The organism is Pseudonocardia charpentierae, from assembly GCF_031845345.1.
In the GTDB taxonomy this organism is placed as follows: Bacteria; Actinomycetota; Actinomycetes; order Mycobacteriales; family Pseudonocardiaceae; genus Pseudonocardia; species Pseudonocardia charpentierae.
The window spans coordinates 343,323-399,011 of record NZ_JAVREJ010000001.1 but is presented as its reverse complement, the minus strand read 5'-3'; the positions used below and the strand labels follow the sequence as shown (position 1 = coordinate 399,011).

General features: G+C 72.4%; 57 protein-coding genes (2 of these 57 running past the window's edge). 36 read left to right on the top strand and 21 right to left on the bottom strand.

Annotated elements, in window-relative coordinates; translation table 11 throughout:
* Positions 1-19, bottom strand: partial view of a class I fructose-bisphosphate aldolase gene (locus RM445_RS01905; RefSeq protein ID WP_311554172.1) — the 5' end (the start) only. The gene continues 764 nt to the left of window position 1, outside the view; only the first 19 of its 783 coding nucleotides appear in the window; it begins with the start codon at positions 17-19; its stop codon lies off the left edge, out of view.
* A 256-nt stretch (positions 20-275) separates the two neighbouring features.
* Between RM445_RS01905 and RM445_RS01900 the strand changes: the two genes are divergently transcribed.
* Entirely contained in the window at positions 276-476 is a 201-nt protein-coding gene (locus RM445_RS01900) for a hypothetical protein (RefSeq protein ID WP_311554171.1), read from the top strand.
* A gap of 14 nt (positions 477-490) precedes the next feature.
* Here RM445_RS01900 and RM445_RS01895 read toward each other — a convergent pair whose 3' ends face one another.
* The 3 genes from RM445_RS01895 to RM445_RS01885 form a co-directional block, all read right to left on the bottom strand.
* Positions 491-1,450: a helix-turn-helix domain-containing protein gene (locus tag RM445_RS01895; RefSeq protein WP_311554170.1), complete on the bottom strand. Its 960-nt coding sequence runs from the start codon at positions 1,448-1,450 to the stop codon at positions 491-493.
* Positions 1,447-2,010 (bottom strand): dihydrofolate reductase family protein, encoded by a 564-nt coding sequence (locus tag RM445_RS01890; RefSeq protein WP_311554169.1) that lies wholly within the window; start codon positions 2,008-2,010, stop codon positions 1,447-1,449. Before RM445_RS01890 ends, RM445_RS01895 begins: the two co-directional genes overlap by 4 nt.
* 80 nt (positions 2,011-2,090) lie before the next feature.
* Positions 2,091-3,173, bottom strand: coding sequence for a DNA polymerase domain-containing protein (locus RM445_RS01885; RefSeq protein WP_311554168.1), 1,083 nt, complete (start codon positions 3,171-3,173; stop codon positions 2,091-2,093).
* An 86-nt stretch (positions 3,174-3,259) separates the two neighbouring features.
* Between RM445_RS01885 and RM445_RS01880 the strand changes: the two genes are divergently transcribed.
* Both RM445_RS01880 and RM445_RS01875 read left to right on the top strand, forming a co-directional pair.
* Positions 3,260-4,108, top strand: a complete 849-nt coding sequence (locus tag RM445_RS01880; RefSeq protein ID WP_311554167.1) for an SDR family oxidoreductase — start codon at positions 3,260-3,262, stop codon at positions 4,106-4,108.
* Positions 4,109-4,158: 50 nt separating this feature from the next.
* A complete protein-coding gene (locus RM445_RS01875; protein WP_311554166.1) occupies positions 4,159-4,878 on the top strand; it encodes a Clp protease N-terminal domain-containing protein in 720 nt (239 codons plus the stop codon).
* Here RM445_RS01875 and pcaD read toward each other — a convergent pair.
* The 4 genes from pcaD to RM445_RS01855 all read right to left on the bottom strand — a co-directional run bounded on the left by pcaD (position 4,829) and on the right by RM445_RS01855 (position 8,783).
* Positions 4,829-5,608 (bottom strand): 3-oxoadipate enol-lactonase, encoded by a 780-nt coding sequence (gene pcaD, locus RM445_RS01870; RefSeq protein WP_311554165.1) that lies wholly within the window; start codon positions 5,606-5,608, stop codon positions 4,829-4,831. The genes RM445_RS01875 and pcaD overlap by 50 nt on opposite strands.
* Positions 5,605-6,342, bottom strand: a complete 738-nt coding sequence (locus RM445_RS01865) for a CoA-transferase subunit beta (RefSeq protein ID WP_311554388.1) — start codon at positions 6,340-6,342, stop codon at positions 5,605-5,607. The genes pcaD and RM445_RS01865 overlap by 4 nt, the downstream gene beginning before the upstream one ends.
* 17 nt (positions 6,343-6,359) lie before the next feature.
* Positions 6,360-7,220: a CoA transferase subunit A gene (locus RM445_RS01860; RefSeq protein ID WP_311554164.1), complete on the bottom strand. Its 861-nt coding sequence runs from the start codon at positions 7,218-7,220 to the stop codon at positions 6,360-6,362.
* A gap of 93 nt (positions 7,221-7,313) precedes the next feature.
* Complete coding sequence (locus RM445_RS01855) at positions 7,314-8,783, bottom strand: SDR family oxidoreductase (protein WP_311554163.1); 1,470 nt, start codon at positions 8,781-8,783, stop codon at positions 7,314-7,316.
* Positions 8,784-9,172: 389 nt separating this feature from the next.
* Here RM445_RS01855 and RM445_RS01850 point away from each other — a divergent pair, with 389 nt between their 5' ends.
* The 3 genes from RM445_RS01850 (at position 9,173) to RM445_RS01840 (ending at position 12,262) form a co-directional block, all read left to right on the top strand.
* Complete coding sequence (locus tag RM445_RS01850; protein WP_311554162.1) at positions 9,173-9,694, top strand: hypothetical protein; 522 nt, start codon at positions 9,173-9,175, stop codon at positions 9,692-9,694.
* 148 nt (positions 9,695-9,842) lie between these two features.
* Complete coding sequence (locus tag RM445_RS01845; RefSeq protein WP_311554161.1) at positions 9,843-11,096, top strand: D-arabinono-1,4-lactone oxidase; 1,254 nt, start codon at positions 9,843-9,845, stop codon at positions 11,094-11,096.
* Positions 11,097-11,380: 284 nt separating this feature from the next.
* The gene (locus RM445_RS01840; RefSeq protein ID WP_311554160.1) at positions 11,381-12,262 is read left to right on the top strand and encodes a hypothetical protein; all 882 of its coding nucleotides are present in this window, start codon (positions 11,381-11,383) and stop codon (positions 12,260-12,262) included.
* A gap of 155 nt (positions 12,263-12,417) precedes the next feature.
* Here the strand turns inward: RM445_RS01840 and RM445_RS01835 are convergent, their stop codons facing one another.
* From RM445_RS01835 to RM445_RS01815, 5 genes are read right to left on the bottom strand one after another with little or no spacing between them, the layout of a single operon-like run.
* A complete protein-coding gene (locus RM445_RS01835) occupies positions 12,418-13,731 on the bottom strand; it encodes an amidohydrolase family protein (protein WP_311554159.1) in 1,314 nt (437 codons plus the stop codon).
* Positions 13,728-14,351 carry an NYN domain-containing protein gene (locus tag RM445_RS01830; RefSeq protein ID WP_311554158.1) on the bottom strand — a complete coding sequence of 208 codons (624 nt, stop codon included), beginning with the start codon at positions 14,349-14,351 and terminating at the stop codon, positions 13,728-13,730. Before RM445_RS01830 ends, RM445_RS01835 begins: the two co-directional genes overlap by 4 nt.
* A gap of 45 nt (positions 14,352-14,396) precedes the next feature.
* Positions 14,397-15,158, bottom strand: a complete 762-nt coding sequence (gene trmB, locus RM445_RS01825) for a tRNA (guanosine(46)-N7)-methyltransferase TrmB (RefSeq protein ID WP_311554387.1) — start codon at positions 15,156-15,158, stop codon at positions 14,397-14,399.
* A 10-nt stretch (positions 15,159-15,168) separates the two neighbouring features.
* Positions 15,169-16,215, bottom strand: a complete 1,047-nt coding sequence (locus RM445_RS01820) for a glycosyltransferase family 2 protein (protein WP_311554157.1) — start codon at positions 16,213-16,215, stop codon at positions 15,169-15,171.
* A 44-nt stretch (positions 16,216-16,259) separates the two neighbouring features.
* Positions 16,260-17,135, bottom strand: a complete 876-nt coding sequence (locus RM445_RS01815) for a glycosyltransferase family 2 protein (protein WP_311554155.1) — start codon at positions 17,133-17,135, stop codon at positions 16,260-16,262.
* A gap of 256 nt (positions 17,136-17,391) precedes the next feature.
* On the opposite strand from RM445_RS01815, the gene RM445_RS01810 reads away from it, so the two are divergent.
* The 5 genes from RM445_RS01810 to RM445_RS01790 are packed head-to-tail and all read left to right on the top strand — an operon-like array spanning position 17,392 to position 22,367.
* Entirely contained in the window at positions 17,392-18,213 is an 822-nt protein-coding gene (locus RM445_RS01810) for a hypothetical protein (RefSeq protein WP_311554154.1), read from the top strand.
* A gap of 5 nt (positions 18,214-18,218) precedes the next feature.
* On the top strand, positions 18,219-18,554 hold the full coding sequence (locus RM445_RS01805; protein ID WP_311554153.1) for a hypothetical protein: 336 nt from the start codon (positions 18,219-18,221) through the stop codon (positions 18,552-18,554).
* Between the two features lie 19 nt (positions 18,555-18,573).
* A complete protein-coding gene (locus RM445_RS01800) occupies positions 18,574-20,124 on the top strand; it encodes a TldD/PmbA family protein (RefSeq protein WP_311554152.1) in 1,551 nt (516 codons plus the stop codon).
* The gene (locus RM445_RS01795; protein ID WP_311554151.1) at positions 20,124-21,503 is read left to right on the top strand and encodes a metallopeptidase TldD-related protein; all 1,380 of its coding nucleotides are present in this window, start codon (positions 20,124-20,126) and stop codon (positions 21,501-21,503) included. The genes RM445_RS01800 and RM445_RS01795 overlap by 1 nt, the downstream gene beginning before the upstream one ends.
* A gap of 9 nt (positions 21,504-21,512) precedes the next feature.
* Positions 21,513-22,367 (top strand): aminoglycoside phosphotransferase family protein, encoded by an 855-nt coding sequence (locus tag RM445_RS01790; protein ID WP_311554150.1) that lies wholly within the window; start codon positions 21,513-21,515, stop codon positions 22,365-22,367.
* Between the two features lie 4 nt (positions 22,368-22,371).
* Here RM445_RS01790 and RM445_RS01785 read toward each other — a convergent pair whose 3' ends face one another.
* On the bottom strand, positions 22,372-22,911 hold the full coding sequence (locus RM445_RS01785; RefSeq protein ID WP_311554149.1) for a TetR family transcriptional regulator: 540 nt from the start codon (positions 22,909-22,911) through the stop codon (positions 22,372-22,374).
* Positions 22,912-23,009: 98 nt separating this feature from the next.
* On the opposite strand from RM445_RS01785, the gene RM445_RS01780 reads away from it, so the two are divergent.
* Positions 23,010-24,536, top strand: coding sequence for an MFS transporter (locus tag RM445_RS01780; protein ID WP_311554148.1), 1,527 nt, complete (start codon positions 23,010-23,012; stop codon positions 24,534-24,536).
* A gap of 87 nt (positions 24,537-24,623) precedes the next feature.
* Here the strand turns inward: RM445_RS01780 and RM445_RS01775 are convergent, their stop codons facing one another.
* Positions 24,624-25,070, bottom strand: coding sequence for a hypothetical protein (locus tag RM445_RS01775; protein ID WP_311554147.1), 447 nt, complete (start codon positions 25,068-25,070; stop codon positions 24,624-24,626).
* A 365-nt stretch (positions 25,071-25,435) separates the two neighbouring features.
* On the opposite strand from RM445_RS01775, the gene RM445_RS01770 reads away from it, so the two are divergent.
* The 8 genes from RM445_RS01770 to RM445_RS01735 all read left to right on the top strand — a co-directional run bounded on the left by RM445_RS01770 (position 25,436) and on the right by RM445_RS01735 (position 34,341).
* Positions 25,436-27,259, top strand: coding sequence for a phosphoenolpyruvate carboxykinase (GTP) (locus tag RM445_RS01770; RefSeq protein WP_311554146.1), 1,824 nt, complete (start codon positions 25,436-25,438; stop codon positions 27,257-27,259).
* Between the two features lie 130 nt (positions 27,260-27,389).
* Positions 27,390-27,686 (top strand): DUF3311 domain-containing protein, encoded by a 297-nt coding sequence (locus tag RM445_RS01765; RefSeq protein WP_311554145.1) that lies wholly within the window; start codon positions 27,390-27,392, stop codon positions 27,684-27,686.
* Entirely contained in the window at positions 27,683-29,353 is a 1,671-nt protein-coding gene (gene mctP / locus RM445_RS01760; protein ID WP_311554144.1) for a monocarboxylate uptake permease MctP, read from the top strand. Before RM445_RS01765 ends, mctP begins: the two co-directional genes overlap by 4 nt.
* Before the next feature lie 292 nt (positions 29,354-29,645).
* Positions 29,646-31,517: a hypothetical protein gene (locus tag RM445_RS01755; RefSeq protein WP_311554143.1), complete on the top strand. Its 1,872-nt coding sequence runs from the start codon at positions 29,646-29,648 to the stop codon at positions 31,515-31,517.
* 32 nt (positions 31,518-31,549) lie between these two features.
* Complete coding sequence (locus tag RM445_RS01750; protein WP_311554142.1) at positions 31,550-32,146, top strand: peroxidase-related enzyme; 597 nt, start codon at positions 31,550-31,552, stop codon at positions 32,144-32,146.
* 52 nt (positions 32,147-32,198) lie between these two features.
* A complete protein-coding gene (locus RM445_RS01745; RefSeq protein ID WP_311554140.1) occupies positions 32,199-33,320 on the top strand; it encodes a glycosyltransferase family 4 protein in 1,122 nt (373 codons plus the stop codon).
* Positions 33,299-33,835: an acyltransferase gene (locus RM445_RS01740; RefSeq protein ID WP_311554139.1), complete on the top strand. Its 537-nt coding sequence runs from the start codon at positions 33,299-33,301 to the stop codon at positions 33,833-33,835. Before RM445_RS01745 ends, RM445_RS01740 begins: the two co-directional genes overlap by 22 nt.
* Positions 33,832-34,341 carry a class I SAM-dependent methyltransferase gene (locus tag RM445_RS01735; RefSeq protein ID WP_311554138.1) on the top strand — a complete coding sequence of 170 codons (510 nt, stop codon included), beginning with the start codon at positions 33,832-33,834 and terminating at the stop codon, positions 34,339-34,341. Before RM445_RS01740 ends, RM445_RS01735 begins: the two co-directional genes overlap by 4 nt.
* A 78-nt stretch (positions 34,342-34,419) precedes the next feature.
* Here the strand turns inward: RM445_RS01735 and RM445_RS01730 are convergent, their stop codons facing one another.
* The 3 genes from RM445_RS01730 to RM445_RS01720 are packed head-to-tail and all read right to left on the bottom strand — an operon-like array spanning position 34,420 to position 37,072.
* On the bottom strand, positions 34,420-35,199 hold the full coding sequence (locus RM445_RS01730) for an amino acid ABC transporter ATP-binding protein (protein WP_311554137.1): 780 nt from the start codon (positions 35,197-35,199) through the stop codon (positions 34,420-34,422).
* Positions 35,196-36,140: an amino acid ABC transporter permease gene (locus RM445_RS01725; RefSeq protein WP_311554135.1), complete on the bottom strand. Its 945-nt coding sequence runs from the start codon at positions 36,138-36,140 to the stop codon at positions 35,196-35,198. Before RM445_RS01725 ends, RM445_RS01730 begins: the two co-directional genes overlap by 4 nt.
* 2 nt (positions 36,141-36,142) lie before the next feature.
* Positions 36,143-37,072: an ABC transporter substrate-binding protein gene (locus tag RM445_RS01720; protein ID WP_311554134.1), complete on the bottom strand. Its 930-nt coding sequence runs from the start codon at positions 37,070-37,072 to the stop codon at positions 36,143-36,145.
* Between the two features lie 260 nt (positions 37,073-37,332).
* Between RM445_RS01720 and RM445_RS01715 the strand changes: the two genes are divergently transcribed.
* From RM445_RS01715 to RM445_RS01695, 5 genes are all read left to right on the top strand, one after another.
* Positions 37,333-37,821: an antitoxin gene (locus RM445_RS01715; RefSeq protein WP_311554133.1), complete on the top strand. Its 489-nt coding sequence runs from the start codon at positions 37,333-37,335 to the stop codon at positions 37,819-37,821.
* 185 nt (positions 37,822-38,006) lie between these two features.
* Positions 38,007-39,191, top strand: a complete 1,185-nt coding sequence (gene pdhA / locus RM445_RS01710) for a pyruvate dehydrogenase (acetyl-transferring) E1 component subunit alpha (protein WP_311554132.1) — start codon at positions 38,007-38,009, stop codon at positions 39,189-39,191.
* Positions 39,188-40,153 (top strand): alpha-ketoacid dehydrogenase subunit beta, encoded by a 966-nt coding sequence (locus RM445_RS01705; RefSeq protein ID WP_311554131.1) that lies wholly within the window; start codon positions 39,188-39,190, stop codon positions 40,151-40,153. Before pdhA ends, RM445_RS01705 begins: the two co-directional genes overlap by 4 nt.
* Positions 40,147-41,478 (top strand): dihydrolipoamide acetyltransferase family protein, encoded by a 1,332-nt coding sequence (locus tag RM445_RS01700; protein WP_311554130.1) that lies wholly within the window; start codon positions 40,147-40,149, stop codon positions 41,476-41,478. The genes RM445_RS01705 and RM445_RS01700 overlap by 7 nt, the downstream gene beginning before the upstream one ends.
* Positions 41,479-41,518: 40 nt before the next feature.
* Positions 41,519-42,079 (top strand): FxsA family protein, encoded by a 561-nt coding sequence (locus RM445_RS01695; RefSeq protein ID WP_311554129.1) that lies wholly within the window; start codon positions 41,519-41,521, stop codon positions 42,077-42,079.
* 10 nt (positions 42,080-42,089) lie between these two features.
* Here RM445_RS01695 and RM445_RS01690 read toward each other — a convergent pair whose 3' ends face one another.
* On the bottom strand, positions 42,090-42,707 hold the full coding sequence (locus RM445_RS01690) for an SIMPL domain-containing protein (protein WP_311554128.1): 618 nt from the start codon (positions 42,705-42,707) through the stop codon (positions 42,090-42,092).
* Positions 42,708-43,130: 423 nt separating this feature from the next.
* Between RM445_RS01690 and RM445_RS01685 the strand changes: the two genes are divergently transcribed.
* The 4 genes from RM445_RS01685 (at position 43,131) to RM445_RS01670 (ending at position 47,739) form a co-directional block, all read left to right on the top strand.
* Positions 43,131-44,324, top strand: coding sequence for an ATP-binding protein (locus RM445_RS01685; protein WP_311554127.1), 1,194 nt, complete (start codon positions 43,131-43,133; stop codon positions 44,322-44,324).
* A 219-nt stretch (positions 44,325-44,543) separates the two neighbouring features.
* Positions 44,544-44,864, top strand: coding sequence for a GroES family chaperonin (locus RM445_RS01680; protein ID WP_311554126.1), 321 nt, complete (start codon positions 44,544-44,546; stop codon positions 44,862-44,864).
* A gap of 58 nt (positions 44,865-44,922) precedes the next feature.
* Positions 44,923-47,208 carry a VanW family protein gene (locus RM445_RS01675; RefSeq protein ID WP_311554125.1) on the top strand — a complete coding sequence of 762 codons (2,286 nt, stop codon included), beginning with the start codon at positions 44,923-44,925 and terminating at the stop codon, positions 47,206-47,208.
* 99 nt (positions 47,209-47,307) lie between these two features.
* Positions 47,308-47,739, top strand: coding sequence for a CBS domain-containing protein (locus tag RM445_RS01670; RefSeq protein ID WP_311554124.1), 432 nt, complete (start codon positions 47,308-47,310; stop codon positions 47,737-47,739).
* A 3-nt stretch (positions 47,740-47,742) separates the two neighbouring features.
* Here RM445_RS01670 and RM445_RS01665 read toward each other — a convergent pair whose 3' ends face one another.
* Complete coding sequence (locus RM445_RS01665) at positions 47,743-49,572, bottom strand: acyl-CoA dehydrogenase (RefSeq protein ID WP_311554386.1); 1,830 nt, start codon at positions 49,570-49,572, stop codon at positions 47,743-47,745.
* A gap of 182 nt (positions 49,573-49,754) precedes the next feature.
* Between RM445_RS01665 and RM445_RS01660 the strand changes: the two genes are divergently transcribed.
* The 5 genes from RM445_RS01660 (at position 49,755) to RM445_RS01640 (ending at position 53,901) form a co-directional block, all read left to right on the top strand.
* The gene (locus RM445_RS01660; protein ID WP_311554123.1) at positions 49,755-50,795 is read left to right on the top strand and encodes a peptidoglycan recognition protein family protein; all 1,041 of its coding nucleotides are present in this window, start codon (positions 49,755-49,757) and stop codon (positions 50,793-50,795) included.
* A gap of 185 nt (positions 50,796-50,980) precedes the next feature.
* Positions 50,981-52,789, top strand: a complete 1,809-nt coding sequence (locus RM445_RS01655) for an Hsp70 family protein (RefSeq protein ID WP_311554122.1) — start codon at positions 50,981-50,983, stop codon at positions 52,787-52,789.
* Positions 52,790-52,938: 149 nt separating this feature from the next.
* Positions 52,939-53,211, top strand: coding sequence for a hypothetical protein (locus RM445_RS01650; protein ID WP_311554121.1), 273 nt, complete (start codon positions 52,939-52,941; stop codon positions 53,209-53,211).
* Between the two features lie 11 nt (positions 53,212-53,222).
* Positions 53,223-53,453, top strand: coding sequence for a hypothetical protein (locus tag RM445_RS01645; RefSeq protein ID WP_311554120.1), 231 nt, complete (start codon positions 53,223-53,225; stop codon positions 53,451-53,453).
* A 52-nt stretch (positions 53,454-53,505) separates the two neighbouring features.
* On the top strand, positions 53,506-53,901 hold the full coding sequence (locus tag RM445_RS01640; protein WP_311554119.1) for a nuclear transport factor 2 family protein: 396 nt from the start codon (positions 53,506-53,508) through the stop codon (positions 53,899-53,901).
* Positions 53,902-53,914: 13 nt separating this feature from the next.
* Here RM445_RS01640 and RM445_RS01635 read toward each other — a convergent pair whose 3' ends face one another.
* Entirely contained in the window at positions 53,915-54,871 is a 957-nt protein-coding gene (locus RM445_RS01635; protein ID WP_311554118.1) for an EamA family transporter, read from the bottom strand.
* 68 nt (positions 54,872-54,939) lie between these two features.
* Between RM445_RS01635 and RM445_RS01630 the strand changes: the two genes are divergently transcribed.
* Together RM445_RS01630 and RM445_RS01625 are read left to right on the top strand one after the other, a co-directional pair.
* On the top strand, positions 54,940-55,629 hold the full coding sequence (locus tag RM445_RS01630) for a LysR family transcriptional regulator (RefSeq protein WP_311554117.1): 690 nt from the start codon (positions 54,940-54,942) through the stop codon (positions 55,627-55,629).
* A gap of 11 nt (positions 55,630-55,640) precedes the next feature.
* A protein-coding gene (locus RM445_RS01625; protein ID WP_311554116.1) for an alpha/beta fold hydrolase crosses the window boundary here: on the top strand, positions 55,641-55,689 show its 5' portion. The gene runs 698 nt beyond the window's last position; the window shows 49 of its 747 coding nt (coding positions 1-49); its start codon is at positions 55,641-55,643; its stop codon lies beyond the right edge, outside the window.

The following is a 55,689-nucleotide window of genomic DNA, read 5'->3' as shown; positions in this document are numbered from 1 at the left end:
GGAGCGCGGTGCCGGTCATGTACGAGGACCCTCCTCGACGAGGGGTGACAACCATTCCGGATCACGACACTAGGGCCGAGCGGAGCATCGCGCCATGGTCAACGGCGCAGGGCGTCGCGTCGCCGGGGCCATTCGCCGCATTCCGTGCACCGTCTGTCGCGCAACGTCCGGCCAGGGCGCGGAGGCTGCGTACGCTACGTGACGGCACTGCTCCGTTCGGACTCTCTCCGCGCGGAGCGCCTCCGACACCGGCTCCCCACCGGAAGGCGCCCTCGATGTCCGTCTACGACACCACGCCGTACGACACCAGCCTGCCGTCCCGTCGTGCCCGCCGCGCCGCCGATGCGGCGCTCCGCGCCGACGTCCGCCGCCGCGACCGGATCGACCGGCACGCGCGCACCGTCTCCACCAGCACGCCGTCCGGCGGGCTCGTCGGGCGCCTGTTCGCCGCCGTGATCCGGCAGGCCCACGTGTGAGACGGGCCGAGTGGTCACGGCGCCCCTCGTCGTAGCCACTCGATGGGATCGCCGTCGCGGGCCGGGTCCGGCGGACCACCCGGCCGGGCCGGATCGCCCACCGCGGCTCCGGCCTGACGCAGCAGAGCGCGCGCGAGGCCACGGCGTTGCGCGGAGTAGGTGAGCACGTGCGCGAGCACGCTCCCGAGCACGAAGCTCTCGGGCGGGTCGCACAGCGCGTCGACCAGGCGGTCGCCCCAGGCGCGGCGCCGCTCGACGTCGCGGACGAACGCAAGCCACCGCGGCGCGACGTCGTCGAGCCGGGCTGCCAATTCGACCGGGTCGGCGTCGTCGGTGAGCCGACCGGGATGATCGGCGCCCTCGATGGAGGCCAGCCAGATCTCGTAGGTCCCCACGCACCGGTTGAGCAGCGCCGCGATCGAGCCCTCCGGGCCAGCCCACTGCAGCAGGACCAGCCCGGGCAGCCGGTCACGGGCGTACTCGGCGGGGTCGAGACCCTTGGCCAGCTCCACCAGCGTCCGCACGTCGTCGATGTCGTGGTGCACCATCAGGGCAGTCACCTCGGCCGCCGACGCGCCGGCCGCACCCTCCATCCACAGTCCGTCCGGAGCGTGGAAGTGAATGCCGTTCGGTGCCGGGAGCCAGTGCGCCGAGCCGGCGGCCGACCCGGTGGGCGTCGCGCTCGGGGGATGCCCGTAGGCGCGGGTGAACGCGCGAGTGAACCCCTCGACCGAGCCGAACCCGGCCGCGAACGCCGCATCGGTGACCGACGCGCCACGGGCGATCTGCCAGGCGGCGCGCTCGAGCGCCACGCGCCGCCGCATCGCCACCGGCGGCTCCCCGGCGTCGCGGGCCAGCCGCCGGCTGAAGTGGAACGGCGAGGAGTACGCCCCGTGGGCCATGTCCGCCAGCGACCGGTGCTCCTCGTCGAGGACGGCGTCGAGCAGCTCCCGGAGCCGGTCGCGGCCCGTCATGCGGACCAGTCCGTGGTGCGCGGTCCGAGCACCGCGTAGCGGGCGCAGGCGAACGCGCCGTTGCGGGCAACATCGGTCAGGCGCAGCGCGTAGCGGCGCGGGAAGATCGGGCGGCCCGCCCCGAGCGTCACCGGGGCGATCGCCGCGACGATCTCGTCGAGCAGACCGGCGTCGGCGAACTGACCCGCCAGGTCGCCGCCGCCGACCACCCAGACGTCCTTGCCGCCCGCGGCCGCCACCAGCTCCGCGTGGACGGCGGCGACGTCGCCGGAGACGAACCGGAGGTCGGCGCCGTCGACCGTGGGCAGGTCACGGTGGGTGAACACGACCGCGGGCATGGCGTAGCCCCACTTCTCGGTGCCCTCGGTGATCCGCGCGCGGATCCACTCGTAGGTCGTGGCACCCATGGCGATGGCACCGACCCCGGCGATGAACGCGTTGTAGTTCATGGGCCCGTCCGCGTCGATGTCCTGGACCAGCAGCCAGTCCAGGGAGTCGGCGGGGTCGGCGATGAACCCGTCGAGCGTGGTCGCGGTGTAGTAGACGGTCTTCTGGGTCATGGAGTCAGCGTGGCGGACGGGCCGCCAGGTGCGCCCGACCGTTCTTGCGCACCTGCCCGATGGGCCGACTGCAGCCATGATCAGGATTCGCGGCGCCGTCCGTCGTCGGTCCAGTTGGCCTCGACCTTCTTGCTCGGCTGCACCCGCGGCGGCTCGCCCGGCATCTTGGGATAGTCGGGTGGGTACGGCATCTCGCCCTCGCCCGACTCCTCGTAGAGCCGCAGCAGCGGTTCCAGGGAGTTGGCGACGTCGTCGATCGCGGCCCAGGGATCGCCGTCGGCCAGCCGGTCGGGCACCGTGAACAGAGTGAACGCGGTCGGATCGGTCGTCTCGGCCAGCTCGTCCCAGGTCAGCGGGGTGCTCACCGGCGCACCGGGGATGGGGCGCAGTGAGTAGGCCGACGCGATCGTGCGGTCGCGGCTGTTCTGGTTGAAGTCGACGAACACGCGCTCGCCGCGCTCCTCCTTCCACCACTTGGTGGTGACGCCGTCGTCGCGCCGTTCCAGAGCCCGCCCGAACCCGATCGCCGCGTGCCGGACGTCGACGAAGTCCCACTCGGGCCGGATGCGCACGTAGATGTGCACCCCGCGGTTGCCGGAGGTCTTCGGGAACCCGACGAGGCCGAGCTCGTCGAGAAGTTCCCGGGCGACACCGGCGACGCGGGCGGCGTCGCGGAACGAGGTGCCCGGCTGGGGGTCGAGGTCGATGCGGAGCTCGTCGGGGTGGTCGACGTCGGTGCGCCGGACCGGCCAGGGATGGAACGTGAGCGTCCCCATCTGCGCGCACCACACGGGCACGGCGATCTCCGTGGGACAGATCTCCGCGGCTTTGCGGCCGGACGGGAACGCGACCTCCACGCTCTCCAGATAGTCGGGCGCGCCCTTCGGAACCCGCTTCTGGTAGAACGCGTCGGCCTTCTCGCCCGGGCGGCCGGTGGCGAGCTTGATGTCGGGGCGGACACCGCTCGGCCAGCGTTCGAGCGCGGTGGGGCGGTCGCGCAGGGCGCGCATCAACCCGTCCTCCACCCGCGCGAAGTACTCGGCGACCATCAGCTTCGTGACGGCGGGCGTGCGGTCCGTGGCCTCGTAGATCACCCGTTCCGGGCTGGACACGCGGACCGCGCGCCCTCCCGCCTCGACCTCGACGGCGGACGGCTTGGGCATCCGCCCACGCTAGTGCAACTGGTGACGGAGGTCCCGAAACGGGGCAAAGGTGCTTCATCTCGAACCGTCGGGGTACCTCGCCCTACATGGTCGCCTTGTCTGGTCCGCGCGTCGTCCTTGTCACCGGAGCCTCGTCCGGGATCGGCCGCGAGTCGGCGCTGGCGTTCGCCCGGCGCGGCGACACGGTCGTCGGCGTCGCCCGGCACGCGCCCGCACTGCAGGAGCTGGCCGCCGAGCACCCCGGCATCCACGTCGAGACCTGTGACGTCACGGACGCCACCGAGCGCGCCGAACTGGTGAAGCGCGTTGTCGACGCGCACGACCGGATCGACGTGCTGGTCAACAACGCGGGCGTCGGCGCGCTCGGCTACCTCGACGAGATGACCGTCGACGACATCGAGCGGGTCTACGGCACCAACGTCGTCGCCGTCGCCGACCTGACGCGGCTCGTGCTGCCGGGCATGCGCGCCCGCAGGCACGGCGCCGTCGTCATGCTCTCCTCGGTTGCAGCCTGGGCCTCGGTCCCGCCGGCGACCGTGTACTCGTCGAGCAAGTTCGCGGTACACGGTCTGGTCGAGGGCCTGCGCCGGGAATTGCGCGGCAGCGGCGTGCGGGTCCACTCGGTGAACCCGGCGCCGATCGCGACCGACTACCTCGCCCGAGCGGTGGACCGGTCGCCGCAGCCCGGTGATCCGGACCGGCCGAAGGCACCAGGGTTTCCCCCGTCGTGGGTCGCGGCCGCAGTGCTGGACGCCGCGGACGCCGGCCGGCCGACGACGCGCTCCGTGCCTCGCATCGGCGGGCTGGTGCGACTCGCGCGCATGGCACCGGTGGGTGCGGTGCTCGACGTGGTGTTCGGCCGCTTCGGTCGGGCGATCACCGAGCGGGTCGTGGGGCTCGAGCGGGAGCAGGCGCAGGGCGTTCCTGCCCGCTGACCGTCAACCGGGAGTTGACGTTCTCCTCCTCGTCAACTTAGAGTTGACGGATGACGAAACCCCTCCGCATGACCGGTACACCTCGGCTGGACGACCTCATCGTCGGCGTGGAGACCGCGCACGACGACCCGCTGGACCGGGTCGCGACCGCCGTCCTCGTCGGCGAGACGCTCGGCGAGACCGCCGACCACCTCATCGGCCACTTCGTCGACCGCGCCCGCCGGGCCGGGGCCTCGTGGACCGACATCGGCCGGAGCATGGGGGTCAGCAAGCAGGCCGTGCAGAAGCGCTTCGTGGCGAAGGAGCCGGCGCAGGACTTCACCCGGTTCACCCCGCGGGCCCGCAACGTCGTCGTGGCCTCCCAGAACGAGGCCCGCGCGGCGGCCAACGCGGAGATCCGGCCGGAGCACCTCGTCCTCGGGCTGCTCGCCGAGCCCGACGGGCTCGCCGTCCGGGCGCTGGTGGCGCAGGAGATCACGACGGAGGCGGTGCGTCAGGCGGCGGCCGCGGCGCTTCCCGAAGCGGCGGCCGAGCTTCCGGCGTTGATCCCGTTCGACGCCGCGGCGAAGAAGGCGCTCGAGCTCACCTTCCGCGAGGCACTGCGGCTGGGGCACGACTTCGTCGGGACCGAGCACATCCTGCTGGCGCTGCTGGAGGTCGAAGACGGGAGCGGCGTGCTGTCCGGGCTCGGCGTCGACAAGGCGGCGGTCGAGGCGGCGATCACCGGCTATCTGTCGACGTCGTCAGGTGTTCCATCAGCAGGCCGGTGACCGCCTCGGCCGACTCGATGTTCGCGAGGTGCAGGCCGGGGACGACCGCCAGCCGGGCGCCCGGGATCCCGTCGACGATCGTGCGGGCGTGTGGCTCGACGGGGGTCGCGAGGTCGTCGGCACCCGCGATCACCAGCGTCGGCGCCGTGATCGCCGGAAGCCGGTCGCGGTGGTCCCAGACGACGAGCGCGGCGCAGCAGCCCGCGTAGCCCGCGTCGGACGTGTCGGCGACCATCTCCTCCGCCTCGCCGACGACGTCCGGATGCGCGGCGGCCCAGCCGGGCGTGAACCAGCGCGCCACGACGGCCTCGGCGATCCCGGCCGTCCCGCGCTCGGCGACGGCGGCGATCCGCTGCTGCCAGACCGTCGGGTCGGGGAAGTGGGCGGACGTGCAGCACAGGGTGAGGCGGCCGATCCGCTCGGGCGTCTCCGACGCGAGGTGCATGCCGACCATCGCGCCCAGCGACAGCCCGCACCAGTCGACGCGGTCGAGACCGAGGTCGTCGAGCAGCTCGAGTACGTCGTCGGCCAGGTCGGCGATCTGATAATCACCCGGGGTCGCGGGCGAGCCGCCGTGACCGCGCAGGTCGATCCGCACGACCCGGAACCGCTCGGCGAGCACCGGCAGCTGCGGGCGCCACATCTCTACGGTGCTGCCGAGGGAGCCGGCCAGCACGAGCACCGGCCCGTCGGGTGGCCCCTCGGCGACGTGGTGGAGCCGCACCGTCACCGGCGGCCCGCACCCACGGTCTTCATCGCGCGCAGAGTCGTGAGCTCCCGCTCCGTCGGCGGGGTCGTCTCACCGAGCTCGTCGGAGATCTCCAACGACCATCCGGTCTCCGCCCGCACCTGCTCGACGGTGACGCCCGGGTGCAGCGCGGTGAGCATGAGCTCCTTGGAGTCGGGCGCCGGCTCCAGCACGCCGAGATCGGTGATCACCCGCATCGGTCCGGAGCCGTGCAGCCCCAGCAGGGCGCGGTCGGTCGGGCCCGAGCCGTGCCCGAACGTCGTGATGAAGTCGACCTGGTCGACGAAGGCCCGCTTGCGGTGGCGCATCACGACGATGATCTCGCGGCAGCCTGCGGAGATCTCGGGGGCGCCGCCGGAGCCGGGCAGCCGCACCTCCGGTTCGTCGTACGCGCCGATGACCGTGGTGTTGAGGTTGGCGTAGCGGTCGATCTGGGCTCCGGACAGGAACCCGACGTCCATCCGGCCGGGCTGCAGCCAGTAGTTGAAGACCTCGGGAACACTGACGACCGTCAACGCGGTGTCGGCCAGCACGCCGTCGCCGATCGACAGCGGCAGTTCGGCCGGCTTGGTGTCGACGGTCCCCGACTCGTAGACGAGCACCAGACCGGGCGCGTGCAGGCGTCGGGCGAGGTTCGCCGCGCGCGACGGGAGGTCGATCCCGACGAAGACCACCTGACCGTCGCGCAGCTCGCGGGCTGCGGCGACGGTCATCATCTCCTCGGCCGTGTGGTTCACGGTCTCCTCCGCTTCGTGCCTGGTTCGCCCTTCTCCGGGTCCCCCTTCTCCGGGTCCCCTTTCTCAACGTCCCGCAGCCAGGCGGTGAACGTCTCCCGGTCCCGGCTGATCGTGTCCCACTCCAGGTAGGCGGCGTTGTCGCGGTCGTAGTAGCCGTGCGCGTACGACGGCGCCGCACCACCGGGCACGACCGCGACGGCGTTCAGCGTGAACCGCGGCAGCACGATCGCACCCGGCTCCGGCGGCAGCTCGTTCACGACCTCCTCGACGGTCGCCAGCGCGCGGCGGGCGGCGAGCACGGCCTCCTTCTGCACACCCGTGATGCCCCACAGCTGGACGTTGCCGGCCCGGTCGGCGCGCTGGGCGTGCACGATCGTGACGTCCGGGTTCAGCGCGGCGACGGCGGTGAGGTGCTCGCCGGTGAACGGGCAGCGGACCGTGGTGACGGTCGGCGTGTGCCGGGTCAGGTCGGTGCCCGCAGCGCCGCGCAGGACCGCGAACGGCAGGCCCGACGCGCCGGCGACGTAGCGGTTGGCCATGCCGGCGTGGGTGTGCTCCTCGATCTCCAGCGGGACCGGCCACCCCGCGGTGATCGCGTCGCGGAGGCGGTACAGGGAGCCGACACCCGGGTTGCCGCCCCACGAGAAGATCAGTTTGCGGGCGCAGCCGGCGCCGATGATCTGGTCGTAGATGAGGTCCGGGGTCATCCGGGCGAGCGTGAGGTCGCGGCGGCGCTGGCGGATGATCTCGTGGCCCGCGGCGAACGGGATGAGGTGTGTGAACCCCTCAAGAGCGACAGTGTCGCCGTCGTGAACGAACTCGGCCACGGCGTCGGTCAACGACACGATCTTGGCCACGTGCGGAACGCTAGTGGGCGACCCCGGGCGCGGCAATCGCGGCCGGACACCTTCCGCCGATTCACCCGAGACACGCCGGAGGAGATGGGCGGCTCAGACCTTCGCCTCCCGCTCAGCGGCACGCGTGATGTTGCGGACCATCCCGCCGAACACCAGCCCGTGGAACGGTGCGACGGCCCACCAGTACAGGTGGCCGGCCAGTCCGCGGGGGAGGAAGACGGCGCGCTGGCGGTAGCGCGAACTCGCGTCCGCGGCAGGGTGCACGGTCATCTCCAACCAGGCACGGCCCGGCACCTTCATCTCCGCGCGCAGGCGCAGCAGTCGCTCGCCGTCCCCGTCCTCCAGCCGCTCGACGCGCCACCAGTCCAGCGCGTCGCCGGTGTGCAGCCGGTCGGGATCGCGCCGTCCGCGACGCAGCCCCACCCCGCCGACGAGCCGGTCCAGCCAGCCGCGGACCGCCCAGGCCAGTGGGAACGAGTACCAGCCCCGTCCGCCGCCGATGCCCGTGACGACCGACCACAGCGCGTCGGGATCGGCGGTGCATTCACACTCGCGGTCGTCGAGGTACACGGTCCCGCCGGCCCACTGCGGGTCGCTGGGCAGCGGGTCTGCCGCGGCGGCGGTGCCCGCGGCGTCGGACCAGCGTGTCTCCACCTCACCGGTGCCGATTTTGGTGAGGGCGAGCGCGACGGCCTGGTCGTAGCCGATGCGGCCCTCCGGCGGGTCCGGCACGTACTCGAGGATGTCCTGCTCGCGGCACACGACCTCGTGCACCAGTGAGTCGATCAACGGCATGGCGATGGCCCGTGGCACGGGCGTCACGAGGTTGACCCAGTGCGACGACAGCCGCGGGGTGAGCACAGGGACCGGGAACACCCGCCGCGGCGGCAGTCCGGCGACGGCCGCGTAGCGCATCATCATCTCCCGATAGGTGAGCACCTCGGGGCCGCCGATGTCGAAGGTCCTGTTGACGTCGTCCGGGAGGCGGGCGGCGGCGGCGAGGTAGCGCAGCACGTCGCGGATGGCGATCGGCTGGATCCGGGTGCCGACCCAGCGCGGCGTCACCATCACGGGCAGCCGCTCGGTGAGGTACCGAAGCATCTCGAAGCTGGCCGATCCGGACCCGAGCACGACGGCCGCCTGGAGCACCGCGGTCGGCACACCGCTGGACAGGAGGATCTCGCCGACCTCGCCGCGGCTCTCCAGATGTTCCGACAGCGGCCCGTCGGGATGCAGGCCGCCGAGGTAGACGATGCGGCGCACACCGGCGTCGCGTGCGGCGCGGGCGACGATCGTGGCGGCGCGCCGGTCGATGGCCGCGAAGTCGCGCTCGACCAGGGAGTGCACGAGGAAGTACACGACGTCGACGTCCGCGCAGGCGGCGCGCACGGCGTCCTCGTCGAGCAGGTCACCGCGCACGACCTCCGCGTCACGGGCCCACGGGACCTCCCGCAGTTTGGCGGGGTCGCGGACCAGGCAACGCACGGCGTCGCCCTCGGCGAGGAGTCGGGGGGCCAGTCGGCCGCCGACGTAGCCGGTGGCGCCGGTGACGAGATGTCTCACGCGTCGATGTTGCTCTGCTTCGGCGGCGTCGGCATGTCGACCACGGGCTGTGTGCACGTGACCCGGTCGGGTGTTCCCGGTCGGGTACCTGCGTGAGCGCCGGAGCCGCCGAGTGGGTGACGGCGGCGGCCGATCGGGATCGTTGAACCGGGGTCGTGACCGCGCCTGCGTGCTGCTCGACACGCCCGATCCACCTGATCGGGTGGCAACCGTCCCCGAGCCCGGTAGTGGTTGCTCCGGGAGCGTTTCCCCGTGCGGGTGATCGCCGTTGTGGGTGGTGAGTGCGTGGACGGACAGGGGGGCACGGCGTGAGGGAGCGATCGAGGATGTGGAGCGGGGTTCGAGACCGGTGGGCCTCGAACCCGACGGCCCCGGATCCCGATCGGTGGATGCCGGAGGAGCCCGTCGAGTTCGACCGCGCCGAACCGACGGACGGCCGGCACGCCTTCGACCGCGACGCGGCTCTGACCCCGATCTTCACCTCGCTGCGCCGGACGAGCGCGCGGCGGCCGCGCGGCCGGACGGGGGGCGGGCCGCTGCGGGTGGTGCCGGAGCCCGTCGACCGCTTTCGCGACGACCCGCCGACGGCCCCGATCCCGATCGTCCCGGCCCTGCACGCGGTCGACCCGTACGGATCGGGTGGCTACGAGCCGTACCCGCCCGTCGACCCGTACCGGTCGGGCGGATACCGCGCTGCTCCCGTCGACCCGTACTCCCCCGGGTCGTTCGCGCCGCGGCAGGTGCCGGTCGAGCCGCCGCCGGGTCGGGCCGAGATGACGGCCGTGTGGCCCCGCATCGACGACCCGGCGTACTACGACCCGGCGACCTATCCGCCGGCGTCCTACGCCCCGGGATATCCGGTGACCGACACCGGCCGCCACCACCGCCACCTGGCCCCCGCCGGCTGGTGACCCGCGAGTCGGCACGTTCGTCAGCGCGAGTCCGCGGGTTGGTACGCGCGAGTCGGTACACCCTGGCGCGCGAATGTGCGATGTCGAACGTCGCGCCACGGTGGGCGCGGGCTGCCCTGCAGCCTCGAGCCGCCTAGGCTCTCGACCCGTGTGGACCAACTGGTCCGGAGGCCTGCAGAGCCGGCCGCGGGCGACCGACCGCCCGCTCGACGAGGCGGGCGTCGTCGCGGCTGTCCGTCGTGCGGCGGGGCGGGGGCAGCGCATCCGTCCGGTCGGGGCGCGCTGGTCGTGGAGCCCTGTCGCGGTGTCCGACGACGTCGCGCTCGACACGTCCGCGTTGACCGGCATCGTCGCGTCCGACGCGCAGCGGGTGCGGGTGCGGGCGGGGGAGAAGCTGCACGACCTGCTGGCCGAGCTGGCCCGGCACGACCTGTCGCTCGACGTCGTCCCTCGCGGCGACGGCGTCACCGTCGGCGGTGCGGTCAGCACCGGGACGCACGGCAGCGGAGCCCGGATCGGCTCGCTGTCGTCGCTCGTCAGAGCCGTCCGGCTGGTCGACGGACGTGGCGAGCTGCACCGGATCGACGGACCGGACCTGGACGCGGTGCGGGTGGGCCTGGGCGCGCTCGGCGTGCTGACCGAGGTGGACCTCGACGTCGTCCCCGAGCGGACGCTCTCTGCGGGTGAGGAGCTGCGTCCGCTCGTCGCACTGCTCGACGACGGCTTCCTCGAAGTGCACGACTGGACCGAACTCGAGGTCTTCCCCGACGGGACCGCCCTGGCGCGGTGGGCCGACCCGGTCGAGGCGGAGCCGGTGGAGGAACGTGGCGTCGCAGGGCGGGCCGTCGCGGTGGGCTCGGCCGCGGCCGTCGGGTCGGCGCACGCGCTCAGTCGTGTGGTTCCGCGCCTGGCGCCCGCTTTGCGGCGCTCCGCGAGCCGGTGGAGCGGCTCGACGGTCGGGCCCGCGCACAGGGTGCTCGTCGCGGAACGGCCGGTGCGGGCCGAGGTGAGTGAATGGGCCCTGCCGCGGGAGGCCCTCGGCCGTGCGCTGCGGGAGCTCGACGCTGCGACCGCGGCCCGCGGCCTCGTGCCCCGGATGCCCGTGTTGGTGCGAGTCGGGGCGGCCGAGACGGGATGGCTGCACCCGGCATTCGGTCGCGACACGGCGTGGGTGGCGGTGCGGGTGCGGAACGGCACGGATCCGGAGCCGTTGTTCAGCCTCGTTTCCTCGGTGCTGGGCGACGTGGGTGGACGGCCGCACTGGGCGACCCGGCACGACTGGACGGCGCCGGACGTCGACGCGGCGTATGCCCGTGCATCGGACTTCCGGCGGGTCCGCGACCGCCTCGACCCGGACCGCCGCTTCGCCAACCCCCACCTGGACGCGGTCCTCGGTCCCTGAGCCCGGGCACTCCACCGCGATCGCCTCAAGGTGCGCCCGACCGCGGCCGCTCAGCTGCCCGCGAGTCCGCGTGTTCGTCAGCGCGAGTCGGCACGTTCGTCAGGCCGAATGAGCAGGAACGCGGACTGAGTTGTCCCCATTCTCAGAGGCTGTCCACAGATTGTCTCGAACGGCTCCGCGTGACGTGCGACTGGGCAAGCGTGCAGCACATGCCAATTCACCTCCCGGGCCTTCACGGTGCCTGCCTCCGCAGCGAGGCTGTTCAACTGTTCGGTCGTCATGGCGTGGACAGCGCCCTCGCCCACGGCGAGGTCCTGTCGCCGTGGCGCGGGGTCGTCGTGGACGCGCGCCGCGCCGCCGAACCGCTGACGATCGTCAGCGCCGCCCGGCTCGCGATTGGACCTCAGGCGCTCGTGACCGGAGGATCTGCGGCTTTCCTGCACGGACTGACAGCAGTCGCACCGACTCCCGTGCATGTCGTGGTGCCGTACGAGACGCGTAAGCGATCACGGCCGGGGATCGTCGTGCACAACGGCGCTTTTCTCGACGTGGATCGGGAGGTGCAGTTCGGGCTCCCGGTCCTCGGCATCGATCGCGTCCTCGCCGATCTCGCCTGCACCACCGCACCGTGGAGTGCACTCGCTCTACTCGACGAAGCGCTCGCCCGCGCGGCGCCGCCGGACCGCGAGCGCATGCGTCGCCGGATCCGCGATCTGATTGCGACGAGGCCCGATCCGCGCGGCACCCGCATTGGAACTCGTTTGATCGACCTGGCGACCGGCCGTGCCGAATCTCCACCGGAGAGTTGGCTTCTCTGGCGCGTCGTCGACCTGGGGTTCCCGATTCCGGAGGCGAACCTGCCGGTTCTCGACATCGATGGCCGCGAGCTGTACCGCCTGGACCTCGGCTGGCGAGAACTGAAGATCGGCCTTGAGTACAACGGTTACGCCGCGCACGTCGACAAGGAAGAGGCCGACGACGAGCGGCGTGGCGACCTGAAGCGGCGAGGGTGGCGCATGGTCGACGCCGACACGGACGATCTACAGGCGGGCTCCCGCCTCGAGAAGGAGCTCGACGAGGCGTTCATCGCCCGAGGTGTGGACATACGCGGTCGGACGCCGGGTGCGCTGCGGCCCCGCCGGCATCGCGAACGCCGTACGCGGTGAGAGTCGCCGAATCGGGTCTTCCTGCCGAACACGCGGATTCGCGCCGGTGAATGTGCCGACTCGCGCTGGCGAATGTGCCGACTCGCGCCGGTGAACGTGCCGACTCGCGCTGACGAACACGCGGACTCGCGCTGACGAACGTGCCGACTCGCGGGTCAGGCGTGGAGGCGGGCGGCGATCTCGCGGAGGTCGCGGGTGGCGGCGGCGCGGTCGACCCGGGTCGGGTCGCCGTCGGACAGCACCTGGTCCCCCGCCACCCAGACGTCGCGCACCAGCCGTGCGCCGCCCGCCCACACCAGGTTCGACAGCAGCTGGGCGTCGTCGGCGGGGTCGACGAACGCGGGGTCGGCCAGGTCGACGTGCACGAGGTCCGCCCAGCGGCCCGGTTCCAGGGCGCCGAGGTCGTCGCGGCCGATGGCTGCCGCACCGTCGCGCGTGGCCATCAGTAGCAGCTCGCGGGCCGTCAGCGCCGCCGCGTCGCCGGTGGTCACCCGCGCGAAGAGGCCGGCGAGCCGGGCCTGGTTCCAGAGGTCGAGGTCGTCGCCCGACGCCGGGCCGTCCGTCCCCAGCCCCACCCGGACCCCCGCCCTGCGCAGCGCGGACACGCGGGCGACGCCCGCGGCGAGCTTCGCGTTCGACCCCGGGCAGTGCGCCACCGCGGCCCCGCGTGCGGCCAGCAGCCCGATGTCGGAGTCGGACAGCTGCACGCCGTGTGCGGCGAGAACGCGCCCACCGAACACGCCCAGCCGATCCAGCAGCGCGGCCACCGAGCCGTGCTCGGCGCGCAGCGCAGCGTCCTCCTCCACGGTCTCGGCCAGGTGGATGTGCAGCAGCGCCCCTCGCTCGCGGGCGTGCTCGGCGACCGACTGCAGCGCCTCGGTCGGCAGCGTGTACGCCGCGTGCGGCCCGTACCCCAGCTCCACCCGCTCGCCCGGGCCGTAGCGCAGACCGTCACGGTCGATGCGACGGGAGATGCCGTTGCGCATGGCCTGCCAGCTGCCGAGCCGGTCCCAGCCGGGCGCGGCGATCACACCGGGCGTCAGCAGCACCCGGGAGCCGACCGCCAGTACGGCGTCGACCACCGCGTCGGTGAAGAAGTACATCTCGACGCTCGTGGTCGTGCCCGTGCGCAGCAGCTCGATGCAGCCCGACGTCATGCCGGTCCGCACGTCCGACGCCGTCAGCCGGCCCTCGGCAGGCCACATGACCTCGTGCAGCCAGCGCAGCAGCGGCAGGTCGCCGCCCATCCCGCGCAGCAGCAGCATCGGTGTGTGGCAGTGGGTGTTGACTAGCCCGGGCATGAGCACCCCGGGCAGTTCGCGGACCGGACCGGCAAGGGGCGGAGCCTCCGCGACGGGCCCCACCCAGGTGATCCGGCCGTCGGCGACGTCGACGGCACCGTTGCGGAGCACCGAGCAGGCGGGGTCGCACGGCAACACCACCGGCGCGGTGTACCGCGTGGTCGTCACCGCCGGGGCTCAAGCAACGACCGCAGCGAGCGGAACGGCGGCAGCCAGGCCCCCACGTCCGGCAGGGTCTCGAGCGTCATCCGCGGCAACGGCTCGCGGAACACTCCGTCGATCTCCTCCAGGTCGAGGAACTCGATCACCTCGGAGGCCAGCGCGAAGTTCGCGTACTCGCGGAACCCGATGACCGTCACGCACGTGCCCTTGGCGACGAGCGTCTCGAGCGGCTGCCGGAACGCCCGTCCGTCGCCCGACGCCACGACGACGTGCGACAGCCCGCCCTCGGTCGCGCGCAGGTCGATGTGGGCGAGCATGTCGTCGTCGACGTCGCTGTCGTCGGTGACCTTCGGCTTGGCGAAGACCGCGAAGCCGACGTTGCGCAGTGCCTCCACCCATGGCCGCACCACCTCGGTGCTGCCGGGCACGACGTTGGTGAACACGCACGCCTCGGCGACCGCGTCCGGTCCGGCGACGTCCAGCAACCAGCGGCCGACGGCGTCGAACCGTGGCCGGAACGCCGACGTCGGACGCGCCCCCAGCAGCGAGCCGAGGCTCATGTCCATGTTGGGGGCGTCCCAGACCAGCAGCACACGGTCCGGCCGCGCGGAAACGTCAGCGGTCATGCCGCGGGGGTGGGGAGGGCCATGCCGGAAAGCGTAGTCCCGCCGTCAGTTCGGGGGCTGCGGGTGCGGAGCGGAGATCCGCCGGAACACGAGATCCCGCACGTCACGGCCCTCCGCCAGCGCTCGACGCTCAAACTTGGTCTCCGGGCGTCCCGCCGGCTGGGGGGTCCAGCCGTCGGCGGCGGTGGAGGTGTTCTCCAGCAGCGGCTCGCCCGAACACACCGCCCGCATCTGAGCGGCGTAGTGGGCCCAGTCCGTCGCGAGGTGCAGCACGCCGCCGGGAGCCAGGCGGGACGCGACGAGCGTGACGAAGGCGGGCTGCACGAGGCGACGCTTGTGGTGCCGCCGTTTCGGCCACGGATCGGGGAAGAAGATCCGCACCTCGGTCAGTGAACCGGGCGGCACGCGCTCGCGCAGCAGGTCGACGGCGTCGCCGCGGAGCAGCCGCAGGTTCGTCAGGCCGGCCTCGTCGATGCGCATCAGCAGCTGGGCCAGTCCCGGCTCGAAGACCTCGACGGCGAGGTGGTCGACCTCCGGCGCTGCAGCGGCTTGCAGAGCGGTCGACTCGCCGGTGCCCGAGCCGATCTCCAGCACCAGCGGGGCGCGACGCCCGAACCAGGCGGGCGGGTCGTAGGGCACCAGACCGGAGACGACGTCGGCGACGTCGAGGCCGAACGCCGTCCAGAGCCGATCCCAGGCGTGCGTCTGCCCCTCGGTCAGCCGGTTCCGCTGTTGGACGAAGCTGGTGATGCGCCGGTGGGTGCCGGCCTCGTCGGACGCCGTGCTCGCGCCTGCCTGCTGGTCCACCGACACCTGCTCAGACACCGCCGGTCCGGTTCGTCGCGAGCGCGGTCGGCGCGCCGTCCGCTGCCGGCAGCCGCACCGCCGCCGTCGCTCCGGGCAGCCGTCCGCGCAGGTACCCCGCAGCGGTCGCGGTCAGCGCCGTCACGATCGCCAGCGCCGAAGTAGGCCGTCCCGCCCGCAGCTCGCGGGCGACCGCTCCGGGGAGGACCGTCGCCACGTAGGCGCGCTCGGTGGACAGGGCGTCGTCGCTGCCGACCAGCCGCGACACCGCGGCCTTCGACAACCCCTCCGACCAGCTACGCCGCCGCAGGTACGCCCACCGCACCCGATCCCCGCTCACCCGGTGGTCGACCTGCGCGGCGGGTTCGAACACGACGCGCGCATCGCGGCCCATCCGCCGGTAGGTCTGCCGGATCCGGATGCAGAGCTCGGTCTCCTCGCAGCCCAACGGATTGCGCCCGATCCGGCCGAGGTCCTCGGCGAAGCCCCCGACCCGGGCGAACACCTCGCGGCGCACCGACATGTTGCAGCCCATCAGGTTGCGCACCTCGGCACGCTCGGTGGGCTGGCCGGTGTAGGTGCAGCCGACGACCCAGTCGAGCTCGCCGGTCGCGTCGGCGCTGCTTCCCCCGGTGGGCAGCAGACCGGGGCGCGTGTCGGGGAACCGCGGGTGCGCCACGCCGCCGACGGCGACGACATCCGGGTCGGCGTACGGCGTGAGCAGCGCGCGCAGCCAGCCCGGTCGGGCCGCGGCGTCGTCGTCGAGGAAGACCACCACGTCACCGGAGGCGGCCGCGACGGCGGTGTTGCGTGCTCCGGACAGGCCCTGCCGGTGCGCGTTGGCCAGCACCCGAACATGCCCGTCGGATCCGGCGCCGAACTCTGCGCGGGCGCGCTCAAGCAGGGCGGGGTTGTGGTCGACGACCACGAGCACCTCGGCGGCACGGACGTCCTGCGCCGCCACGGATCCGACGGCCGCGACGATGTCGTCCCACCGCTTCTCGGTGTAGACGCAGATCACGACGGTCGCCCGCGGCAGGACGGGGGCCGGGCTGGTCACGTGCGGGGTCCTCCTCGGGATACGGCTGCGGGGACCCGCACGGATCAGTGCCCCGAGCGGGCCGCCTTCCGGCGGTCGGCCCGCCGGTGCTCGGAAAGAAGGGTACGCAGCACCCGGGTGCCGTCCGCGAAGGTCCGCAGGTTGGTCTCTCCGAAGATCCGTTGGCGTTCGACGGAGGGGACTTCGGTGATGCGGAGTCCGGCGGCGGCGATGCGGCAGTTGAGGACGGTCTCGATTTCGAAGCCGTCGCCCCAGAGCATGCCGTCGGTGGGTGCGGGGGCGGCGGGGTCGGGGAGGTCGAGGAGGGGGAGCAGGTCGGCCCAGAAGGCGTTGTAGCCGTAGCAGAGGTCGGTGTAGCTGGTGCCGAACAGGGCGTTGGCGACGCCGTTGAGGCCGGCGTTGCCGCTGCGGCGGAGCAGGGTGATGTCGTCGCTGCCGCCGCCGGGGGCGAATCGGGAGCCTTTGGCGAAGTCGGCGCCGGCGACGAGGGCGTTGACGAAGGCGGGGATCTCGGTGGGGTCGGCGGAGCCGTCGGCGTCGAACATGACGATGACGTCGCCGGTGGCGGCGGCGAAGCCGCAGGCCATGGCGTTGCCTTTGCCCTTGCGGGTCTGGGTGATCGCCCGTACCCAGGGCAGGGTGCGCCGGGCGGCGCCGATCGAGTCGTCGGACGAGTGGCCGTCGACCACGATGATCTCGTGCACGGCAGGGCGGACCGCGGCGATCGCGGGCAGGACGACCTCGAGGTTGCGCGCCTCGTTGCGGGTCGGCACGACGACGCTGACCGCCGGGAACGCCGACCGCCGCGGCTGGGGGCGCGGACGTGGGCGGCGGCGCAGCATGCGCCGCGCTGCGGCGTACCCCGGGCCATCCGGCAGCAGGGCCGGAACAACCGGTCGGGGGGGTGATATGGCGCTCACTCAACCTCCATGCAGGTCCACTCCGTCGGGGCAACGACCCACGTGCGGGGGCAGATGCGGGCTGATGGGGACACCACCCGCCCGTGCGCTCGGTCCCTCCTCCCGGTGCAGACCGTGATCTTTTCCGACGTCCGTCAGACGCCCGGCCTCCATTCCGGTTGCTCGCACGGGCGTGTGGAACCTGCGGCCTTCGCGATTGCACACGGTTGTTCCGTTTCGCCCCGCGGACGCCCTTTCTGCCGCCACGATCGCCCTTGTGCCCGGATTTCCCCTGCCTCGCCGAGCCGCGCCGGACCGCTACGCCGACGCCGTCCGGTCGCGTCGCGCCGAGCTGCGGGCCGTGCGGGCGCTGCTGCTCGGCGGTCACCGGGTCGAGCTGCGCCACAGCCTGACGGCCTCCCGGCTGACGGCGTCCACAGAGCTCGCGGCGGCGCTGGCGTCGCTCGGTCGCGAGCTGCGCCACCACGTCGCCCACGCGAACCGGGCGGGGCGGGCCGCCGTGCCGGCGCTCGCCGCGGCCGCTGTGGGCGCCCTGGTGGACCGGGTCGTCGCGGGATGGATCACGGCAGTGCTCCCGGGACTCCGCCGCCTCGCCGCTCCCCGCTGTGTTCCGGGAACCCTGCCGGGGCCTGCGGGCGCCCTCGAGCCTGTCGTGACGGTGCTGGCCCGCCGCCCGTCGATCACCCTGCCCGGGCCGGATCCGCCGCCGAGTGCCGCCCGAGCGCTGCTCGCCGGCGTGACGGGAGGAACCTGGCGGCTGGCGCTGGTACCTGCAGCCGTGCTCCCGGCGGTCGGGCTGCCTGCACTCGGGGGCCGCGCGCTGCTGCCGTCGGCGCTCGGGATCGCTCTCGCCCTGCTGGCCACGGCGGCGCGCGCCCACCGGACGGCGGCGGACCGGGCACGCCTGCGGCGATGGGCCGACGACGTCGTCATGGCCGTGCAGTCCGAACTGGACACGGAGCTCGCCCGGCGGCTGATCGACGTCGAACGTGTCGCGGCCGCGGAGCTGGACGAGCTCGTGGCGTGTCGTCTCGACCTGATCGACACGGAGCTACAGGCACTCGCCGCAGGAGGGTGAAGAGAATGGACGACAACCGATCGACGCGACTACGGGGACCGGACGCCGTCCCGGACGAGAACGCGGGAGTCGACGTGGACGTCGAGCCGGCGGTCGACACCGACGGCGACGGTGTGCCCGACACGCTGCTCACCACCGAGCTCACAGCCGACGGCGCGGACCTGCTCGTGCACACCGACCTCGACGCCGACGGCGTTGCAGAGCGTGTGTTCCGGATCGGTCCCGACGGGGCCGTGCACACGGACCCGGTGCCCGGCGTCGCGGCGGCGGGTCCGGTCACCGGCAGCGTGCGGGCGGAGTGGCCGGGGTTGCTCGGACGGCTCTTCGGTCCCGGTCCGTAGAACCGGTTAGCGTGCCGTCATGACCGAGCGGATCGAGCCGGGCAGGATCGAGCCGGGCAGGATCGACCCAGCCAGGATCGACCCTGCCTTCCGTGCGCTGCCCCTCGCGCGGCTCGCGGACGCCGCGTTGAGCCGGGCCCGCGAGCTGGGCGCCGAACACGCCGACGTCCGGGTCGAGCGGATCGTGTCGCAGTCGGTCGAGCTGCGCGACGCCGGCGTGACGGGGGTCGTCGATTCCACCGTCGAGGGGCTCGCGGTGCGGGTGGTCGTCGACGGCACGTGGGGCTTCGCCTCGCACGTGGATCTCACGCCGGAACGGGCCGCGGCGACCGCGGAACGGGCCGTCGGCGTGGCCCGGGCGCTGGCTCCGCTCGCCCGCGAGCGGGTCGAGCGGGCCGCCGAGCCCGTGCACGGCGGGGTCGAATGGTGTTCGGATTACACGATCGACCCGCTGACGGTCCCGACGGGCGAGAAGGTCGCGGTGCTGACCGACTGGTCCCGGCGCCTGCTCGCCGCTCCTGCGGTGGACCACGTCGAGGCCGGGCTCGCGGTGGTGCGGGAGAACAAGTTCTACGCCGACCTGGCCGGTACCTCGACGCTGCAGCAGCGGGTCCGGACGGCCCCGTCGATCGCCGTCACCACCGTCGACCACCACGGCGGCGGGTTCGAGACCATGAGCTCGCTCGCCCCGCCCGCCGCCCGCGGCTGGGAGTACCTGACCGGTACCGGGTGGGACTGGGACGACGAGCTCGCCCGGCTGCCCGAGTGGCTGGCTGAGAAGGCCATCGCCCCGTCCGTCGAGCCCGGCCGGTACGACCTGGTGATCGACCCGTCCAACCTGTGGCTGACCATCCACGAGTCGGTGGGACACGCCACCGAGTACGACCGGGCCATCGGGTACGAGGCCGCGTACGCGGGCACCAGCTTCGCCACGCCGGACCTGCTCGGCGCCCTGCGCTACGGCTCGCCGCTCATGCACGTCACCGGCGATCGCACCGTCCCGCACGGGCTGGCGACGGTCGGCTACGACGACGACGGGGTCGCGACCGGCGAGTGGGACCTGGTGCGCGACGGGATCCTGGTCGGCTACCAGCTCGACCGCACGTTCGCCCCACGCCTCGGCCTGGACCGCAGCAACGGCTGCGCCTTCGCCGACTCCCCGCACCGGGTGCCGCTGCAGCGGATGGCGAACGTGTCGCTGCAGCCGGACCGGGCGGTCGACCGCGCGACGGACGACCTGATCGCCGACGTGGACGACGGGATCTACGTCGTGGGCGACCGGTCGTGGTCGATCGACATGCAGCGGGCGAACTTCCAGTTCACCGGCCAGCGGTTCTTCCGCATCCGGGACGGAAGGCTCGCCGGGCAGCTGCGCGACGTGGCCTACCAGGCCCTCACCACCGACTTCTGGGGATCGCTCGACGGGCTCGGCGGCCCGTCGACGTGGCGGTTGTTCGGGGCGATGAACTGCGGCAAGGCGCAGCCGGGACAGAGCGCGGCGGTCGGCCACGGCTGCCCCTCCGCACTGTTCCGGCAGGTCAACGTGCTCAACACCCGTGCGGAGGCGTAGTGCCGGTGCGACCACAGGAGATCGTCGAGCGGGCCCTGGCCGGCCCGGTCGGGGCCGGGCGTGCCGTTGTCGTCACGCAGACGAGTGAGGCCGTGCTGCGCTGGGCCAACTCCACGATGACCACGAACGGCCACATCACCGCGCAGGAGGTCGCGGTGGTCGCCCTGGAGGTCGTCGAGGGTGGAACCGCCGTCGGGGTCGTCAGCTCCGGGGCTCCTCCGTCGGGTCCCGCGGCGGTCGACGACCTGGTCGCGGCGGCCCGCCACGCCGCCCGTGAAGCCGGGCCGGCGCGCGACGTCGCGCTGCTCCCGGAACCCGGCGGGGACGACCCGGCGTGGTCGGACGGCCCCGCCGAGACGTCGATCGGGGTGTTCGACCGGCTGGTCACGGGCCTCGCCGACGTCCTGGACGGCCCACAGCGCCACTACGGCTTCGCCTCCCACGACCTCACCACCGTCTGGCTCGGCACGTCGACGGGCGTGCGCAGGCGGTGGGTGCAGCCGACGGGCTCGATCGAGCTCAACGTCAAGACCCCGGATCTCGACGGCTCGGCGTGGACGGGCATGTCGACCACCGACTTCACCGACGTCGACGTCGTCGCGCTCGCGGCGGACGCCACCGCCCGGCTCGGGTGGGGCCGCCGCCGGGTGAGCCTGCCGGCCGGTCGCTACGAGACGCTCCTGCCGCCGTCCGCGGTGTCGGACTTCCTGCTCATGCTCGCCTGGTCGATGGGTGGGCGGCCGGCGCAGGAGGGCCGCAGCGCCTTCGCCGGGCCGGACGGGCCGCGCGTCGGGGAGCGGCTCACGGACCACCCGCTGACCCTGGCGAGCGACCCGTCCGCGGCCGGGCTCGAGTACGCGCCGTTCGTCACCGCCCTGCACTCGGGCGACGGGGTCAGCGTGTTCGACAACGGAGCGCCCGCGAGGCGCGTCGAGTGGCTCCGCGGCGGTGCGGTGGGCGAGCTGGCCTACAGCCGGCCCGAGGCTGCCGACTTCGGCACGGAGTTCGCCCCTCCCGGCGACAACCTGCTGCTCACGGGCGGATCGACGGCGTCGCTGGCCGATATGGTCTCCCGCACGAGACGCGGTCTCCTGCTGACCTGTCTTTGGTACATCCGCGAGGTCGACCCCGCCACGCTGTTGCTCACCGGCCTCACCCGCGACGGCGTCTACCTGGTGGAGAACGGCGAGGTGGTGGCCGAGGTCGACCACAACTTCCGGTTCAACCACTCGCCCCTGGACGTCGTGCGACAGGCGACCGAGATCGGTGCCACCGAGCGGACCCTGCCGCGGGAGTGGAAGGACTGGTTCACCCGGGTGGCGATGCCCCCGATGCGCGTGCCGGAGCTGAACATGTCGTCGGTGTCCCCGAGCCGCTGACGTCCGCGCGTGGCGGCGTTCCCGATCCCGGCCCGCCTGGCCGCGCACTCCGCCGACCGGGGCGGGTGGCTCGCCGCGCTCCCGGACCTCGTCGCGGGCCTGGCGCGGCGGTGGTCGCTGGAGCTCGGGCCACCGTTCGAGCCGGGCGGGGAGTGCTCGTGGGTCGCGCCGGCCGTGAGCGCGGGCCACGGGGGCGTCGTGCTCAAGGCCGGCTGGGTGCACGACGAGGCCCGTGACGAGGCGGCCGGGCTGCGGGTCTGGGACGGGCACGGCGCCGTGCGGCTGCTCGACGCCTTCGCGGCGGGAGAGACGTCGGCCCTGCTGCTGGAGCCGGCGACGCCCGGCACACCGCTGTCCCTGCTGGACGGTCCGGAGCAGGACCGGGTACTCGCCGGGCTCTTGCGGCGGCTGTGGGTCGACCCCGGCGCCGGCCACCCGTTCCGCCCGCTGCACGTGATGTGCGACGCCTGGATCGAGCAGGCGCAGCCCGAGATCGGCCACCTCGATCACGGGCTCGTCCGCGACGGGCTCGCGCTGTTCGGCGACCTACCGCGGGACGCGACCGACCGGGTCCTCCTGGCCACGGACCTGCACGCGGAGAACGTGCTCGCCGCCCGCCGGGAGCCGTGGCTCGTCATCGACCCGAAGCCCTACGTCGGCGATCCCGCCTACGACGTGGTGCAGCACCTGCTGAACGATCCGCTCCGGCTCACCGCCGACCCGCGCGGGTTCGCGCGGCGGATGGCCGCACTGGCCGGCGTCGACGCCGACCGGGTAGTCGCATGGCTGTTCGCCCGCTTTGTGGTCGAGGCGGCGTGGTGGCCGTACGACCCCGTCCCGATCGCCGTCGCCCTGCGTCCCTAACGGCTCAGCTCTCGGCCGGTAGCTGGGGACGGAGCCGGGCGAGCAGGTCGTCCACGGACAGGCCCTCGGGCAGCGGGGTGCCGATGAGCGTGCGCAGGTAGAGCCCGTCGCCGACGAGCTGGACCATCCAGGCGAGCACCGGGTCGCCGAGCCGGTCGCGCAACGCGCCGAGGGCGTCGGCGTCGACGGCGGCCAGCGCGTCGCGGACGGCCGTGGCGTCACGCGCGTGCTCGGCCACCCGCAGCGCCGCGAGGTAGGTGCGGGTCAGACCGCCGGGGATGCCGCCGCCGGGCGCGGAGGTGCGCAAGTAGTAGGCCGTGGCCCCGTCGGCGGCACGGATCGCGTCGGCGTCGGACGCGCTGCGCTCCCGCAGCCGGGCCAGCAAGCCCGCGGCCAGCGCGTCCTTCGACGCGAAGTGGTACAGCAGGCCGCCCTTGGACACGTTCGCGGCAGCGGCCACGGCGTCGAGCGTGGCGGCGCCGGGGCCCGTCTCGATGAGGAGCGTCTCGTAGGCGTCGAGGACGCGATCACGGGCGCTCGCCATCAGCCGAGTCTAGGCAGGAGCGCGGCGGGGAATATCACCATCGACTATACCGTCTGGACGGTACAGTACGTGTGGTACCTGATCCGAAGGAATGTCCGATGTCTGCCGTCTCCCTGTCCGCCCCCACCCGGTCGTCGCCGCCGCGCGCCGGCCGCCGTGAGTGGTTCGGGCTGGCCGTGCTGTTCCTGCCGACCCTGCTCGTCGCCGTCGACAACACGGTGCTCAGCTTCGCGCTCCCCGCGATCAGTGCCGCGCTCGCGCCGGGCGCGACCGAGCTGCTGTGGATCGTCGACGTCTACCCGCTCGCGCTGGCCGGGCTCCTGGTCACGATGGGCACGCTCGGCGACCGGATCGGCAGGCGCCGCCTGCTGCTGATCGGCGTCGCCGGCTTCGGTGCGGTCTCGGCCGCCGCGGCGTTCGCGACGGGCGCGGCACACCTCGTCGCGGCCCGCGCACTGCTCGGGGTCTTCGGCGCGATGCTGATGCCCTCCACGTTGGCGCTGCTCCGGACCCTGTTCGTCGACCGCACCCAGCGCCGTCTCGCCCTCGCGATCTGGGCGACCGGGTTCGCGGCGGGTGCGGCGCTCGGCCCGGTGCTCGGCGGCGTGCTGCTGGAGCACGCCTGGTGGGGATCGGTGTTCCTGGTCAACGTGCCGGTGATGGTGGCGTTGCTGGTCCTCGCGCCCCTGCTGCTGCAGGAGTCCCGGGCCGCTGCCGCCGGCAGGCTCGACCTGCTGGGCCTGGTCCTCTCGATGATGACCATGATCGCGTTCGTGCTGGGCGTGAAGGCGTTCGGCAGCAGCGACGTCCCGCTCGCCCTCGCGCTGCTCGTCGTCGCGGCCGTGGCGGGCTGGGCGTTCGTCGCGCGGGCCCGCGCCCGGCTCCGGGCCGGTCGTGAGCCGCTGCTCGACGTCGAACTGTTCGCGGCGCCGCTGTTCCGGGTGGCCGCGCTGGCCAACGCCACCACGATGTTCGCCTACACCGGCCTGCTGTTCCTGCTGACGCAGTACCTGCAGCTGGTGGCCGGGCTCTCCCCGCTGCACGCGGGCCTGCTGCTCGTCCCGGGGTCGATCGTGACCATGGTGGCGGGCGTTGGGGCGGCGCGGCTCGCGCGGTACGCGCCGTTCCGGGTGCTCGTCCCGGTCGGCCTGCTGCTGGCAGCGTCCGGCTACGTCGTCGTCCTCCTGCTGGACGGCGTCGGCGCGGCGGTCGCAGCTTCTGTGCTGATCGGCGCGGGGATCGGCCTGTCGGAGACCCTGACCAACGACGCGATCCTCGCCTCGGCCCCGCCGCAGCGGGCGGGATCGGCATCGGCCGTGTCGGAGACCGCCTACGAGGTGGGCGCGGTGCTCGGTACCGCGGTGCTGGGCAGCGTTCTCGGAGCGGCCTACGCGCGGACTCTGGACGTGCCCACCAGCATCGGGCCGGTGTTCGCCGTCGAGGCCCGGAAGACCCTCAGCGGCGCGGTCGCGCTCGGTGACCGCGTCGGCGGCCTCGAAGGTCAGCGGCTGGTCGACGCGGCGACGGCCGCCTTCGTGCACGGCTCCGCGGTGGCGTCGGTCGTCGCCGCGGTGGCCCTGGTCGGTGTCGCCGCCACCGTGGTCGTCGGCCTGCGCCGCCGCTGAGACGAGCCGCGACGAACGAGAGCGGCGTCCGTCAGATCGGATCTGACGAACGCCGCTCTCGTGTGTGACGAGACCCGGAGTGGAGGGTTACAGGCCGTTCGGCGGAACGACGGGCTGGACGGGGTGCGCGGTCTGGGTGCTCACCGGGTGCGTGCTGATGCCGCCGTCGGCCAGCTTCAGCTGGACCTCTTCGGAGATCTGGTCGGCACGGCGCTGCTGGCGGACCCGGATGAGCACCAGCATCGAGATCCCGTAGGCGATCCCGAGCACGATCAGCACGATGCCGATCTTGAAGACCATGTTCTGCAGCTGTGAGCCGACGTCGATCTGCCACACCGAGATGATCGTCAGGACGCCGATGGTGATCAGGTGGAACAGGACCGACAGCAGCCGGTTGACCGAGCTGGTCACCTTCTCGTCCTCGAACACCTCCTGGAGGAAGGGCCGGCCGGACATCGACAGCACGCGCCCCACGGCGATCGTGATGGCGACCGAGATCACCAGCAGCGTGATGTACTCAGCGGTATCGGTCATCGGTCTTCACCCATCGCTCTTCACCCTCCGGTCTCGCCCGGGCGACGGCGCACGGTGCGTCTCGATAGCGTCGCGTTGCCGTGAAGTACCCGCAAGGGGCACGAAACAGTCCCCCGCGACGGTGGACTGAACTGTGACCTCCCGTGCTCCGACGGGTGAGTTACGCAAACGCGAGCGTATGTACTGAATCGATTTCTTCATCGGTCCTGTGAGTGAGCCGACAGTTGCGGGGCGTACATGGAGCGCGAGGCCGCAGGTACGGTTTCGGACACATCAAGCACCGGCTCACCCGCTAGTCCAGCAGCGGGTGCGCGTCAGCGTTCCCGAGGTCGGGCCAGCGCGCCCGGCCATCCAGGAGGCAGCCCATGACCGCAGCGACCGTGCCAGGGATCGACGAAGCCCCGACTGCGAACGCGCGCCTGCTGTCATGGGTGCGCGAGGTGGCCGAGCTGACCACGCCGGACCGGATCGTCTGGTGCGACGGGTCGGACGAGGAGTGGGAGCGGGTGACGACCAGCCTCGTCGAGGCGGGCACGTTCGTCCGGCTCGCGGCCAAGCCGAACTCCTTCTGGGCCGCGTCCGATCCCGACGACGTCGCGCGGGTCGAGGAGCGCACCTACATCTGTTCCCTGCTGGAGTCCGACGCCGGCGTCACCAACAACTGGCGTGATCCGGCCGAGATGAAGGCGGTCATGACCGAGCTGTACCGGGGGTGCATGCGCGGCCGGACCATGTACGTCGTCCCGTTCTGCATGGGCCCGACCACGGCCGAGCGGCCGATGCTCGGGGTGGAGATCACCGACTCCGAGTACGTGGTCGCGTCGATGAAGATCATGACGCGGATGGGCGCCTCGGTGCTGCCGTTGTTCGACGGCCCGGCAGGCGACGACTTCGTCCCCGCGCTGCACTCGCTCGGCGCCCCGCTCGAGCCCGGCCAGGACGACGTCGCGTGGCCGTGCAACGAGACCAAGTACATCTCGCACTTCCCCGAGGAGCGCCTGATCTGGAGCTTCGGCTCCGGGTACGGCGGCAACGCCCTGCTGGGCAAGAAGTGCTACTCGCTGCGGATCGCGTCGGCGATGGCGCGCGACGAGGGCTGGCTCGCCGAGCACATGCTGATCCTCAAGCTCATCAGCCCGGAGAAGAAGACCTACTACATCGCCGCGGCCTTTCCGTCGGCGTGCGGCAAGACCAACCTCGCCATGCTCGAGCCGACGATTCCCGGCTGGAAGGTGGAGACGCTCGGCGACGACATCGCCTGGATGCGTTTCGGCGACGACGGCCGGCTCCGAGCGGTGAACCCCGAGTTCGGTTTCTTCGGTGTCGCGCCGGGCACCAACTGGAAGACCAACCCGAATGCGATGCGCACCATCGAGCGCGGCAATTCGCTGTTCACCAACGTCGCGCTGACCGACGACGGCGACATCTGGTGGGAGGGCATGGAGAACGAGCCCGCCCATGCCACCTCGTGGAAGAGGCAGGACTGGACGCCGGAGTCGGGTGAGGACTCCAGCCACGCGAACTCGCGGTACTGCACGCCGATGGCACAGTGCCCGGTGCTCGCCCCCGAGTGGGACGACCCGAACGGCGTCCCAATCTCGGCGATCTTCTTCGGCGGTCGGCGCAAGGAGACGATCCCGCTGGTCACCGAGTCGCGCGACTGGCAGCACGGCACGTTCATGGGGGCGACCCTGTCGAGCGAGAAGACCGCGGCGGCCAGCGGCGGGCTCGGGCAGGTCCGCCGCGACCCGATGGCGATGCTGCCGTTCATCGGCTACAACGTGGGCGACTACTTCCAGCACTGGATCGACGTCGGCAAGGGCGCCGACGCGACCAAGCTGCCGAAGATCTTCTACGTCAACTGGTTCCGCCGCGGCGACGACGGCCGGTTCCTGTGGCCCGGCTTCGGCGAGAACGGCCGCGTGCTCAAGTGGGCCATCGAGCGCATCGAGGGCAAGGCCACCGCGGAGGAGACGCCGATCGGGCACGTGCCGACCGCGGATCAGATCGACCTCGACGGCCTCGACGCCCCGCGCGCGGACATCGAGGCCGCCCTCGCGGTGGACGTCGAGGAGTGGAAGGCCGAGATCCCGCTCATCGAGGAGTGGTTCGACAAGATCGGGCCGTCGCTGCCGACGTCGATGCGCGACGAGCTCGACGCCCTCAAGCTGCGTCTCGGGGTCGGCTGACCGACTCCCGGGTCGCCGGGCGACACCCCTCAACGGTGAGGGGTGTCGCCGTTCGGTCTCGATCCCGGTGAATGTCGGTGGCCGGTCCTAACATCCCCTGCGACGAGGTCGTCGAGCAGGGGGAGGGGTTGTGTCGGAGCCGAAGTCGGGCGTGGATGCGGGTGGGGGCTTGCGGTTGAGCCCGTGGAACCTGCTGTTGCTGCTCCCGTTCCTCATGCTCATCACGCCGTGGATCAACGCCGACGAACCGCGGTTGTTCGGCATGCCGTTCTTCTACTGGATCCAGTTCGCCTTCGTGCCGGTCGGCGTCCTCGCCGTCGCCGTGGTCTACCTCAAGACGCGCGACGACGGGCCCGTGGCTCCCGGCGTCGCGCCGGACGTGGACGAACTGGACGAGGGCACCGCGGGCGGGAGCCTGGCCCGATGATCCAGTGGTTCGAGCTCGTGGTGTTCGGCGTGCTGTTCGGCGTGGTCAGCGTGATGGGCTTCCTCGCGTCGCGGTGGCGGCGGGCCGAGTCGCTGGAGCATCTCGACGAGTGGGGCCTTGGCGGGCGCAAGTTCGGCGCCTGGATCACCTGGTTCCTGATCGGCGGCGACATCTACACCGCGTACACGTTCGTCGCGGTGCCGGCGCTCCTCTTCGGCGCCGGGGCGCTGGGCTTCTACGCCCTGCCCTACACGGTCGTCCTCTACCCCATCGTGTTCCTGCCGGTGCTGCGGCTGTGGTCGGTCTCGCGGGTGCACGGCTACGTCACCCCGGCCGACTTCGTGCGCGGGCGCTACGGCAGTCCGTTGCTCGCGTTGCTGGTCGCGATCACCGGGCTGGTGGCCACGATGCCCTACATCGCGCTGCAGCTCGTCGGCATGGAGGCGGTGCTGCGCACCATGGGCCTCAACGCCACCGGCGTCGCCGGGCACCTGCCGCTCCTGATCGCGTTCGTGATCCTCGCGGTCTACACCTACCAGTCGGGGCTGCGGGCGCCCGCGCTCATCGCGTTCGTCAAGGACATCCTGATCTACATCGTGATCCTGGTGGCCGTGATCTACCTGCCGGCGAAGCTCGGGGGTTGGAGCGCGGTGTTCGGGGCGGCCTCGGACAAGCTCTCCCAGCCCAACCCGGTCACCGGTCGGCCGCAGGGCTCGATCCTGCTCACGGCGAACAACCAGCTGCAGTACATCACCCTCGCGCTGGGGTCGGCGCTCGCGCTGTTCCTCTACCCGCACTCGCTCACGGGTGTTCTCGCCTCCCGCGGCCGCAACGTGCTCAAGCGCAACATGATGGCGCTGCCGGCCTACTCGTTGCTGCTCGGACTGCTGGCGCTCCTGGGCTACGTGGCGATCGCCGCGGGGGCCAAGCCGATCACCAACAACGCCACCGGCCGGCCCGACACCAACACGATCATCCCGGTGCTGTTCGACCAGCAGTTCAACAGCTTGTTCGCGGGCATCGCCTTCGCCGCCATCGGGATCGGCGCCCTGGTGCCCGCGGCGATCATGTCGATCGCCGCGGCGAACCTCTGGACCCGCAACATCTACAAGGAGTACCTGAAGCGCGACGCCACGCCGGCGCAGGAGGCGAAGCAGGCCAAGCTCGCCTCGCTGGTGGTCAAGTTCGGTGCGATCCTCTTCATCATCGCGGTCGACCCGCAGTTCTCCATCGACCTGCAGCTCATCGGCGGCGTGATCATTCTGCAGACGCTGCCCGCCGTCGCCATCGCGCTCTACACACGGTGGCTGCACCGGTGGGCGCTGGTCGCCGGGTGGGCGGTCGGCATGGGGTACGGCCTCTATCTCCTCTACCTCATCCCGAACCCCGCAGCCGGCCGTGCGCACTTCGGCGGTTCCGCGCTCGCGCTCGACAAGCTGACCCTGCTCGGTTGGCACCCGTTCGGCGGTTCGCAGGTCCAGATCTACGTCGGTTTCGTGGCGCTGGTGGTCAACCTGGTGGTCGCCGTGGTCCTCACGCCCGTGCTGCGTGCCCGGCGGGTGTCGGAGGGCGTCGACACCACGTCTCCGCTCGACTACCACGCCGACGAGGAGTCCGACCTGCGGCCGACGGACACACCGGCCGCAGAGGGAGTGGCCACCCGCTGACGACAGGGAGACGCGTGGACGGTGCGGCTGTGCGGCCGCACCGTTCACCGTCCGGAGTGGGCCGCCCGGCGTACCTGTCACCGCAACGACATCAGACTGTCTCGGAGCGCCGAGAGAGCGTCGTCAGAAGTGGGGAATGTGAATCGATTGAGCGATCCGGACGTCGCAAGGAGTGGCCTCTCGGCGCCGGTCCGTTGAGGATGCGCCAGCAGGGCTGCAACATAACGTGCAGCCCTGCGATACGAACAGTGACCATCGCCTCAGTGGCGTCGAAGCGGGCGGAGGTGACCGAATGCTGGAAATCGGGCCGGGCCCGAGCGACGACGAGGGCTTCATGGCCGTCGTCGACCGGTTCGGTGCGGCGGGGTCGGACCGTGCCGCGGCGTTCGCGTACGAGCAGATCCGCCGTGCTACCTCCACGGGCGCCCCGCTGCCGGGCCTGCGCCGTCTCGCTGCGAGCCTGACGACGGTCGGCGCGGGCGAGCTGCCCCCGCTGCCGCGGCACCCGGTGGACGAGCCCGGCTCGGTGGTCGCCGCGATCCGCGAGAACCCCCTGATGGTCCTCGACGACGTCGAGCCCGCCGAGGTGGCCGCCACGGTCGCGGCGCTGGTGGACGACGGCCGCCGGGTGATCGTCACCGCCTCGGACGCCGGCTCCCTCGCGGCGCTGCGCGGCGTGCTGCCTGCCGCCGTCGTCGACCGGGTGGTCGACGCCCTGCCCACGCTCCCGCCCGCCGACCTGCACCGGCTCCGCGGCCTGCTCGCCATGTCGACTCCCGCGCGGCGGGCGCGGGGCACCCAGCAGCTGCCCGACCCCGCGGCGTTCCCGCCCGCCGTCGAGGTGGAAAAGCTGTGCGCCACCGCGGCGCGCGCGAGCTCCGCGGGCGTCGAGCTGATCGCCGGCCTGCTCGGTGAGGTGGACGCCGAGCGCCGGGCCGCCGTCACGGCCATCGCGCAGTGCGTGCAGCGCGCGCTGACCGTGCTCGGTGCCCGGAGCGAGCCGTGGATCTGGGAGCTGCTGGGCGATCTCGTGCACGGCAGGCGCCGGTCCGAGTTCGACAGTCTCGTGCAGTCGACCGCGCAGGCCCTGACGACGATCGACGACGGTCGGGGCAACCCGCCGGTACGCGCGGTGGGCCCGCTGCCGGAGAACGCGGTTGATGCGCTCGTCGCCTACCTGGAGTTCCTCGACGCCGGTGGTCGCGCGCGCAGCTACTTCCGCTCCCCGGTCCAGCGCGACGTCGAGCCCGTGCTGCGCCAGCTGCGCGTCGGCGACCACGAACCCGAGACCGCCGTCGAGCTGCGCGTCGTGCTCACGCACTTCGAGCTGGGCGAGCGGCTCGTCGGGGTCGACACCGACTGTGCCGCGCTGGACCTGCCCACGCCGCAGAACCCGGACGAGCTCGCCACGCTGTCGCAGGCCCTCACCGACATCGGCGCCGCCGCGCGATCCGTCGCGGCGCTGCGCCACGACGTGCTGTTCCTACACCCGGGATCGCCGGTGTCGGTGCCGGACGTCGCCGCCGCCGAACAGCTCGCGGCCGCCGTTCTCGCCTTCGACGAGAACGGTTCCCCGCGTGAGGCGGCCGAGCGGCTCGACGACCTGGCCGACTCCCTAGCCGCGTTCGCGCCCCCGCACGCCACCGCCCCCGAGCACGCGCGTGCGGTGGCCGCCCTGCGGGATCACGACCCCGACGCGTACGCCGCGGCGGTCGACGACCTCCTCGGTGCGCACCTCGCGCAGCGCGACGAGCGGCGCATGGCCACCCTGCTCGCGGAGCTGGGCTCCCCGTCGCTCGCGCGGGCCTGGGCGCCCCGCGACGACGGCACACCGGTCCGTCCGGGCCTGGTCTGGTTCTCGTCGTCGGAGACGCTGCTCGCCGAGCTGCCGCCCCCGGACGGGGCGGACATCGTGGTGGTGCTCGACGCCGGCCGCGTCGGCGTCGACCGCGCCATGCTGGCTGCCGCCGCACCGCGGATGCTGGCCGTCGCGGGGCCCGGAGCGCGCAGCGGTGGCACGACCCTGCTCGGCCTGCTCCACCGGGCGGGCGCGCTGGTGATCCGCGGTCGGTCCGCCGCGGCGCCGGGGCGGGTTGTCCCGCTCACGGTCGGTCCGCGCTCCGTGCCGATGCCGCGCGGCGAGGTGGAGCAGGCGGGCGCCTGACCGCGCCACCACGGGGCACTAGCGTCGGAACCGTGACGGAGAACCGTACGGACGACCACCCGGTGAGTCGCTTCGGCCACGTCGAGCCCGACGACCTCCCCAACGACCTGCGGGTGCGGATCGAGGCGATCGCCGAGAAGTCCGGCTTCGTGCCGAACGTGTTCCGCGCCCTGGCGCGGCGCCCCGCCGAGCTGCGGGCGTTCCTCGACTACCACGACGCGGTGATGGAGCGCGACGGCGGCTTGTCCAAGGCGGAGCGGGAGCTCGTCGTCGTCGCGACGTCCGGGGCGAACCACTGCACGTACTGCGTGGTGGCGCACGGGGCGATCCTGCGCATTCGCGCCCGTGACCGGGAGATCGCCGACCGCGTGGCGACCAACCCGTGGACCGCAGCGCTGTCGCCGCGGTGGCGCGCGATCGTCGACCTCGCCCTGGTCCTGGCCACCGATCCCGCCCGGCTGACGGCCGAGCACCTCGGCGCCGCCCGCGCTGCGGGGCTCGACGACGACGAGATCTGGGACGTCGGCGCGGTGACGGCGTTGTTCGCCTTGTCCAACCGCATGGCGCACCTGACGGCGCTGCAGCCGAACCCGGAGTTCTTCCTGATGGGCCGCACGTCCCGTACGTAGGTGAAGTTGTCCACAGTGGTGCAGGCCGACCGCCTGCGACGATGATCCGGTCATGATGCTTCCCGCCGGTCGACGCGCAGCGATCCTGTCCTACCGGCTCGGCACGGCCGACGGCGTCTCGGTGACGGCCGCACAGTGGGCGACGGCCCTGCGCCGGCTCGGGATGCGTGTGACGACGGTGGCGGGTGCCGGGCGGGCCGACCTGCTCGTCGAGGGGCTCGCCATCGACGCGCTCCGGCCGCCGTCGCAGGCCCGGCTCGCCGCCGCGCTCGGCGACGTCGACCTCGTGGTGGTCGACAACGTCTGCTCGCTGCCGATGAACCCCACGGTCGGGGAGGCCGTGGCGGAGTACCTGGCCGGTCGTCCCGCCGTGCTGCGCCACCACGACCTGCCCTGGGAGCGCGAGCAGTACGCCGGGTTCACGTCGTGGCCGCCCGACGACCCGCAGTGGCGGCACGTGACCATCAACGAGCCGGCCCGCCGTGCGCTCGCGGAGCGGCGGGGAATCGCCGCCACCACCGTCTACCACGGGTTCGACGAGCGACCGGTCCCGTGGCGACGGACGGAGGCCCGTGCGGCGCTGGGGGTGCCCGACCGCCGCACGCTGGTGCTGCAGCCGACGCGGGCGATCCCCCGCAAGAACGTCGACGCGGGGCTCGCCCTGGCCGCGGCGCTCGACGCCACGTTCTGGCTGACCGGCCCCGCGGAGGACGGGTTCGCCGCGGAGCTCGACCGCCTGATCCGTGCGGCCGGGGTCCCGGTGCTCCGAGGCATGCCGGCCGGGGTCTCGATGGCAGCCGCCTACGCCGCCTGCGACGTCGTCGTCCTGCCGTCGACGTGGGAGGGCTTCGGCCTGCCGCTGATCGAGTCGGCGTTCCACCGTCGCCCGATCGCCGTCGGCGACTTCCCGGTGGCTCGCGAACTCGCCGCCTTCGGGTTCCGCTGGTTCTCACCGGCCGATCCCGAGCCGCTGCGCCGCTGGTCCGCCGCGCCGGACCGCGCCCTGCTCGACCACAACGAGGCGACCGCCCGGCGGCACTTCGGGCTCGACGCACTCGTCCGCCGGCTCGACCTCCTCCTGTCCGGCGTCCCGATGTGCCACCATTCCGGCGCCTCGCCGGACGGCGACTCGGAAGAAGGGAATGTCACCGCATGCGACTGCTTGACGGTCTGATCACCCGGTTGCTCGACGGGCCGTTGGAGGCCTTGGTCACGAAGAAGGTCGACGAACGGGTGGAGGCACTCAAGCTCGACGCGCTCTACAGCCACCGCTGGCACGGCGACGAGAGCCGGCTGCGCATCGACGAGACCGCCATCGTCAACAACGCGCTGTTCAACGTCTCCGGGGGCACGATCACGGTCGGCAAGGACGCGTTCTTCGGCCACGACGTCGCGATCCTCACCGGCACCCACGACATCGAGAAGTTCGGCCGCGAACGTCAGATGGCCTTCCCGCGGTCGGGCCGCGACGTCGTGATCGGCGAGGGGGTGTGGCTGGCCAGCCACGTCCTCGTGCTCGGCCCGGTGACGATCGGCGACCACGCCGTCGTCGCCGGGGGCTCGCTGGTCCGCGAGGACGTCGCCCCCTACACCGTCGTCGCCGGCCGTCCCGCGAAGGTCGTGAAGACGATCGCCCGGCCCGACGCTGCGGAGGCCACGCCGCAGGAGGCGCAGGCGGAGTCGCCGTGAGGGTCGAGATCGGCGCCGGGGAGAAGCCGCACCCCGACTACGAGATCCACGTCGACATGCTGGCGCTGCCCGACGTCGAGGTCCGGGCAGGGGTGGACCGGCTGCCCTTCGCGACGGACTCGGTGACGGCCCTGCGGGCGAACCACGTGCTGGAGCACCAGAGCTACGAGCTGATCGGGGTGACCCTGCGCGAGTGGGCGCGGGTGCTCGCCCCGGGCGGCCGGCTCGACATCGGGGTGCCCGACGCCCGGTTCGTGGCGGAGCAGTGGGTGCGCGGCGAGATCGACACCGCGGAGGCCAACCACTGGATCCTCGGTGGCCACTCGGAGCGCGCCGCGCACCGCGGCGTCGACTCCCGGGGCGTCCCGCTGTGGATCTGGAACGCCCACCACACGATGTTCGACGCGGGGTCGCTGCGCGCGGCCGTCGAGGAGTTCTTCGACGTCGACGAGCTGTTCACCTACGACATCCGCAACCTGCGCCTCTACGGGCGCGGCCGCGCCTGAGCCGCCGCCCGGATGTAGCGAAAGCGGCTTTCGGTGCGTTGAGTGCACTCAACGCCGCTTTCGCTACATCCGCGGCAGCTACAGGACCTTCGAGAGGAACGCCTGCGTGCGCTCGTGCTGCGGGTTCGCCAGCACCTCGCGCGGCGCCCCGGCCTCGAGGATCCGGCCCTCGTCCATGAACACCAGCGAGTCGGCCACCTCGCGGGCGAAGCCCATCTCGTGGGTGACCACGATCATCGTCATGCCGTCGCGGGCCAGCCCGCGCATGACGTCGAGCACCTCGCCGACGAGCTCGGGGTCGAGTGCGGAGGTCGGCTCGTCGAACAGCATCAGCCGCGGCTCCATCGCCAGCGCCCGCGCGATCGCCACCCGCTGCTGCTGCCCGCCCGAGAGCTGCGTTGGGTAGTTGTCGCGGCGGTTGCCCAGCCCGACCCGGTCCAGCAACCCCACGGCCGCCTCCCGCGCCTCCTTCTTCGACCTCCGGCGCACCGTGCAGGGCGCCTCCATGACGTTCTCCAGTGCCGTCATGTGCGGGAACAGGTTGAACCGCTGGAACACCATGCCGATGTCGCGGCGCTGGCGGGCGACCTCCGACTCGCGCAGCTCGTGGAGCTTGTCGCCGCGCCGGCGGTAGCCGATGAGCTCGCCGTCGACCGTCATCGTCCCCGCGTCGATCGACTCCAGGTGGTTGATGCAGCGCAGGAACGTCGACTTGCCCGAGCCCGACGGCCCGATCACGCACGCCACCTCGCCCGGCCGCACGGTGAGGTCGACCCCGCGGAGCACCTCCGTGCTGCCGAAGCTCTTGTGGATGCCGACGGCCTCGACCATCGGCCGGTCGTGCCCGTTCTCCGTCATGTCGCCCCCGCCGTCTTGCGCCGCGGCAGCAGCCGCGCACCGGTCGGTCCCCGGTGCACCCCCCGGCCGTATCGCCGTTCCACGAATCCCTGCCCGATCGAGAGCACCGACGTCAGCGCCAGGTACCAGATCGCGGCCACGATCAGCAGCGGGATCGTCTGGAAGTTCACCGAGTAGATCCGCTGCACCGACGTCATCAGCTCGAAGTAGCCGATGACGACCACCAGCGAGGTGGTCTTGAGCATGGAGATCGTCTCGTTGCCGGTCGGCGGGATGATCACCCGCATGGCCTGGGGGAGCACGATCCGGCGCAGCGCCTGGCCCCGGGACATGCCGAGCGCACCGGCGGCCTCGCTCTGCCCGTGGTCGACGGACTGCAGGCCGCCGCGCACGATCTCGGCCATGTACGCCGCCTCGTTGAGCCCGAGGCCGAGCAGGCACGCCGTGAACTGGTTGATCAGCTGGTTCGTGTCGAAGGAGACGAACTCCGGCCCGAACGGGATGCCCAGCGACAGCCGCGGGTAGAGCGCGGCCAGGAAGTTCCAGAACAGCAGCTGGGCGATCAGCGGCGTGCCGCGGAACAACCAGATGTAGAGCGCGGCCACGTAGCTGAGCACGGGATTCGGCGACAGGCGCATGATCGCCAGCGCGATGCCGCCGACGATGCCGATCAGCATCGACAGCACCGTGAGGATCAACGTGTTGCTCAGCCCGTTGAGGACCGGCCCGGAGAACAGGTACCGGCCGACGACGTCCCACCGGAACCCGTCGTTGGTCAGGATCGTGTTGACCAGCATCGCCGCGAGCACGGCGAGCACGGCGATCGCGACCCAGCGCCCCGGGTGCCGGACCGGCACGGCCTTGATCGGGGTCGGGGCCGGGGCCGAGCCGGAGGTCGGCCCGGTCCCGTCCGCGGTCGTGTCGTCGGTCGGCGCGGCCATGGTCAGACCGACGGGTTGATCTCAGCGCTCGGGATCGCGCCGTTCGACACCCCGTACTTGTCGAGGATCGTCAGGTACGTGCCGTCTTCCATCATCGACTGCACGGCGCCCTGGACGGCCTGCGCGAAGTCGGTCTGCCCCTTGTTGAGCACGATGCCGTACGGCGCGCTGTCGTAGGGCTGGCCGACGGACTCGACAGCGCCCTCGGTGGTCTTCACCGCGTAGTCGACGATCGGCGTGTCGGCGAGCATCGCCACGATCCGGTTCGCGGTCAGCGCGAGCGTGACGTCGGTCTGCGCCTGCAGCTCGGTCACCTGGATCGCGGGCTTGCCCTCCGCCGTGCACTTCGAATTGCGCTCCGCGATGTCGTCGACCTGCACCGTGCCGGCCTGGACGCCCACGGCCTTGCCGCACAGGTCGTCCGGGTTGATGTTGTCGGGGTTGCCCGACTTCACGCCCACTGCGGTGCCGGCGCTGAAGTAGCTGACCATGTCCACGGTCTGCAGGCGCTCGGGATTGATCGAGAACGACGACATCCCGAGCTCGTACTTGCCGCCCTGGATGCCCGGGATGATGCCGGGGAATGCGCTGTTCTGGAACTCGGCGGTCAGTCCGAGCTTCTGTGCGACCGCGGTACCGAGGTCGATGTCCATGCCCTCGATCGTGGTGCCGTCCGGCCCGGTGAACTCGTTCGGCGGGTACGACGCGTCGGTGCCGAACACGATCTTGCCGTCCGCGGAGACGCTCTGCGGGACCTTCGCGGCGAGTGCGTCGACCTTGGCCTGGGTGGGGACGGCGCTGGGCTCGGCGGCTCCGGCGGACGTCGGCGCGGCCGACGAACCGCTGCCGTCGCCGCCCGCACCGCACCCGGCGAGAACAGCGGTGAGCGCAGCACAGGCGAGCGCGGCGGGGAGTGTGCGGGGGAGCGACACGGATCAACCTCCTGAGGGCCGTTGGTACGCGGGGATGCTCCCACTTTCGGTCGCATCCGGCCCACCGCTGTGCATCTGTTGTTACCCAGCCCGTACCGAGGACGTCCGAGGGAGACCGTGCAGGAGTCATGGGAAGTTCACCGGGGTGTCACAGACGGTGATTCGCTCCGATTGTGCGGTGACCGCATGGGGTAACCGGAACCCGGCGCGCCCGAAAGGCGTTGGCGAGACAACCCCGCGAACACGGAGGACATCCTCAGATGCCGAAGATCAAGAACCTGGCCGCGCTGGTCGCCGCCGTCGAGGCGGCCCGCCGGTACGCCCGCACCAATCCGGACAAGGCTGCCAAGTACATCGACCAGGCTGCCGCCTTCCTGGACAAGCAGACCAAGGGCAAGTACTCGGGACAGGTCGGGGGCGTGGTCGGAAAGGTCAAGAGCGTCGCCGGCCTGCCGCAGTCGTCGGGCAACGGCACGCAGAGCTACACCGCGAACGCCGGATACGGGAAGCACCAGGGCTATGGGGCGCAGCAGGCGGTGGCGCCGGACCCGCTGACCACCACGGCGCCGTCGTCCACTCCGCCGAACGCCGCCTCGACGGCCCCGTCGAGCACGCCCCGGCCGGGCGCCGGCGGGACGGCGACGACCGCGTCGACCACCGTGCCGCCCGTCTCCACCCCGCCCACGCGGGCGACGGTGGACCCCGAGCGCACCGGCGACAGGCACTTCCCGGGCAGCAAGGACCTCTGACCGGGGAATCACCCGGGGGAGTAGTCGTGTCTCCTCCTGGGCCTCCTCCCGTGCGCACGTCCGTCGTGCCACGATGACAGGACCCACCCGGCCCGTGGCCGCTCCTACAGGGGTGGTCACGGGCCGGTGCCGTTCGGGCGCGGTCCGACGACCCGGAACGCGTCCGGGAGTCCGAGGAGGCACCCGTGTCCGTTCCGCACGACTGGATCCCCGCCGTCGACGCCCCGCCCGGCCCGCCCCGCGAGCACGTTCTCGCCGGATTGCGAGGCACCGACGAGGGCCCGGACCTCGTCCAGCTGCTGACGCCCGAGGGCGAGCGGATCGCCTGCCCGGCCTACGACGCGCACGTCGCGGACGTCGACACCGCCGCGCTCCAGGCGCTCTACCGCGACATGGTGCTCGTGCGCCGCGCGGACCGGGAGGCCACGGCACTGCAGCGCCAGGGCGAGCTCGGCCTGTGGGTGCCGTTGCTCGGCCAGGAGGCCGCGCAGATCGGCGCGGGCCGCGCGCTGCGCGCCGGCGACATGGCCTTCCCGAGCTACCGCGAGCACGGCGTCGCGTGGTGCCGTGGCGTCGATCCCACCGAGTTGCTGGGCATCTTCCGCGGCACCGACCACGGCGGCTGGGACCCGGTCGCGACCGGCTTCCACCTCTACACGATCGTCATCGGCAACCAGTGCCTCAACGCCACCGGCTACGCCATGGGCCAGCGCTTCGACGGCCGGGTCGGCGGACCGGAGGCGGAGGCGACCATGTGCTTCTTCGGCGACGGCGCCACCAGCCAGGGCGACGTGCACGAGGGCTTCGTCTGGGCCGCGGTCTACGACGCGCCGGTCGTCTTCTACTGCCAGAACAACCAGTGGGCGATCTCGGAGCCGAACGAGCGCCAGACCCGGGTGCCGCTCTACCGTCGCGCGCAGGGTTACGGCTTCCCCGGCATCCGTGTCGACGGCAACGACGTGCTCGCGTGCCTCGCCGTGAGCCGGTGGGCGCTGGAGGAGTGCCGGAGCGGCAACGGGCCGGTGCTCATCGAGGCGTTCACCTACCGGATGGACGCACACACCACGTCCGACGACCCCAGCCGCTACCGGCTGGCCGATGAGCTCGAGCTGTGGAAGTTGAAGGACCCGCTGGAGCGGGTGCGCGTGCACCTGGTGCGCGGGCTCGGCGTCGGGAACGACTTCTTCGACGAGGTCGCCGCCGACTCCGACGCGCTGGCGGCGCGGCTGCGCGCGCACTGCCTCGCGATGCCCCAGCCGGGGCCGGAGAGGATCTTCTCCCACGTCTACGCGGAACCCTCGCCGGAGCTCGACGCCCAGCGTGACGCGTACCTGGCCTATCACGCATCCTTCGAAGGCGGCGCGGAATGACCGTGACGATGGCGAAGGCGCTCAACGACGGGTTGCGCGCGGCGATGGAGGGCGACCCCAAGGTCGTCGTGATGGGGGAGGACGTCGGCCGGCTCGGCGGCGTGTTCCGGGTGACCGACGGCCTGCAGAAGGATTTCGGCGAGCAGCGTGTGCTCGACACGCCGCTGTCGGAGTCCGGCATCGTCGGCGCAGCCGTCGGGCTCGCGTTGCGCGGGTACCGGCCGGTGTGCGAGATCCAGTTCGACGGCTTCGTGTTCCCGGCCGTCGACCAGATCTCGTCGCAGCTGGCGAAGCTGCACTACCGCTCCCAGGGGCGGGTGCGTATGCCGGTCGTCGTCCGGATCCCCTTCGGTGGCGGGATCGGCGCCGTTGAACACCACAGCGAGAGCCCCGAGTCGCTGTTCGCGCACATGCCCGGGCTGAAGGTCGTGGCCTGCGCGAGCCCGTCGGACGCGCACTGGATGCTGCGGCAGGCCATTGCGTCCGACGACCCGGTGATCTTCTTTGAACCGAAACGGCGGTACTGGGAGAAGGGCGTGGTCGACGACGACCCGCCGCCGCTGCACACCGCGCGGGTCCTGCGCCGCGGCACCACCGCGGTCCTGGCCTGCTACGGGCCGATGGTGCGCACCTGTCTCGACGCCGCGGCGGCCGCCGAGGCCGACGGGCACGATCTCGAGGTGATCGACCTGCGCACGCTCTCGCCGCTGCACCTCGACCCGGTGTTCGACGCGGTGCGGCGCACGGGCCGGCTGGTGATGGTGGCCGAGGCGCCGTCGTCGGTGTCGGTGGCGGCGGAGGTCGCGGCCCGAGTGCAGGAGGAGTGCTTCCACTCCCTGGAGTCGCCGGTCCTGCGGGTGACCGGGTTCGACACGCCGTACCCGCCGTCGCGGTGCGAGGACGACTACCTGCCGGACCTGGACCGGGTGCTGGACGCGGTGGACCGGGCGGTGGCGTGGTGAAGCGGGAGTTCCGACTACCGGATGTGGGTGAAGGGCTGACCGAGGCCGAGGTCGTCGCCTGGCGGGTGGCGCCGGGCGACGTCGTGGCGGTGAACGACGTGCTGGTGGAGGTGGAGACGGCGAAGGCGGCGGTGGAGCTGCCGTCGCCGTTCGCCGGCACGGTGGCGGCGCTGTTGGTGGAGCCGGGTCGGACGGTGCCGGTCGGCACCCCGATCGTCGCGGTCGAGACGGCCGAGGCGGGGGATGCCGGGGACGGTGCCGCTGCAACCCTGACGGGCGAGGCGGGTCCGGACGGACGGATCGCGACGCTGGTGGGCTACGGCCCGCGGCCCGGGGCGGCCGCCAGGCGGCCGCGCCGCGGTGGTGCACCGGCTCCCGCTCCGGTTCCCGACGCCCCGCGGTCGGCCGCCGGAACTCAGCATGGTGGCTTTGCTGCGGTAGGAGTGCAGCAAAGCCACCATGCTGCACTCCCGGAACCCGCGCCGGCGACCGTGCCGCTCGCCAAGCCCCCCGTCCGCAAGCTCGCCCGCGACCTCGGCATCGACCTGCGCACGGTCGACGGTTCCGGGCCCGGGGGCGTCATCACCCGCGACGACGTGCGCACCGCCGCCACGCCGACCGCCGAGACCGGTACCCGGCGCGAGCCGGTCCGCGGCGTGCGTCGGGCGACCGCCGCGGCGGTGGTCGCGAGCGCCTTCACCGCGCCGCACGTCACGGAGTTCCTCGCCGTCGACGTCACCGCGACGATGGCGCTGCGCGACCGGCTGCGGGCCACCCGCGAGTACGCCGACGTGCCGCTGAGCCCGCTCGCGTTCGTGGCCAAGGCCGTCTGCCTCGCGCTGCGGCGCACGGCAGTGCTCAACGCGCGATGGGACGAACCCGCGGGCGAGATCGTCTTCCACGACCGCGTGCGGCTCGGGATCGCCGCTGCCACGCCGCGCGGCCTGCTCGTCCCGACGATCCGCGACGCCGACACGCTCTCGCTGCGTGAGCTCGCCGGTGCCCTGGACGACCTCGCCACGACGGCCCGGGCCGGCCGCACCACGCCGGCCGACCTCACCGGCGGCACGTTCACCATCACGAACGTGGGGGTGTTCGGCGTCGACTCCGGCACCCCGATCCTGAATCCCGGCGAGGCCGCGATCCTCGCCGTGGGGGCGATCAAGGAGGCGCCCTGGGTGGTCGACGGGGCGCTCGCGGTGCGCACCGTGTGCCAACTGGCGCTGTCGTTCGACCACCGGTTGGTGGACGGCGAGCAGGGGTCGCGGTTCCTCGCCGACGTCGGCGCGGTGCTCACCGATCCGGGGCTCGCACTCACCTGGTGATCGACGGGAGCACAACGGGCACTTCGCGCGTTGTAGAGGCATGCCGTTCGTGCTCCTGTACCTCGTCGTCGAGATCGTCGCACTCGTCGCGCTCGCCTCGTGGATCGGAGTCGGGTGGACGCTGCTCGTGCTGCTCGCCGGTTCGGTCCTCGGCCTGTGGCTCGCCCGGCGTGAGGGGCTCCGGGCGGTGCGGGCCATGGCCGAGGCCGCGCGCGACCACCGAGTGGCTCACGTCGAGATGACCGACGGCCTGCTGGTGGCGATGGGCGGGTTGTTGCTGCTCGTCCCCGGCCTGGTCACGGACGTCGCGGGGCTGCTGCTCCTGCTGCCGCCGACCCGGTCGCTGGTGCGGCGCCGCATGGTGCGCGAGGCCGAGCGCCGCGCCCCGGTGCTGCGGACGGCGCGCATCCGCGGCGACGGGTCGATCGTCGACGGCGAGGTCGTCGACGGCCCCGCGTGGACGGAACCGCGTGGGGCGCGTCCCCTTCGGCCCGGTGTGATCGAGGGCCGGATCGTGCAGGGCGAGACCGGGGCGGGTCCGGTCGTCGAGGGTGAGGTCGTCGACGGGCCCGACACCGGCGGTGGCCGCCGCGCCTCCTGATCGGACCTGGTCAGAGAAGTAGTTCCCAGTTCGTCGTACACCGGACGGTGACGCGCACCGGCTCGGGTTCGAGGCCCAGCTCGCGCACGTCGGGCGCGGCCTCGGCACGCGCCATCGCCGCCATGCGGAACACCCGGGGTTCGACGCCGCCGTCGCCGGCCTCGGAGAGCCGCAGCAGCGCGCCCAGCCGCCCGCCGAGCGCGGCGGCGTAGCCCTCCGCCCGGTCGCGGGCGTCGGCCACCGCACGCCCCTGCGCGGTGCGACGGGCGGCGTCGGGGTCCTTGAGCATCCAGTTCGGACCGTTCAGCGTCGCGGGCTCGCTCGCGACCACCGCGGTGAGCACCTCCTCGAGCGCGCCGACGTCGTCGAGGCGCAGCACGACGTCTTCCGTCGCCCGGCAGCCGACGACCCGATTACCGCGCCACTGGTCGTGCACCGCGAGCCGGCGGTGCAGCACGGTGACGCCGCGCAGGACGAACACCGGCTCCGCCTCCGCGATCTGCTTCCCGAGCTCGGCCACCGCGGCCGCGCGCGCCCGCCCCGTGCCGGCGTAACCCACGTGCAGCTCGGCCCGGTCGGCCTCCTGCTCGTGCCAGCCCGATCCCTCGGTCACGATCTCCGGTGCCATGGCGCACAGCCAACCAGATCGGGCCCCCTACAAGTTTCTGGGGAATGAGCGATACACCGGCAGAAAGAGCGATGTCGCTCGATATCCGGCTTTCTCCGCTGACAGCTAGAGAGCGCGATACTTCTCGATCGTTCGGTCCGAGATCGGCAAGAGCGGCCCCCGAGCCGCGTCCTCGCGGTTGCTGCACCGATCGGGGCGATCATGCGGCATGGTCCGCTGACGGTGCTGCGCTCCCCCGCGTAGAGCGATGCTGCCCACACCCCCTCGTGGCGGTTTCTCGCACCGATCGCGCTGATGATGCGTATCTCTATTGCTCTCTAGCGCGATGCCGAGAACATCGGATACGCCCCGATCCGCGACACGCCATCGCGTTCGCTAGCCGCTTCTACGGTTTCGGCGAGAGTCGCCGATACCGTCGGATGCATGGACCCGGTGCGCAACCCGTTCGCTCCCGGCGCTGGTCAACGCCCGCCGGAGCTGGCCGGCCGCGACCGCGAGGTCGACGCCTTCGAGATCGTGCTCGAGCGCGTCGCCCGGGGTCGTCCCGAGCGGAGTCTGGTGCTGACCGGGCTGCGCGGGGTCGGGAAGACCGTCCTGCTCGGGGAGCTGCGCTCGATGGCGATCCGTGCAGGGTGGGGTGCGGGGAAGATCGAAGCTCGGCCGGACGCCGAGCTCCGCCGTCCCCTGTCCGCCGCTCTGCACCGGGCGATCCGCGACCTCGCCGTGCGGCACGACGACGGCGAGCGCGTCGACGAGGTCCTCGGCATCCTCAAGGCGTTCGCCCAGCGCTCCGCGGCGGAGGGCGCCAAGCTGCGCGAACGCTGGCAGCCCGGGATCGACGTCGCGGCGCGCAGCGGCCGGGCCGACTCCGGCGACATCGAGATCGACCTCGTCGAGCTGTTCACCGAGGTCGCAGGCCTGGCCGCCGACGTGGGCACGGGCGTTGCGATCCTCATCGACGAGATGCAGGACCTGCGCCCGGACGACATCTCGGCGCTGTGCGCGGCGTGCCACGAGCTGTCGCAGTCGCGGGCCCCGCTCGTGGTGGTGGGCGCCGGGCTGCCGCACCTGCCCGCGGTGCTCTCGGCGTCGAAGTCGTACTCCGAGAGGCTGTTCCGCTACTCCCGCATCGGGCAGCTCGACCGCAAGGACGCCGACTTCGCCCTCCTCGCCCCCGCCGAGCGCGAAGACGCCACGTTCGACGCCGACGCCCTGGACGCGTTGTTCGACGCCTCCGGCGGCTACCCCTACTTCGTGCAGGCCTACGGTAAAGCCGCCTGGGACGCCGCGGTGCGCAGTCCGATCACCGCCGCGGACGTCAAGATGGCGGCCCCGGAGGCCGAGGCGGAGTTGGCCGTCGGCTTCTTCGGGTCGCGCTACGAGCGGGCGACCCCGGCGGAACGCGAGTACCTGCGCGGGATGGCGGAGCTCACCGAGGGGCGCGACGAGCCGGTGAACACCTCGAGCGTCGCCGATCACCTGCAGCGGCGCGCATCGTCGCTCTCCCCGGCACGCGACAGCCTGCTCAAAAAGGGCCTGGTGTTCTCCGCGCAGCGCGGCCAGATCGCCTTCACGGTGCCGCACTTCGGCCGCTACCTGCTCGCGAACGGCGCCTGAACCTGCACTACTGCTCCGTTCGAGTGGAACGATGCCTGGGCGTGCCGAGAGGTAACGAACAGTAGGGCGGCGACGACATCACGGTCAGCCCCGCGGTGCTGTCGGACCCCCGACCTGCCAGCCCCGCGGGGTCATCCATGTCCGGACTCCGGGGGTGCTCGACGGCGCCGGCGGAGGTGTCCCCGTGGGCCCGGGGTGACGCCCCGTAGGATCGACCCGGTGCAGGACCCGAAGCTCCAGATCCAGATGCTGCATGACCGCGTCATGGTTCGGGTCACGGACGGTAACGGCGAGCGGCGCAGCAGCGCCGGGATCGTGATCCCGGCAACCGCCGAAGTCGCCAAGCGTCTGATCTGGGGCGAGGTCTACGGGGTCGGCCAGAACGTGCGCACCGTCAAGGTGGGCGACCGCGTCCTGTTCGGCCGCGAGGAGCAGTACGAGGTCGAGGTGCAGGGAAGCACCTACCTCGTGATGCGCGAGCGGGAGCTGCACGCCGTCGCCACCGAGCGCACCGAGCACGGCACGGGCCTCTACCTGTGACGGGCGCTCACGCCACCCGGATATGAGCCAGGCAGAGTCGAGGGGAAGAGACGTACGCATGCCCGAGCGGCAGACCTCGTCCGACACCATGGGGTCCGACGCGGAGGAGCCCGACACCGAGGGGTCGGACGCGAGGCGATCCGACGCTGTCGGGTCCGGCGAGGTGACCGGGAACGGGTCCGGCGCGCACTCGTTGTTCGACCACCCCGCGCCGCCCGCCCCCGACGACCTGGCGAGCGACTCCGCGCAACCGGAATCGTCCGCCGAGCCCTCGCCGGCTTCCCCCGAGGCTGACGGTGTCGCCCCGCCGCACGACCCGGCGGTCGCCGGCGCCACCGAGGTCATCCCGCGCAGCGGTGCGGTCGAGGAGGCCGTCGGAGCCGTTCCGGCCGGAGCGGCCGCGACCACGGAGATCATCTCCCGCGAGGCCCTGAATCCGGAGTCACCGATCGCCCACTCCCCGACGCCCCATCCCGTCGCGTCGCATGCCCCCGTGACGGATTCCTCTGCGTCGAGCTCTGCGTCGAGCTCTGCGTCGAACTCCTCTGCGTCGAACTCCTCTGCGTCGAACTCCTCTGCGCCGCAGCCGCCGCAAGGTGATCCCTCCAGGCTCGCCGGACCCGGCGACGAGCCGCCGACCGAGCTGATCCCGGTCGTCGGCGCTTCCGGGCGTCCGCGCCGCCGCGCACTCCTGCTCACGGGCATCTCCGTCGTCGGCCTGCTCGTGCTGCTCTACGCCGTCGACCTGGTCAGCAGCTCGGGGACCGTGCCGCGCGGGGTCAGCGTCGCCGGCCAGCAGATCGGCGGCCTGAGCCACACCGAGGCGGAGCAGCGGGTGCGCGCCGCCGTCGAGCCGCGGACGGACCTGCCCGTCGCCGTCGCCGTCGGTGACGTCACCAGCGAGATCGATCCGAAGACGGCAGGCCTGATCGTCGACTGGTCGGGCACGATCGACCGTGCCGGCTCGCAACCGCTCAACCCGATCACCCGCCTGCGGTCGTTCTTCACCACGCGCGAGGTCGGCGTCGCCACCCTCGTCGACGACGAGGCCCTCGACTCCGCGCTGCAGCAGCTCGCGCCGGTGGTGAGCAAGCAGCCCGTGGAGGGCACGGTCCGCTTCGAGGGCGTGACGCCCGTGCCGGTTCCGCCCGTCGACGGGCAGGACCTCGACCTGGCGGGGGCGAAGCAGACCCTCGAGCGCGACTGGACCAGCGGGCAGCGGGTCGAGCTGCCGATCACAGTTCTGCACCCCGTCACCTCGCAGGACGACGTCACGAAGGCGCTCACCGACCTCGCGACCCCGGCGGTGTCCGGGCCCGTCGTCGTCGACGGGGAGAACGTCACGGGCACGATCAGCCCCGAGGTCATCGCGTCGGCGCTGTCCTTCCGCGCCGACGTTGACCAGGGGCTCATCGCCGAGCTGAACAAGGAGGTCGTCGAGAAGGCCCTCGACCCCCAGCTCGCCTCCTCCGAGCAGCCCGGCCGCGACGCGACGCTGAACTTCGTCGGCGGGCGCCCGGTCGTGACGCCGTCGCAGGACGGCCGTGGGGTGGACTACGAGGCCACGCTCAAGGATCTGCTCGCGGTGCTGACCAAGACCGGCGACGAGCGGAAGATCACCGCCGTCTACGCCTCACAGCCCGCCAAGCTCACCACCGAGCAGCTCAAGGGGCTCGGGATCGTCGGCGTGATCGGGGAGTTCACGACCAGGGGCTTCGCGCAGGACTCGGGCCGCAACATCAAGCGCGCCGCCGAGGTCATCAACGGGATGATCGTGAAGCCGGGCGAGACGTTCAGCCTGAATGCAGCCACGGAGCCACGAAACGCGGCCAACGGCTACGTCGAGGCCGGCATCATCTCCGAGGGCCACGCCTCCCGGGGCGTCGGCGGCGGCGTCTCGCAGGTCGCGACCACGCTCTACAACGCGGCCTACTTCTCGGGGATGACGGACGTCACGCACAAGCCGCACAGCTTCTACATCAGCCGCTACCCCCCGGGGCGTGAAGCGACGGTGTTCGAGGGCGCGATCGACATGAAGTTCCGCAACGACAACCCGACGGGCATCATGATCCAGACGGCCTGGACGCCGTCGTCGCTCACGGTGCGGCTGTACGGGACGAAGCGCTTCGACGTGACGTCGTCGACGGGCCCGCGGACCAACCCGACCGAGCCGACCAAGGTCGACATCCCCGCCGGCCAGCCCTGCGCCCCCAGCCAGGGGGCTCCCGGGTTCACGGTGACCGACACCCGGACCCTGCGCGACGTCAAGACCGGTGCGGTCAAGACGGAGAAGCGGACCACCAAGTACAACCCCTCACCCATCGTGACCTGCGGGTCGGACTAGGGGGAACCGGCTGGTCCGGACGAGCGCCGGGTCTTCCCGACCCGGCCCCGGTCCACTTAGCCTTCGACCACCACCCAACGGCGGGGATCGAGGGCAGACATGCTGATCGCGGACGTGTTGCGGGGGAAGATCGCCGGTTCCGAGCTGGCCACGACGGCGCCGTCGGCGACGGTGAGAGAGCTGCTCGGCCTGCTCGCGCAATACAACGTCGGAGCCCTTCCCGTGGTCGACGACGGGCGTCTGGTGGGGATCGTCTCCGAGCGCGACGTCGTCCGGCAGCTCCACGAACGCGGCGGGGACCTGCTCGACAGCAGGGTCGCCGACATCATGAGCGCGGACGTCGTGACCTGCTCGCCGCGCGACCGCGCCGCAGATCTGGCCCGGGTGATGACCGACCGCCGGATCCGCCACCTCCCCGTCTGCGACGACAGCGGCCTGATCGGGATCGTCAGCATCGGCGACCTCGTGAAGACCCGCATCGACCAGCTCGAGCGCGAGCGCGAGCAGCTCACGTCGTACATCTCGGGCTGATCCTCAGAAGGCCGCCTCGTCGAGCTCCATCAGCGCGTCGTCGGTGTGCTCGATGATCGTGCGCTCGGCCGTGAGCAGCGGCAGCCGAGTCGTCGCGAAGAACCGCGCCACCGCCACCTTGCCGTCGTAGAAGGCCTTGTCGCGGGCGGTTCCCGCGTCCAGCACCTCGAGGGCGACCTGCGCCCGGCGCAGCAGCAGCCAACCGATCAGCAGGTCGCCCAGCGCCATCAGCAGCCGGACGCTGTGCTGGCCCGCCCGGTGCACCCGCGCCGGCTCGCGGGCGGAGGCGGCGACGTGCCCGGTGAGCACGCTCAGCATGCCGCGGACGTCCGCGAGGGCCGTGGCGAGCAGCGCCCGCTCCTCCTTGAGCCGGCCGTTGCCGCCCTCCTCGGCCAGGAACCCGCCGATCTGCTCGACGACGTGTCCGAGCGCGCGTCCGTGGTCGCGGACGATCTTGCGGAACAGCAGGTCCAGCGACTGGATCGCGGTGGTGCCCTCGTACAACGAGTCGATCTTCGCGTCGCGGATGTACTGCTCGACCGGGTAGTCCTGCAGGTAGCCGGAGCCGCCGAGGACCTGCAGCGAGAGCACCAGCATCTCCGACGCCCGCTCGCTGCCGACCCCCTTGACGATCGGTAGCAGCAGGTCGTTGACGGCGGCCGCGAGCCGCGCGTCCGGCCCGCTTGCGCGGACGGTGTCCTGCTGCGTGGCCGTGTAGAGGTAGAGCGCCCGCAGGCCCTCGGCGTAGGCCTTCTGCAGCATGAGCATCCGGCGCACGTCCGCGTGGTGGATGATCGTCACCCGGGGGGCGGCCTTGTCGGCCGCCTGCGTGAGGTCCGGGCCCTGCACGCGCTCCGTCGCGTACGCCAGCGCAGTCCGGTAGCCGGCGGAGAGAGTGGCGATCGCTTTCGTGCCCACCATCATCCGGGCGTACTCGATCACCTCGAACATCTGCGCGATGCCGTCGTGCGCCTCGCCGAGCAGGTGGCCCACCGCGGGCACGCCGTGCTGGCCGAAGGTGAGCTCGCATGTCGCAGAGGCCTTCAGGCCCATCTTGTGCTCGACGTTCGTGACGAACGCGCCGTTGCGCCCGCGCAGTTCGCCCGTCGCCGGGTCGAACCGGAACTTCGGCACCAGGAACAGCGACAGCCCCTTCGTGCCGGGCTGCGGGGCGGTTCCCGGGCCCTCGGGGCGGGCCAGCACGAGGTGCACGATGTTCTCGGTCAGGTCGTGCTCGGCGGAGGTGATGAACCGTTTCACGCCGTCGAGGTGCCAGGTGCCGTCGGGCTGGGCGATCGCCCGCGTCCGGCCCGCGCCGACGTCCGACCCGGCGTCCGGCTCGGTGAGCACCATCGTCGAAGCCCAGCCGCGCTTGATCATCAGCTCGGCCCACCGCTGCTGCTCCGGGGTGCCGAGCCGGTGCACGATCGCCGCGAACCGCGGACCGCCGAGGTAGAGATACACCGCGGGATTGGCGCCGAGGATCAGCTCGGCTGCGGCCCACTGCACGGTCGCGGGGACGCCGAGCCCGCCCAGCTCCGTCGGCAGGCCCAGCCGCCACCACTCGCCCTCCCACAGCAGCCGGTAGGCCTGCTTCACGGACTCGGGGAGCGTCACGGTGTGCGTCGCGGGGTCGAACACCGGCGGTTCGCGGTCGGCGTCGGCGTAGCCCTCGGCCAGTGGGCCGGTGGCGAGGCGGTTCAGCTCGCGCAGCAGGTCGCGCAGGGTGTCGAGGTCGGTGTCGACGCCTTCAGTGATCGGCCGGTCGTGCACGCGGAAGACCTCGAAGAGATCGAACTCCAGGTCGCGCAGATCACTGCGGAAGTGCCCCATCGCCGCCACCGCCTTTTGGCTACCCACCGGTAACAAGAGGGTATTACCGGCCGGTAACTTCGGCAAGCACTCCATCGGGCGGCCCACGTTCGAGTTGTTGCGGCCGTCGACGGTGTGGGGGACGGCCCTCGCCGGTGATCCTGCGTCGACCCCGTCAGGGGTGGGGACGCTGGGAGGTACGCGTGGGGCCGTTGTCACGCCGAGGGTTGCTGCTCGGAGGCCTCACCCTCGCGGGTGGCGGGTTTTTGGCGGGGGGTCTCGGCCTCGACGAGGCGTGGGCGATCGACGGCCCGACGATCATCAGTTGCGACGGGTGGGGGTCGCGGCGGAACCGCGGTGTGCTGCCGGTCTACGACCGGCGGCCCGTGAAGATCCTCGTGCACCACACGGCCACGCCGAACGCCAAGGTGACCACCCGCGACGCCGCGGTCCGGCTCGCGCGCTCGATCCAGAACTTCCACATGGACCGCCGGGGCTGGCCCGACACCGGCCAGCACTTCACGGTGAGCCGGGGCGGCATCGTGCTCGAAGGGCGCCACCGCAGCTTGGAGTTCGTGCGCGTCGGGCGGTGGCAGGTCGAGGGCGCGCACTGCACGGGACAGAACGTCGTCGCGATCGGGATCGAGAACGAGGGGACCTACACCGCGGTGAACCCGCCGGGTGTGTTGTGGGAGAAGCTGCGGTCGCTGTGCGCCTACCTCTGTGGGCAGTACCGCATCCGGCCCACCCAGATCTTCGGCCACCGCGACTTCAAGGACACCGCCTGCCCCGGCGACAAGCTCTACGCCGCGCTCCCACGCCTGCGCTCCGAGGTCGCGGGGTTGCTCGGGCAGAAGCTCAAGAAGGCGACGGTCGACCCGGTCGCGTGGCCGCTGCTGCGCATCGCCGACCGCGGGCAGCGCGTGCTCGCCGCCCAGCACCTGCTGCGCGCGGCGGGCGTTCCAGGGATCGTGCCGGACGGGCGGTTCACCCGGGAGCTCGCCGACGCCGTGCGCGCCTTCCAGGCCGAGCGCGGCTTCGGCCGCGACGATCCCGACCTGGACAGCGGGGACGGACCCAACGGGATGATCGGCGGAGAGACGTGGCCGGCGCTGGCCCGGCCGGTGCGGGCGGGTGAGGGCGGTGAGGCGCAGCGGGCCGTCGAGGTGCTCCTACGCGGCCGCAACAAGCCCGTGCCCGACGTCGTCACCCCCGAGATCTGGCAGCGCCTGCTCACCCCGTAGCCGCCCGAACTCCCCGCGAGTCGGCACCTTCGTCAGCGCGAGTCGGCACGTTCGTCGGAGCGTCGCCCCTTCGAGTGGTTTGCCCGGCGTGACCTGAACGCGCCATGCGTCGTTGACGGGTCGTGCCGCCACCTCGGCGAGCACGGACATGTCGGGGTCGGACTCGGCGGCGGCGGGGGAGTGCGGTGAGCTACCAGCTCGGCATCGACTTCGGAACAACCTTCACCGCGGCGGCCGTGCGCCGCGCCGAAGGGCCCGGTGACACCGAGGTCGTGCCCTTGGGTGGGCGCGACGGTGTGCCGTCGGTGCTGCACCTCGCGCGGGACGAGCGCGTGACCGTCGGGGAGGCCGCCGCCGGCCTCGCCGGGATCGACCCCACCCGGGTCGTCCGTGGTCTGAAGCGTCGGGTGGGAGACCCGGAGCCGGTGATGCTCGGCGGCCACCCGTGGTCGGCCGAGGAGCTGTCGGCGCGGCTGCTGCGGTGGGTGGTCGACCGGGTCGCGGAGCGCGAAGGCGAGGCGCCCGCCCGGATCGCCCTCGCGCACCCGGCGACCTGGTCGGCGCACACGCTTGAGCGGCTCGCCGCCGCGCTCGCGGGTCACGGTCTGGGTGTCACCTTCGTCGCGGAGCCGCGTGCAGCGGCCCACGCCGTGGCGGCCGGGACGGCACCGGGCGACGCGTTGGCGGTCTTCGACGTCGGCGGCGGCCGGTCGGACGCCGCCGTGCTGCGCCGGGGCGGCGCGTCCGGCGACGGGTTCGCGGTGCTGGGCGTCCCCGAGGCGATCGCCGATCTCGGCGGTCTCGACATCGACGAGCTCGTCTGGCAGCACGTCCGGACGTCGCTGCCCGACGACGTGCAGCCGGTGGCCCGGGTCCGGCGCGCCTGCACCCTCGCGAAGGAGACGCTCAGCTCCGAGCCCGAGGTCGTCGTGCGGATCCGGCGGGGAGAGTTCCGCGGTGCCGTCCGGCTGGAGCGCGCGACGTTCGAGGGACTGATCGCACCCCACGTCGACCGGACGGTGGACGCCCTGGATCGCACGATCGCCTCGGCGGGGCTGGAGCCGGGCGACCTCGCGGCGCTGCTGCTGGTCGGCGGTTCGGCTCGGATCCCGCTGGTGGAGCGGGCGGTGACGGCGCAGCTCGGCTGCGTCCCGACGGTGCACACCGACCCGGACCTGGTCGCGCGCGGTGCCGTGCTGGCGCTCGCCACGGTCGGCGTGGACGAGCCCGCGCCTGTGCTGGCGGTCTCCGCTCCCCTCGCCGTGACCTCGCCCGACAGCGAGGCGGACGACGCGGAGGAGTCGGCCGCGGAGGAAGCGGCCGTTGAGGAAGCGGCCGCTGAGGAGACGGCCGTTGAGGAGACCGTTCAGTCGGGCGAGGTGTCCGCCGACCCCGGCGCCGACGCACCGACCCTCGTCTTCGCTCTGCCGATGATGGACGTGCCCACGACCCGGATCACCTCCGTCGCCACGCCCGTGGAACCCGCGGCTCCCGCACAGCCGGCCGGACGCCCCTCCGGCCGCGTCCGGAACTCGGCGGTCCTCGACCCCACCATCCCGGGCCCTCGGCGCAGCCTGCCCCGGATGCTCGTCGGCGTGGGCGCCGTGATCGTCGCCGCACTCGTCCTCGTGGCGCTGTTCCGCCCCGACGGCCCGCTGGACCCGCCGTTGGACCCCACGGCCGTCGACGGCACCCACCAGACCGCGGTTCCCATCCCCGTGGGCAGCGAGCGGTCCGCCGTGGTTCCGGCTCCCGTCGCCGGTGTCCGCGCGGAGATGGACCTCGACCCGCCGCGGACCACGGCGGTCCGCCCCGTGAAGGAGCGCCCGGCCGGCAGCCGGCCGTCGGTGACCACGACTCCGCCCACGATTCCTGAATCGAGCGACCTCCCGACCCGTGTGCCGTCGCGGGCGGGCGGCGTCCGCGCCGAGGCTGCGGCGCCCGTCATGGTGACTCCGCGCGAGGCATCGGTCGCTGCCCCACCCGTCGTGTGACCCCTTCGGAGGGTCCGGCAAGATCCACCCGAACGGTGGCCAACCCGCTGTCACGTTTTCACCCGCTACGGCGATGGATGGGCGTGGACCGGCAGGCAGGACGCCGGCCCTGCTCGGAACGAAATGAAGAGGGGTCCGCGGTGGCGCGGTTGGGAACAGCGGTAGTCGGCATGGGGTTGGCGGCGCTGGTCGTCGCGTATCTGTTCTTCGGCTGGCCGGTACTGCTCATCGGTGTTCCGGCGTTCGTCGCCGTCGCTCTCGTCGTGGTGGCCGTGCTGGTCTCCGAGGCCCCGCGCCGCAAGCTCGAGGAGCACCGGGCCACCCGGTTCGACCCGGCCGCGCAGCTGCCGGGCGGCCTGATGAGCGGCTTCTTCGAGATGCCGAAGCAGCGCCCCACCGAGCTCCCGGACCGCATCGTCTGAGCCTCGTCCCCATGGACGACGTCGCCCGCCGCAACCGTCTGCGGGCGACGTTCGACGGGGTCGCGAGCGCTAGGGCTGTGGGACTCCACGGCGACCCACCGCGCGCTGCTGCTCACCTACTCGGACCACCTCGCGCTGCCGACGACCTCCTCGACTGCATCGACGGGTTGATCGACGCGCGTTACAGCGGCAGGGTGGTGAAGCGCTACCTCGCGGAGCTGGTCGTCGCGTCACGACGATGAGTTGCGCTGCCGCGGCAGGTCCTACCCCGGACATCGTCACGAGGAGGAGCACATGTCCGACGAGGCCACGATCAGCACGCTCATCCAAGGCTGGGCGAAAGCCATCCGCGACGGTGACCTGGACGCCGTGCTCGCGGACCATTCGCCGGACATCGTCATGTTCGACGTGCCGCCCCCGGACGACGGTGTGCGCGGCCTCGTCGCCTACCGCGAGTCCTGGCCGCCGTTCTTCGAGTGGCTGCGCAGCGGAGCGAGGTTCGAGATCGTCGACCTGACCGTCACCGCCGGCACCGACGTGGCGTTCGCGTACGCGCTGCTGCGGTGCGGCATGCCGGACGAGCTGGCCGAGCACCCCGACCACCGCCTGCGTGTGACGGTCGGCCTGCGCAAGGTGGACGGGCGGTGGGTGGTGACGCACGAGCACCACTCCTTCCCGGCCCGCGACTGATCGTCGAACGCGGTCAGGCCGGGACGACCACTGCGTCGCGCGATGCGGTGGTCGAGGTGACGAACACGGCGACGGCGTTCGCCGAGACGATGAGCCCGATGGCGAGCCAGTCGGCCGCGGCCAGCATCTCGCCGAGGACGGCCGCGCCGATGGTCGCCGCGAACACCGGGCTGAGGCTCATGAAGATCCCGAACGAGTGCGCGCGCACCCGGCGTAGCGCGAGCAGGTCGGCGAGGAACGGCACCACCGACGACAGCACGCCCGCCGCGAGCGCGTAGACCAGCGCCGCGGTCGTCGGGGGGTGGGCGAGCAGGACGACGATCCCGACCGGCACGTACACCAGCGCGGACAGCGCACCCGCTGCGGCCGCCCCCTCCACGCCGGGCAGGCGGCGTCCGAGCGTGCGGTTGAGCAGGATGTAGCAGGCCCAGCACAGCGCGGCGAGCATCCCCAGCGCGACGCCGAGGTAGTCGGTGGTCGGTTGCGGCCGGGTGAGCACGACCACGCCGACGCCGGCGAGCAGCGCGCAGGCCAGGGTGATGCGCCGTCGGAAGCCGGGGGGCGTGACGGTCCAGGCACCGATGAGGGCGACGCTCAGCGGTCCGAGGAACTCCAGCGTCACGGCCAGGCCGAGACCGACCCGGTCGATCGCCGTGTACAGCGAGACGTTCATGGTCGCGAACACCGCGGCGAGCCCCAGTACCGGCAACCACTGCTGCCGGGTGAACGACCGCAGGCGTGGGCGGCCCACCACGAGGAGGATCACCCCGGCCACCCACTGGCGCACCGCGACGACCCCGACCGGCCCGATCACCGGGAAGGCCAACGCCCCGATGGCGGCGCCGGTCTGGCTGCCGAGCGAGCTGCTGAGCATCAAGGCCATCCCCACGGCCCGACCCCGGCGACCGGTGGCCCGGCCGTCCGCGACGACGGCGGGAGCGGCGGGACGAGGTCGGGTGCCGGTCTGCATTGGCCCAGGATGCAGGCAGGGGAAGCATTCACAAAATGCATGTCGTGGTACAGCTATACGCGTGACGCATGGACGTCGAGCTGCGTCACCTGCGGGTGCTGGCGATCGTCGACGCCTCGGGCTTCACTGGTGCCGCCGCCGAGCTCGGGCTCTCGCAGCCCGCGGTGTCGCGCACGCTCGCGGCGCTCGAGGACGCGCTCGGGGTGCGGCTGCTGCGCCGCACCAGCCGGGAGTTCGTGCTCACCGCGGCCGGCGAGCGGGTGCTCGCCCGTGCCCGTCGGGTACTCGCCGAGGTCGACGACCTCGTCCGGGAGGCGAGAGGTGGCCACGGCCGGATCGACGGCGCCCTCGTCGGACTCGAGTCGCGGTACTGCGCGCTCGCCGCGGACGATCCGCCGGCCCGGCGCCGGTACCTGCGGCTGGCCGACCTCGCCGACCGCGTACTGGCCGTCGATCCCCGCACCGGCACGACCACCCTCGACCTCTGGCCACTCGAGGGCCGCCCCGCCGTCGAGGAGATCCACGACGTCGACGACTGGCTGGCCGTGATCGCCACCGGGCGCTGCGTCGGCGTCACCGCCGAGAGCACGCTGAGCCAGGACCGGCGCGACGGCGTCGTGTTCCGCCGGGTCCGCGACGCCTCACCCGTACCCGTGCGGCTCGTGTGGCGGCGCGACGACCCGCATCCGGCCACCCGCGACGTGGTGGGGCTTCTCGCCGAGTTGTACGGCCGGGCACGGGCTCCGGTCGTTCAGTAGGGTCGGGCGGCATGCCGGTGGTGATGGTGCACGGGAACCCCGAGACCGACGCGGTGTGGA

What these genes read in the sequence shown, in the direction of transcription:
- RM445_RS01665 (WP_311554386.1), bottom strand. Translation starts at nt 49,572, where the DNA reads ATGGGGCACTTCCGCAGTGATCTGCGCGACCTGGAGTTCGATCTCTTC.
- RM445_RS01830 (WP_311554158.1), bottom strand. Translation starts at nt 14,351, where the DNA reads ATGACCGCTGACGTTTCCGCGCGGCCGGACCGTGTGCTGCTGGTCTGG.
- RM445_RS01730 (WP_311554137.1), bottom strand. Translation starts at nt 35,199, where the DNA reads ATGACGGAGAACGGGCACGACCGGCCGATGGTCGAGGCCGTCGGCATC.
- RM445_RS01785 (WP_311554149.1), bottom strand. Translation starts at nt 22,911, where the DNA reads ATGGCGAGCGCCCGTGATCGCGTCCTCGACGCCTACGAGACGCTCCTC.
- RM445_RS01630 (WP_311554117.1), top strand. Translation starts at nt 54,940, where the DNA reads ATGGACGTCGAGCTGCGTCACCTGCGGGTGCTGGCGATCGTCGACGCC.
- RM445_RS01890 (WP_311554169.1), bottom strand. Translation starts at nt 2,010, where the DNA reads ATGACCCAGAAGACCGTCTACTACACCGCGACCACGCTCGACGGGTTC.
- RM445_RS01740 (WP_311554139.1), top strand. Translation starts at nt 33,299, where the DNA reads ATGCGACTGCTTGACGGTCTGATCACCCGGTTGCTCGACGGGCCGTTG.
- RM445_RS01645 (WP_311554120.1), top strand. Translation starts at nt 53,223, where the DNA reads ATGGACGACGTCGCCCGCCGCAACCGTCTGCGGGCGACGTTCGACGGG.
- RM445_RS01715 (WP_311554133.1), top strand. Translation starts at nt 37,333, where the DNA reads ATGCCGAAGATCAAGAACCTGGCCGCGCTGGTCGCCGCCGTCGAGGCG.
- RM445_RS01895 (WP_311554170.1), bottom strand. Translation starts at nt 1,450, where the DNA reads ATGACGGGCCGCGACCGGCTCCGGGAGCTGCTCGACGCCGTCCTCGAC.
- RM445_RS01900 (WP_311554171.1), top strand. Translation starts at nt 276, where the DNA reads ATGTCCGTCTACGACACCACGCCGTACGACACCAGCCTGCCGTCCCGT.
- RM445_RS01670 (WP_311554124.1), top strand. Translation starts at nt 47,308, where the DNA reads ATGCTGATCGCGGACGTGTTGCGGGGGAAGATCGCCGGTTCCGAGCTG.
- RM445_RS01770 (WP_311554146.1), top strand. Translation starts at nt 25,436, where the DNA reads ATGACCGCAGCGACCGTGCCAGGGATCGACGAAGCCCCGACTGCGAAC.
- RM445_RS01875 (WP_311554166.1), top strand. Translation starts at nt 4,159, where the DNA reads ATGACGAAACCCCTCCGCATGACCGGTACACCTCGGCTGGACGACCTC.
- RM445_RS01725 (WP_311554135.1), bottom strand. Translation starts at nt 36,140, where the DNA reads ATGGCCGCGCCGACCGACGACACGACCGCGGACGGGACCGGGCCGACC.
- RM445_RS01800 (WP_311554152.1), top strand. Translation starts at nt 18,574, where the DNA reads ATGACCGAGCGGATCGAGCCGGGCAGGATCGAGCCGGGCAGGATCGAC.
- RM445_RS01690 (WP_311554128.1), bottom strand. Translation starts at nt 42,707, where the DNA reads ATGGCACCGGAGATCGTGACCGAGGGATCGGGCTGGCACGAGCAGGAG.
- RM445_RS01805 (WP_311554153.1), top strand. Translation starts at nt 18,219, where the DNA reads ATGGACGACAACCGATCGACGCGACTACGGGGACCGGACGCCGTCCCG.
- RM445_RS01635 (WP_311554118.1), bottom strand. Translation starts at nt 54,871, where the DNA reads ATGCAGACCGGCACCCGACCTCGTCCCGCCGCTCCCGCCGTCGTCGCG.
- RM445_RS01695 (WP_311554129.1), top strand. Translation starts at nt 41,519, where the DNA reads ATGCCGTTCGTGCTCCTGTACCTCGTCGTCGAGATCGTCGCACTCGTC.
- RM445_RS01675 (WP_311554125.1), top strand. Translation starts at nt 44,923, where the DNA reads ATGCCCGAGCGGCAGACCTCGTCCGACACCATGGGGTCCGACGCGGAG.
- RM445_RS01865 (WP_311554388.1), bottom strand. Translation starts at nt 6,342, where the DNA reads ATGATGACCGTCGCCGCAGCCCGCGAGCTGCGCGACGGTCAGGTGGTC.
- RM445_RS01755 (WP_311554143.1), top strand. Translation starts at nt 29,646, where the DNA reads ATGCTGGAAATCGGGCCGGGCCCGAGCGACGACGAGGGCTTCATGGCC.
- RM445_RS01850 (WP_311554162.1), top strand. Translation starts at nt 9,173, where the DNA reads ATGCCGGAGGAGCCCGTCGAGTTCGACCGCGCCGAACCGACGGACGGC.
- RM445_RS01775 (WP_311554147.1), bottom strand. Translation starts at nt 25,070, where the DNA reads ATGACCGATACCGCTGAGTACATCACGCTGCTGGTGATCTCGGTCGCC.
- RM445_RS01780 (WP_311554148.1), top strand. Translation starts at nt 23,010, where the DNA reads ATGTCTGCCGTCTCCCTGTCCGCCCCCACCCGGTCGTCGCCGCCGCGC.
- RM445_RS01745 (WP_311554140.1), top strand. Translation starts at nt 32,199, where the DNA reads ATGATGCTTCCCGCCGGTCGACGCGCAGCGATCCTGTCCTACCGGCTC.
- mctP (WP_311554144.1), top strand. Translation starts at nt 27,683, where the DNA reads ATGATCCAGTGGTTCGAGCTCGTGGTGTTCGGCGTGCTGTTCGGCGTG.
- RM445_RS01705 (WP_311554131.1), top strand. Translation starts at nt 39,188, where the DNA reads ATGACCGTGACGATGGCGAAGGCGCTCAACGACGGGTTGCGCGCGGCG.
- RM445_RS01685 (WP_311554127.1), top strand. Translation starts at nt 43,131, where the DNA reads ATGGACCCGGTGCGCAACCCGTTCGCTCCCGGCGCTGGTCAACGCCCG.
- RM445_RS01880 (WP_311554167.1), top strand. Translation starts at nt 3,260, where the DNA reads ATGGTCGCCTTGTCTGGTCCGCGCGTCGTCCTTGTCACCGGAGCCTCG.
- RM445_RS01885 (WP_311554168.1), bottom strand. Translation starts at nt 3,173, where the DNA reads ATGCCCAAGCCGTCCGCCGTCGAGGTCGAGGCGGGAGGGCGCGCGGTC.
- RM445_RS01640 (WP_311554119.1), top strand. Translation starts at nt 53,506, where the DNA reads ATGTCCGACGAGGCCACGATCAGCACGCTCATCCAAGGCTGGGCGAAA.